43 protein-coding genes and 1 rRNA gene (1 of these 44 running past the window's edge) are annotated in these 42,743 nt (G+C 45.4%); 18 read left to right on the forward strand and 26 right to left on the reverse strand.

The features are described from left to right. The 4 genes from CLV27_RS06500 to argH form a co-directional block, all read right to left on the reverse strand. A protein-coding gene (locus CLV27_RS06500; RefSeq protein ID WP_132527033.1) for a S41 family peptidase crosses the window boundary here: on the reverse strand, positions 1-828 show its 5' portion. Its footprint begins 471 nt before the window's first position; the window shows 828 of its 1,299 coding nt (coding positions 1-828); the start codon lies at positions 826-828; its stop codon lies off the left edge, out of view. Further along, positions 825-1,763 carry a transketolase family protein gene (locus CLV27_RS06505; RefSeq protein WP_132527035.1) on the reverse strand — a complete coding sequence of 313 codons (939 nt, stop codon included), beginning with the start codon at positions 1,761-1,763 and terminating at the stop codon, positions 825-827. Before CLV27_RS06505 ends, CLV27_RS06500 begins: the two co-directional genes overlap by 4 nt. An 11-nt stretch (positions 1,764-1,774) precedes the next feature. After that, on the reverse strand, positions 1,775-2,638 hold the full coding sequence (locus CLV27_RS06510) for a transketolase (RefSeq protein WP_132527037.1): 864 nt from the start codon (positions 2,636-2,638) through the stop codon (positions 1,775-1,777). A 93-nt stretch (positions 2,639-2,731) separates the two neighbouring features. Next, positions 2,732-4,117: an argininosuccinate lyase gene (gene argH / locus CLV27_RS06515; RefSeq protein WP_132527039.1), complete on the reverse strand. Its 1,386-nt coding sequence runs from the start codon at positions 4,115-4,117 to the stop codon at positions 2,732-2,734. A gap of 71 nt (positions 4,118-4,188) precedes the next feature. Between argH and guaB the strand changes: the two genes are divergently transcribed. Further along, positions 4,189-5,655, forward strand: a complete 1,467-nt coding sequence (gene guaB / locus CLV27_RS06520; protein ID WP_132527041.1) for an IMP dehydrogenase — start codon at positions 4,189-4,191, stop codon at positions 5,653-5,655. A gap of 26 nt (positions 5,656-5,681) precedes the next feature. Here guaB and CLV27_RS06525 read toward each other — a convergent pair whose 3' ends face one another. Beyond that, the gene (locus tag CLV27_RS06525; RefSeq protein WP_132527043.1) at positions 5,682-6,221 is read right to left on the reverse strand and encodes an HNH endonuclease; all 540 of its coding nucleotides are present in this window, start codon (positions 6,219-6,221) and stop codon (positions 5,682-5,684) included. Positions 6,222-6,271: 50 nt separating this feature from the next. On the opposite strand from CLV27_RS06525, the gene CLV27_RS06530 reads away from it, so the two are divergent. After that, positions 6,272-6,982, forward strand: a complete 711-nt coding sequence (locus CLV27_RS06530) for an N-glycosylase/DNA lyase (RefSeq protein WP_132527045.1) — start codon at positions 6,272-6,274, stop codon at positions 6,980-6,982. 100 nt (positions 6,983-7,082) lie between these two features. Here CLV27_RS06530 and CLV27_RS06535 read toward each other — a convergent pair whose 3' ends face one another. From CLV27_RS06535 to rfaE2, 4 genes are read right to left on the reverse strand one after another with little or no spacing between them, the layout of a single operon-like run. After that, positions 7,083-7,880: a TlyA family RNA methyltransferase gene (locus CLV27_RS06535; RefSeq protein WP_132527047.1), complete on the reverse strand. Its 798-nt coding sequence runs from the start codon at positions 7,878-7,880 to the stop codon at positions 7,083-7,085. 22 nt (positions 7,881-7,902) lie between these two features. Continuing rightward, complete coding sequence (gene serA / locus CLV27_RS06540) at positions 7,903-9,501, reverse strand: phosphoglycerate dehydrogenase (protein ID WP_132527049.1); 1,599 nt, start codon at positions 9,499-9,501, stop codon at positions 7,903-7,905. Between the two features lie 36 nt (positions 9,502-9,537). After that, the gene (truD, locus tag CLV27_RS06545) at positions 9,538-10,611 is read right to left on the reverse strand and encodes a tRNA pseudouridine(13) synthase TruD (protein WP_132527051.1); all 1,074 of its coding nucleotides are present in this window, start codon (positions 10,609-10,611) and stop codon (positions 9,538-9,540) included. Positions 10,612-10,615: 4 nt separating this feature from the next. Continuing rightward, the gene (gene rfaE2 / locus CLV27_RS06550) at positions 10,616-11,080 is read right to left on the reverse strand and encodes a D-glycero-beta-D-manno-heptose 1-phosphate adenylyltransferase (protein WP_132527125.1); all 465 of its coding nucleotides are present in this window, start codon (positions 11,078-11,080) and stop codon (positions 10,616-10,618) included. Between the two features lie 68 nt (positions 11,081-11,148). On the opposite strand from rfaE2, the gene trmFO reads away from it, so the two are divergent. After that, positions 11,149-12,465: an FADH(2)-oxidizing methylenetetrahydrofolate--tRNA-(uracil(54)-C(5))-methyltransferase TrmFO gene (gene trmFO, locus CLV27_RS06555; protein ID WP_132527053.1), complete on the forward strand. Its 1,317-nt coding sequence runs from the start codon at positions 11,149-11,151 to the stop codon at positions 12,463-12,465. Between the two features lie 2 nt (positions 12,466-12,467). Continuing rightward, positions 12,468-13,661 carry a LysM peptidoglycan-binding domain-containing protein gene (locus CLV27_RS06560; protein WP_165863701.1) on the forward strand — a complete coding sequence of 398 codons (1,194 nt, stop codon included), beginning with the start codon at positions 12,468-12,470 and terminating at the stop codon, positions 13,659-13,661. Positions 13,662-13,687: 26 nt separating this feature from the next. Here CLV27_RS06560 and CLV27_RS06565 read toward each other — a convergent pair whose 3' ends face one another. From CLV27_RS06565 to CLV27_RS06580, 5 genes are read right to left on the reverse strand one after another with little or no spacing between them, the layout of a single operon-like run. After that, positions 13,688-14,902, reverse strand: coding sequence for a phosphoglycerate kinase (locus tag CLV27_RS06565; RefSeq protein WP_132527057.1), 1,215 nt, complete (start codon positions 14,900-14,902; stop codon positions 13,688-13,690). Continuing rightward, positions 14,889-15,527: a nicotinate (nicotinamide) nucleotide adenylyltransferase gene (gene nadD / locus CLV27_RS06570; RefSeq protein WP_132527059.1), complete on the reverse strand. Its 639-nt coding sequence runs from the start codon at positions 15,525-15,527 to the stop codon at positions 14,889-14,891. The genes CLV27_RS06565 and nadD overlap by 14 nt, the downstream gene beginning before the upstream one ends. After that, positions 15,524-15,646, reverse strand: a complete 123-nt coding sequence (locus CLV27_RS08630) for a hypothetical protein (protein WP_274542984.1) — start codon at positions 15,644-15,646, stop codon at positions 15,524-15,526. The genes nadD and CLV27_RS08630 overlap by 4 nt, the downstream gene beginning before the upstream one ends. A gap of 3 nt (positions 15,647-15,649) precedes the next feature. Further along, on the reverse strand, positions 15,650-16,966 hold the full coding sequence (locus CLV27_RS06575) for a glutamate-5-semialdehyde dehydrogenase (protein WP_425600134.1): 1,317 nt from the start codon (positions 16,964-16,966) through the stop codon (positions 15,650-15,652). A 19-nt stretch (positions 16,967-16,985) separates the two neighbouring features. After that, complete coding sequence (locus tag CLV27_RS06580) at positions 16,986-20,255, reverse strand: ICP22 family protein (protein ID WP_132527063.1); 3,270 nt, start codon at positions 20,253-20,255, stop codon at positions 16,986-16,988. A 74-nt stretch (positions 20,256-20,329) separates the two neighbouring features. Between CLV27_RS06580 and rpe the strand changes: the two genes are divergently transcribed. Next, the gene (gene rpe / locus CLV27_RS06585; protein WP_132527065.1) at positions 20,330-21,001 is read left to right on the forward strand and encodes a ribulose-phosphate 3-epimerase; all 672 of its coding nucleotides are present in this window, start codon (positions 20,330-20,332) and stop codon (positions 20,999-21,001) included. Further along, positions 20,998-21,948: a ribose-phosphate diphosphokinase gene (locus tag CLV27_RS06590; protein ID WP_132527067.1), complete on the forward strand. Its 951-nt coding sequence runs from the start codon at positions 20,998-21,000 to the stop codon at positions 21,946-21,948. Before rpe ends, CLV27_RS06590 begins: the two co-directional genes overlap by 4 nt. 31 nt (positions 21,949-21,979) lie before the next feature. Here CLV27_RS06590 and CLV27_RS06595 read toward each other — a convergent pair whose 3' ends face one another. Genes CLV27_RS06595 through CLV27_RS06605 form a run of 3 tightly spaced genes read right to left on the reverse strand, consistent with a single transcriptional unit; the run spans position 21,980 to position 26,914 of the window. Beyond that, a complete protein-coding gene (locus tag CLV27_RS06595; RefSeq protein ID WP_132527069.1) occupies positions 21,980-26,023 on the reverse strand; it encodes a PKD domain-containing protein in 4,044 nt (1,347 codons plus the stop codon). Between the two features lie 50 nt (positions 26,024-26,073). Next, complete coding sequence (locus tag CLV27_RS06600; RefSeq protein ID WP_132527071.1) at positions 26,074-26,601, reverse strand: PulJ/GspJ family protein; 528 nt, start codon at positions 26,599-26,601, stop codon at positions 26,074-26,076. Continuing rightward, complete coding sequence (locus tag CLV27_RS06605; protein ID WP_132527073.1) at positions 26,588-26,914, reverse strand: prepilin-type N-terminal cleavage/methylation domain-containing protein; 327 nt, start codon at positions 26,912-26,914, stop codon at positions 26,588-26,590. Before CLV27_RS06605 ends, CLV27_RS06600 begins: the two co-directional genes overlap by 14 nt. 100 nt (positions 26,915-27,014) lie before the next feature. On the opposite strand from CLV27_RS06605, the gene pdxJ reads away from it, so the two are divergent. The 4 genes from pdxJ to CLV27_RS06625 are packed head-to-tail and all read left to right on the forward strand — an operon-like array spanning position 27,015 to position 30,354. Next, positions 27,015-27,749: a pyridoxine 5'-phosphate synthase gene (gene pdxJ, locus CLV27_RS06610; RefSeq protein ID WP_132527075.1), complete on the forward strand. Its 735-nt coding sequence runs from the start codon at positions 27,015-27,017 to the stop codon at positions 27,747-27,749. A 10-nt stretch (positions 27,750-27,759) separates the two neighbouring features. Further along, complete coding sequence (gene acpS / locus CLV27_RS06615) at positions 27,760-28,116, forward strand: holo-ACP synthase (RefSeq protein ID WP_132527077.1); 357 nt, start codon at positions 27,760-27,762, stop codon at positions 28,114-28,116. Between the two features lie 43 nt (positions 28,117-28,159). Continuing rightward, entirely contained in the window at positions 28,160-28,903 is a 744-nt protein-coding gene (locus CLV27_RS06620) for a hypothetical protein (protein WP_132527079.1), read from the forward strand. Further along, a complete protein-coding gene (locus tag CLV27_RS06625) occupies positions 28,900-30,354 on the forward strand; it encodes a hypothetical protein (RefSeq protein WP_132527081.1) in 1,455 nt (484 codons plus the stop codon). The genes CLV27_RS06620 and CLV27_RS06625 overlap by 4 nt, the downstream gene beginning before the upstream one ends. Here the strand turns inward: CLV27_RS06625 and CLV27_RS06630 are convergent. The 3 genes from CLV27_RS06630 to CLV27_RS06640 form a co-directional block, all read right to left on the reverse strand. Then, on the reverse strand, positions 30,351-30,779 hold the full coding sequence (locus CLV27_RS06630; RefSeq protein ID WP_132527083.1) for a bacteriohemerythrin: 429 nt from the start codon (positions 30,777-30,779) through the stop codon (positions 30,351-30,353). The two genes, CLV27_RS06625 and CLV27_RS06630, sit on opposite strands and share 4 nt — an antisense overlap. 70 nt (positions 30,780-30,849) lie before the next feature. Further along, positions 30,850-31,173 (reverse strand): SpoVG family protein, encoded by a 324-nt coding sequence (locus tag CLV27_RS06635; RefSeq protein WP_132527085.1) that lies wholly within the window; start codon positions 31,171-31,173, stop codon positions 30,850-30,852. Next, positions 31,170-31,607, reverse strand: a complete 438-nt coding sequence (locus tag CLV27_RS06640) for an antitoxin AF2212-like protein (protein WP_132527087.1) — start codon at positions 31,605-31,607, stop codon at positions 31,170-31,172. Before CLV27_RS06640 ends, CLV27_RS06635 begins: the two co-directional genes overlap by 4 nt. Before the next feature lie 59 nt (positions 31,608-31,666). Between CLV27_RS06640 and cdd the strand changes: the two genes are divergently transcribed. Both cdd and CLV27_RS06650 read left to right on the forward strand, forming a co-directional pair. Beyond that, positions 31,667-32,065, forward strand: coding sequence for a cytidine deaminase (cdd, locus tag CLV27_RS06645; RefSeq protein WP_132527089.1), 399 nt, complete (start codon positions 31,667-31,669; stop codon positions 32,063-32,065). 33 nt (positions 32,066-32,098) lie between these two features. Beyond that, positions 32,099-32,770, forward strand: coding sequence for a response regulator transcription factor (locus tag CLV27_RS06650; RefSeq protein WP_132527091.1), 672 nt, complete (start codon positions 32,099-32,101; stop codon positions 32,768-32,770). Positions 32,771-32,788: 18 nt separating this feature from the next. Here CLV27_RS06650 and lon read toward each other — a convergent pair whose 3' ends face one another. Genes lon through carA form a run of 5 tightly spaced genes read right to left on the reverse strand, consistent with a single transcriptional unit; the run spans position 32,789 to position 39,527 of the window. Continuing rightward, a complete protein-coding gene (gene lon, locus CLV27_RS06655) occupies positions 32,789-35,194 on the reverse strand; it encodes an endopeptidase La (protein WP_132527093.1) in 2,406 nt (801 codons plus the stop codon). Beyond that, on the reverse strand, positions 35,166-36,068 hold the full coding sequence (gene galU, locus CLV27_RS06660; RefSeq protein WP_132527095.1) for a UTP--glucose-1-phosphate uridylyltransferase GalU: 903 nt from the start codon (positions 36,066-36,068) through the stop codon (positions 35,166-35,168). Before galU ends, lon begins: the two co-directional genes overlap by 29 nt. Further along, a complete protein-coding gene (locus tag CLV27_RS06665; protein ID WP_132527097.1) occupies positions 36,069-37,268 on the reverse strand; it encodes a class I SAM-dependent rRNA methyltransferase in 1,200 nt (399 codons plus the stop codon). Continuing rightward, the gene (locus CLV27_RS06670) at positions 37,269-38,387 is read right to left on the reverse strand and encodes a geranylgeranyl reductase family protein (RefSeq protein ID WP_132527099.1); all 1,119 of its coding nucleotides are present in this window, start codon (positions 38,385-38,387) and stop codon (positions 37,269-37,271) included. Then, positions 38,388-39,527, reverse strand: coding sequence for a glutamine-hydrolyzing carbamoyl-phosphate synthase small subunit (gene carA, locus CLV27_RS06675; protein ID WP_132527101.1), 1,140 nt, complete (start codon positions 39,525-39,527; stop codon positions 38,388-38,390). A 147-nt stretch (positions 39,528-39,674) separates the two neighbouring features. Here carA and CLV27_RS08635 point away from each other — a divergent pair, with 147 nt between their 5' ends. The 6 genes from CLV27_RS08635 (at position 39,675) to CLV27_RS06700 (ending at position 42,357) form a co-directional block, all read left to right on the forward strand. Then, complete coding sequence (locus tag CLV27_RS08635; protein ID WP_274542985.1) at positions 39,675-40,061, forward strand: metal ABC transporter substrate-binding protein; 387 nt, start codon at positions 39,675-39,677, stop codon at positions 40,059-40,061. After that, positions 40,042-40,500, forward strand: coding sequence for a metal ABC transporter substrate-binding protein (locus CLV27_RS08640; protein ID WP_274542986.1), 459 nt, complete (start codon positions 40,042-40,044; stop codon positions 40,498-40,500). Before CLV27_RS08635 ends, CLV27_RS08640 begins: the two co-directional genes overlap by 20 nt. Positions 40,501-40,564: 64 nt before the next feature. Continuing rightward, positions 40,565-40,903, forward strand: coding sequence for a hypothetical protein (locus tag CLV27_RS06685; RefSeq protein ID WP_165863702.1), 339 nt, complete (start codon positions 40,565-40,567; stop codon positions 40,901-40,903). A gap of 66 nt (positions 40,904-40,969) precedes the next feature. After that, positions 40,970-41,173 carry a hypothetical protein gene (locus CLV27_RS06690; RefSeq protein WP_132527105.1) on the forward strand — a complete coding sequence of 68 codons (204 nt, stop codon included), beginning with the start codon at positions 40,970-40,972 and terminating at the stop codon, positions 41,171-41,173. After that, positions 41,174-41,626 carry a PIN domain-containing protein gene (locus CLV27_RS06695; protein WP_132527107.1) on the forward strand — a complete coding sequence of 151 codons (453 nt, stop codon included), beginning with the start codon at positions 41,174-41,176 and terminating at the stop codon, positions 41,624-41,626. It abuts the gene before it with no gap. Between the two features lie 155 nt (positions 41,627-41,781). Continuing rightward, the gene (locus tag CLV27_RS06700; protein ID WP_132527109.1) at positions 41,782-42,357 is read left to right on the forward strand and encodes a hypothetical protein; all 576 of its coding nucleotides are present in this window, start codon (positions 41,782-41,784) and stop codon (positions 42,355-42,357) included. A 291-nt stretch (positions 42,358-42,648) separates the two neighbouring features. Here CLV27_RS06700 and rrf read toward each other — a convergent pair. Continuing rightward, positions 42,649-42,743, reverse strand: a 5S ribosomal RNA gene (gene rrf / locus CLV27_RS06705); the annotation flags it as partial.

Below are 42,743 nucleotides of genomic sequence, written 5' to 3' on the forward strand. Positions count from 1 at the left end.
CCTAACGCTCTGGGGAATCCTTCCTTTCGTGTAGACTATGAGCTTACCCTTAGGGAGGAAGTAGTCGCTAATCACAACAGCAGCTTCAAGGAGACCTCCGGGGTTGTTCCTAACATCAACGATGATTCCTTCAAGTTTCTTGTTCTTCTTTAAGGCCTCTAAGGCCTTCTTAAACTCATCAACGGCGTTCCTCTGGAACATTGTAAACCTAATGTATCCAATGTTCCCTTCAAGTATTCTGTACTTAACACTCTGAATCTTTATAACTGCCCTTGTTATCGTGAAAGGCTTTGGCTCTGCCCAACCTTTACGCCAGACCCAAATCGTTATCTTTGTCCCCGGCTTACCCCTCATGAGCTTGACAGCTTCCATAAGGGTCATGTCGGGAGTAACCTTTTTATCCTCTATCTTAACGATAACGTCCCCAGCTTTTAGACCGGCCTTATAGGCTGGGGTATCCTCTATCGGGGCAATAATCAGTAACCTTCCGTCCTTCGTCTTCGTTATCTGTATGCCAAGGCCTCCAAACTCTCCACTGGTTTCAACCTGAAACTCTTTGAGTTTATCCGGAGTGAAGAGGGTACTGTGGGGGTCAAGCTTTGAGAGCATCCCTTGGATAGCGCCCTCAAAGAGTTCCTTGGGAGTAACAGGCTCAACGTACCTCTCCTTCACAAGCTGATAGGCCTCAGTAAACAGCCTGATAAAGCTGAGCTCTTGGTTACTCTTAGCCTCTCCCTTCATTGCAGCAGAGAGGGAAACCTTGGCAACCGAAAGCATCAGCAGTATAACCACAGAAAAGAAGACGGAAGTCTTCAGGAACCGTTTCATTTTTTCCTCGCAAGGACTTTTTTAACCTTCTCAATTATCCCATTTTCATCTAACTTAAAGTAGTGTAGCAAATCCCATCCCTTACCTGAAAGTCCGAAAACATCAGGAGTGCCAAGCCTCTCCATTGGTACCGGGTAATTCTCCACCAGAACTTCTGCCACTGCAGAACCAAGACCTCCTACAACCGAGTGCTCTTCAGCCGTAACGACAGCCCCAGTTTTTGAAGCTGACTTAACTACAAGCTCAACATCTATAGGCTTAACGGTCGGCATGTGAATCACTTCTACGGAAATTCCCTCCTTCTCAAGGATTTCTGCTGCAAGGAGGGCAAAGGAAGACATCACCCCGTTAGAGATAACTGTTACGTCCTCTCCTTCCCTTAAAACGTGTCCCTTGCCTATTTCAAACTTGTAGCTTTCATCAAAAATTCTTGGAAACTTTTCCCTTGAAAGCCTTACGTAAAAAGGACCTTCTGTATAGGCCACCTTCCTTATAACCTGCTTCGTCTCTATATCGTCGGCAGGAACTATTACCCTCATGTTTGGAATACTTCTCATAACGGCAACGTCTTCAAGAGCCTGATGGCTTGCTCCGTCCTCTCCTACCGTTATTCCACCGTGAGAGCAGACTATCTTAACGTTTAAGTTGGGATAACAGATTGTCTGTCTAACGGCCTCCCAAGCCCTTCCTGTCCCGAAAATGGCAAAGGTGCTAACAAAGGGTATTTTGCCGGAAACTGCAAGTCCGGCAGCAACGTTCATCATGTTAATCTCTGCAATTCCCATGTTGAAAAATCTTTCAGGAAATACCTTTGCAAACTTTGCAGTCTTTGTAGAACCAGAAAGATCAGCGTCAAGAACGACTATCCTTTCGTCTTCCCTTCCAAGCTCAACAAGTGTATCTCCATAGGCGTCCCTAAGGCTAACCTTTTCCATCTTCTCCTCCTCTAAGTAACCTCTCCCAGTTCTTTAAGGGCTTCCCTTAGAAGGTCTGGAGGTAGAGCCTTACCGTGCCACTCTGCCCTGTTCTCCATAAAGGAAACTCCCTTACCCTTAACAGTCTTAGCGATAATCATCGTTGGCTTGTACTTTACGGTATCAGCTTCGTCAAGGGCGTTCCTTATCTCTTTAAAGTCGTGACCATTTATCTCTATAACGTGCCATCCAAAGGCCTTCCACTTCTCTACTGTGGGGTAGATGGACATAACCTCATCAACCGGCCCATCAATCTGCAGGTTGTTGTTGTCTAAGATAACGCAGAGGTTATCAAGGTTATAGTGGGATGCTGCCATTGCCGCTTCCCAGACGCTCCCTTCCTGAGCTTCCCCGTCCCCTATCATGCAGTAGACCCTGCTGTCACTCCTATCAAGCTTTAAAGCCAACGCCATTCCGACGGCAGCACCTATACCGTGTCCAAGAGAACCTGTGCTTATTTCCACTCCGGGAGTTGTAAGCATGCTTGGGTGTCCCTGAAGGTCTCCCTCAAGGACTCTAAACTCCTTTAACTTCTCAAGGGGGAAGTAACCAGTCCTTGCAAGAACGGAGTAAAGGGCAGGAGAGGAGTGTCCTTTTGATAGAACAAAGCGGTCTCTCTTTTCCCACTTTGGATTTTCGGGGTTATGTCTCATCTTGTAGTAGTAGAGTGTAACGAGGATATCTGCTGCAGACATTGAACCACCGGGGTGTCCTGAGTTAACGGCCGTTGTCATCTTGAGAATATCTTTTCTCACTTCCCTTGCGATAGCCCTTAAGGTAACGTCATCTATTTCCCTGTTCCTCTCAAGGAAAAAGGAAGGCTCAAACCTTATCATTCGTAACCTCCAAACAGATTCTAATAGGCCTTCTCTCCTCAGAGAGCCAGAAAAAAGATAGGCCTTTTTAGCAACTTTTAACACTCTTAGGAGTTAAAAACCTTCTTCCTCCTTAATTCTCCTTATCTCCTGTTCAACCTGCTCCCTTGCCGTTCCTCCTACTATGTTCCTGCTGTTTATAGAGCCTTCAACGCTCATAAGGGAGAGAACGTCCTCCTCAAACTTATCGGAGAACTTCCTAAACTCCTCAAGGGTAAGATCCTCAAGGGTCTTTCCGTTATCAAGGCAGTAGGCAACCACTTTCCCAACTATCTCGTGAGCTTCCCTAAATGGAACGCCCTTCTTTGCCAAGTAGTCGGCAACGTCGGTTGCAAGGGAAAAGCCCTTCTTTGCCTGTTCTCTCATTCTCTCCTTTCTTGGCTTCATGCCTGAGACTATCTTCTCGTTTACCCTTAAGGCCATCTTGACAGTATCTATGGCGTCAAAGAGGGGCTCTTTGTCCTCCTGAAGATCCCTGTTGTAGGTAAGGGGTAAACCTTTTAAAACTGTAAGGATTGCAATTAAATCCCCGTAAACCCTTCCTGTCTTACCCCTTGTAAGCTCAGAGACGTCTGGGTTTTTCTTTTGGGGCATTATGGAGCTCCCCGTGCAGAAAGCGTCGGGTAGCTCAATGAAGCCAAACTCTTCAGTTGACCACAGGACAAGCTCCTCAGAAAGCCTTGAAAGGTGCATCATAACCATTGCACAGTTAAAGATTGTCTCTGCTACAAAGTCCCTGTCGCTAACAGCGTCCATACTGTTCCTTGTAACGCCGTCAAAACCAAGGAGCTCCGCGGTAAACTCCCTATCAAGTGGATAGCTCGTTCCAGCCAATGCAGCAGAACCCAAAGGGGAAACGTTAACCCTCTTCAGGGTATCTTTAAACCTCTCGGCATCCCTCTTAAACATCTGGTAGTAGGCAAGCATGTGGTGAGAATAAAGAACCGGCTGGGCAATCTGTAGGTGGGTGTATCCGGGCATCACAACGTCTAAGTTCTCCTCTGCCTGTTTTACGAAGGCCCTGCGCAGAGCTTTGAGGAGCTCCAGTATCTCCTCAATCTCGTGACGGACGTAAAGCCTTACATCTGTCGCTACTTGGTCGTTCCTTGAACGGCCGGTGTGGAGCTTTCCTCCAACAGCTCCTATCTTTTCTGTAAGCCTCTTCTCAACGTTCATGTGGACATCTTCAAGCTCTGTCTTCCAGACAAACTCTCCCCTCTCTATCTCGTCAAGGATTTCCCTTAGTCCAGAAACTACTTTCTCGGCCTCTTCCTTCTTTAGGATTCCCTGCTTTTCAAGCATCTTGACGTGGGCAATACTTCCGGCTATATCAAAGGGTGCAAGCCTCTTATCGTAGGAGACGGACTCGGTGAACTCCTCAACGAGCTTATCAGTAGACTCTTTAAACCTTCCGCCCCAAGGCTTTTTACCGCTTGCCACGTTAGACCCCCTTCACTTGCTTAAGTCTACCACTAAACCTATAATTTCCTAAATCTTTCACGGAGGAAAATATGCTTGGCAGGGAAATAAAGGAAGCCCTCACCTTTGACGACGTTCTCCTCGTTCCAAACTACTCAGAGGTGCTTCCCACCCAAGTTGATGTAAGGACAAAGCTTACAAAGAGAATTACTCTCAACATTCCAATAATGAGCGCCGCAATGGACACAGTTACCGAGGCGGAGCTTGCAATCGCCATCGCAAGGGAAGGTGGCATAGGTATCATCCACAAGAACATGACGATTGAGGAGCAGGCAGAAGAGGTTGACAAGGTTAAGCGCTCTGAAAGTGGAATGATAGTAAAACCTGTAACCGTAAGGCCTGACCAGACAATCGCCGAAGCCGAAGCTTTAATGAGGAAGTACAAGATTTCTGGCCTTCCGGTTACCAACGAGGAAGGGAAGCTGGTAGGAATAATTACAAACAGGGATATAAGGTTCGTAAAGGACTTCTCAAAGAAAATAAGTGAGGTAATGACAAAAGAAAACTTAAAGACCGTTCCTGTCGGAACTACATTGGAAGAGGCAAAGGAGATTCTCCAGAAGTACAAGATAGAGAAGCTCCCCGTTGTTGATGAGAACGGTTACCTAAAAGGTCTCATAACGATTAAGGACATTGAGAAGAAAGAAAAGTACCCAAACGCCTGTAAAGATGAGCTTGGAAGGTTGATGGTAGGAGCTGCCGTTGGTGTTGGAGACGAGGCCGTAAGGAGGGCAGAAGCCCTCATAGAGGCAGGAGTTGACGTCATAGTTATAGACACAGCCCACGGCCACTCCAAAGGGGTAATTAAGACAGTTGAGAGGTTAAAGGAGCTCTTCCCCGACGTTGACCTAATTGCCGGAAACGTTGCAACCCCAGAAGGAACGGAAGCTCTCATAAAGGCAGGAGCAGACGCAGTTAAAGTCGGTATAGGTCCCGGTTCTATCTGCACGACAAGAATCGTTGCAGGTGTTGGAGTTCCACAGCTTACAGCAATTGCAGAGTGTGCAGAGGTGGCAGACAAGTACGGAATTTCCATCATAGCCGACGGAGGGATAAAGTTCTCCGGAGATATTGCCAAGGCGATTGGAGCTGGAGCAAGGGCTGTAATGATAGGAAGCCTCTTTGCAGGAACTAAGGAGTCACCCGGAGAGCTCGTCCTCTACCAAGGAAGGAGCTACAAGGCCTACAGGGGAATGGGCTCCCTTGGCGCAATGAAGAAGGGAAGCAAAGACAGGTACTTCCAGTCTGAGGTGGACGAGAAGAAGCTCGTCCCAGAGGGCATTGAGGGAATGGTCCCATACAGAGGCCCTCTCGCAGACACTATCCACCAGCTCGTAGGAGGCCTTAAGGCCGGAATGGGTTACTGTGGAGCTGCAAACATTGAGGAGATGAGGAAGAAAGCACGCTTTGTCAGGATAACTCACGCAGGACTAAAGGAGTCCCACGTCCACGACGTTATCATCACTAAGGAAGCTCCAAACTACTGGATTGAGAGATAAGTGGGTGGGTTCTGCCCACCTTTTCACTAAATTGCCACCGTTCCAAAGTCAACCCCGTAGGTACTTAGGACACTCAGAAACTCTCTATTCATCCTTCCTTTCCACCTATTTAAAGCTATCTGTAAGCCCGTTGGTCTCTTTGGCTTATAGAGAAGTGACATCCCAGCCTCTTGAGGCGTTCTATCACCCTTTTTCTGGTTGCAACTACTGCAACAGGTTACCAAGTTTTCCCACTCCCACTTTCCCCCTTTACTCTTTGGGACGATGTGGTCTATCGTTGCTTCACTATCTTTAACAACCTTCCCGCAGTAAGCACAGATAAAGTTGTCCCTTATGAAAACCGCTCTCCTCGTTGGAGAGGTAGTTTGCCAGTGCCTCATCAGAACGGGAATTCTTATAACCAAAGGAGCTGGATACTCTAATCTAGGCGAAGAAATCGTAATGGAGCTATAGTACTCAAGAACTTCACACCTGTTAAGGTAGTCAAGGAGGAAGGCCTTTTTATGGGAGAATATGGTTATCGGAAGGTAGGTCTTATCAAGAACAAGGGTTGGGTACAGGACCATGACCGACTCCCCATTACACTTTGTTCAAATTTAATGCTCAGGAGGCTCAGGTGGTTACAGAGCTCTTAAAACTCCTTAAGTCATTTACAGAACAAGAGATTGCACTCCTTGAGTCCAAAGATAGACAGTACAGAGCTCTTAAAAAGCTTTTCTCCGCCATAAAAGAGCCGGAGCTCTTCTTAAAGCTCGTGGTTGTAAATGCCCTCCTCTCCTACCAGCTCCAGATGAAAGGGGAAGACTACTGGGAAACCTTTTCCCGCTTTTTCTCAAAAAGTCCCAAACTTGAAAATTTTGAGGAGTTTTTAAAGCTCTACAACAAACGGTTTCTCCCCGCAAAGCTTAAAAGGCTTAAGAAAGTTATCAGGTGCATAGAGAAGATAACCGAAGAAAAGAGCATTCTCGCCTTTGGAAATAACCTAAAAGAACTTGTTAGAGAACTCTCCTCCTGTCTAAACCAGAAAGAGGACAGCAAAACAATCGTCTTCGCCGCAAAGATGTTTATGTACGGCTACAGAATAGCCTTCGGGGAAGAACCAAAAGGAGCTGATGAGATAGGTATACCTCTTGACTCAAGACTATCAAAAATTAACCCAGACAAAAGGTTCTGGGAGGAACTTTCAGAAAAAAGCGGTATTCCTCAGATACACCTTGACGCCGTTTTCTGGATTCCGGCAGGAATGAAGGAAGAAGAGATGAAGGAGCTCCCAGAAAACTTAAGGGAAAAGCTGGAGAAGTTACAGCAAATCCTTAGTAGCGGTTGACTGGAAGGAATAACAGCTCTTTGAACAACTTTCAGGTCTAATACGACTACATCCAGAGAAAAGGAGTAAAAGAGAGGGAAATAAAAACAATTCTGCTCATTTACTCCTCCAAGCTGATAACGTCGTTCACGGTGTTCTCGTTTACTCTATCATCCTCTGGATTTTGAGAAAGTAGAACAAGGAACTCCTTATTTCCTTTCGGCCCTCTCGGCTTTGATAGTGTAAGGTTTTCTGGGTAGAGGCCTATCTCCCTTGAAAAGTTAAGAATCTTTTCAATCGCCCTTTTATGAAGAGAAGGGTCTTTAATAACCCCTTTTCCCCTATCAACCTCCCTTTTTGTCAGCTCAAACTGGGGCTTAATCAGGGCTACTATTTTCCCGCAAGGCTTTAAAAATTGCTTTACGACTGGAAGAATTTTGGTGAGAGAAATAAACGAAACATCAACAACTACAAGGTCAACCTTCTCCGGAACTTCCTTATCCGTAAGATACCTTGCATTAAAGCCCTCTATTGAAACCACCCTTGGGTCGTTTCTCAGCTTCCAGTCAAGCTGTCCTTTGCCAACGTCAACGGCGTAAACCTTCTCTGCACCGTATTGAAGGAGGCAGTCGGTAAACCCTCCAGTTGAAGCACCAACGTCAAGGCAGGTAAATCCCCTAACGTCAAGGTTAAAGGCCTTTATAGCCGTTTCCAGCTTAAGGCCACCGCGGGAAACGTAGGGAATGTCCTCTCCCTTTATTTCTATCTTGGCGTCTAAGGGGACAGAAGCCCCCGCCTTATCTACAACTTTCCCGTCAACGAGAATCTTCCCGGCCATTATGAGGGCTTTCGCCCTCTCCCTGCTCTTTACAAGTCCCCTCTCAACGAGGAGCTTATCAAGCCTTCCTTTACCTGCCATTACCAACAGTTCCAAGAATTAACTAAAGATTTATCTGCTTAACCTCTAGTATCTCAGGAATGCCCTTTATCTCCCCAATTGCCTCCGGTGGAACGTCGTCGTCCACCAAGATAACTCCTTTTGCCTCTTTACCCTTTTCCATCCTTCCAAGCTGGAAGCCGGCAATGTTCACGTTGTACCTACCAAGGATTGAGCCAAGCTTCCCTATTACGCCGGGAACGTCAAAGTTCTTGATGAGGAGAAGTTTGCCTTCTGGTGTAAGGTCAAAGAGGAATCCATTAATCTCAACAATCTTTGGAAACTTCTCATCCATAACCGTTCCGGCAATAGAGAACTCTCCACTTTCGGACTTACAGGTTACCCTTATGAGCTTCTTAAAGTTTATGCCCTCAGGTCTTTTAACCTCTACTATGGAAATGCCCTTCTCCTTTGCAAGGAAGGGAGCGTTTATGAGGTTAACCGGTATATCAACCATCTTCTGCAAGAAACCTTTAAGGAAGGCAGTCGTAAGGGGCTTTGTATCCTCTGAAATCTCTCCCCTGAACTCAAGGACAATCTCCTTAGAACGTGAGCAGGCAACCTGAACGGCAAAGAGTCCGAGCTTTTCGGCAAGGTCCATAAAGGGCTTTAACACCTTCGCGGCAGCAGTGTCCTCGTAAGGAGCGTTAACTGCAAACTCTACCTCTTCTCCCCTTAAGGCGGCAAGAACCTGATTTGCAATTATTACAGCTACGTTTGTCTGGGACTCGTAGGTGTTAGCTCCAATGTGGGGAGTTACGATGATGTTTGGAGCGTCAAGGAGGATGTTGTCAGTTGCGGGCTCTTTGGAGAAGACGTCAACTGCAGCAGCCCTTACCTTACCACTAACTAAGGCATCGTAGAGGTCTTTCTCGTTTATTATTCCTCCCCTTGCGATGTTGAGGATTATAACGCCGTCCTTCATCTTCTCTATTTCTTTCTTGGTTATCATGTTCTTTGTCTCTTCGGTCAGGGGAGTGTGAACCGTTATGATGTCGGAGCGCCTTAGGAGCTCCTCAAGGTCGTCAACAAGTTCAACCCCAAGCCTTTCGGCCTTTTCCCTCTTTATATAGGGGTCGTAGGCTATCACCTTCATATCAAAGGCTTTAGCCCTTATACCTACGCGAGAACCTATCCTTCCAAAGCCGATTATTCCAAGGGTCTTACCGGCAAGCTCAACACCCATAAACTTCTTCCTTTCCCACTTCCTCTCTTCCTTTAAGGACTTGTGAGCATAAGGAATTAGCCTTGCGGCGGCAATCATCATTCCCATTGTGTGTTCTGTGGCCGCCAAGGTGTTACCGGTTGGGGCGTTTACAACCAAGATTCCCCTGCGGGAAGCTGCGTTAAGGTCAATGTTGTCAACTCCAACCCCTGCCCTTCCTACAACTTTCAGCCTCTTTGCCCTTTCTAATAACTCTTCCGTTACGGGAGTTCCGCTACGGGTAATGAGGGCGTCGTACTCAGGGATTATTTCTAAGATCTTTTCAAAGTCCCTAAAGAGCTCCGGCTCGTAGGTTACCTCAATGTCGGGCTGGCTCTTAAGGAGCTCTATTCCGGCCTCTGCTATGTGCTCTGTAATGAGAACTTTATATACAGACATTCCTTCTCAACCTCCTTAAACTCTTTAGTGAGTGGATTATACTGCATCAAGGAGAAACCTTAGGACGTTCGTCGCGTAAGCCCCGGAGGGGAGGAAAAAGGAAAGCCTTATCCCATCCACGCCCTTAGAAAGTTTAAAGTCCTTAACAGGGACAAAAGTCCTGCGTGAGAAACTATGAAAGAGTTTAGAGTAACTTTTCATTTCTTCCCTTTTAATTCCAATTTCCCTTAGCTTACTCTCGTAGAAGGGAACAGAAACTTCTGGATGGAACACCGGAAGGGTTTCCGGAATCTCAACTTTCTCTAAAGGAAAGAGCATATCTCCTAACTTGTACCTAAACCTTACGAATTTACACGTCTTAGACTGGATTAACTCTTTAAGCCACTCGTTGAAAAGAAAACTCTGGAAAACGTTAAACTGAAACTCAATCTCTGAAGGAGGAATTAAGTTAAAAGCCTCTTTTAGTCTATCAGGGTTTTTTCTCAGGAAATTGGCTACCATCTTTCTCCAGCCTGTAAGAAACTTTTCGGCCGTCCCGTAATCCCCTTTTAAGAAAGCTCTTTTACCTTTACGGCTCCTTGAACCCTCCCAGCCGGCAGGTTTAAAGAGGTAGAGAAGAGCTCCCTCTAAATCTCCCTTAGCAATGTACTCCACAAAGAAGGTATTACCCCTTACCGGAGTAAACCTCTGCTCACCGTAGTAGTTCGGAATTCCGTAAGTTTTCAGAACATTTACTCTCTCCTCTGGAGGGAAAGGAGCTCCCCTTACAGTTATCCTGAAAAAGTTTCCTGCAACTTCTGAAGGGTTTAAAGGTTTATTTCTCCTTCCTGCAAAGGTAAGCTTTAAGTTTGGGAAGGATAGCTCTTTTAACCTGAACTTCTCAGGAACGGCTATGAACTGAACAGTAACGGCGTTTTTGTCCTTTAAACCTCCTTTTGAAATTACTTTTACGGGAACTCTACAAAGGTTAGCAACTTTTCTTATCGCCTCTTCCGTCTCAAGTCCCTTTTTCCAGAGCTTATAGACCAGAAAAGCCCCTTCCTTCTTAAGGGGCTCTTTTAAGACTTCTGTAACTTCAAAATCTTCAGGCTTTTGTTTTATTTTCGCCAACCTTTTAGTCCCGACAGTACCTTTCCTTTATTCTCTCTATTATTTTTGTAGTTGAAATGTCATACTCAAAGGGAATTCTCTCTACCCTTTCGGCAAACTCCCTTCCGACAATCTTTTCAAGTTCCCAGTCCGCCCCCTTAACAAGAACGTGAGGCCTAACAGTTTTAATCACTTCATAAGGAGTATCGTCCTCAAATATAAAAACGTAGTCCACAGCCTTAAGACCTATTAAAACCCTTGCCCTGTAACTTTCTGGAACTATTGGGCGCCTCTCCCCTTTTATCCTCCTTATAGAGCTATCGCTGTTCATTCCGACTATCAGAACATTCCCAAAGGACTTGGCCTTTTCCAAGTAGTCAACATGACCGGCGTGAAGTATGTCAAAGCACCCGTTTGTGAAAACTATCCTTTTCCTCTGAGACTTTAAGTCCTCAACGAGCTTTTTTAATTCCTCTATGTCCCTAATAATCCTGCTCAAAGCACCTCTCCAGACTAAATTTCTCTTTTAAAGCTAAGTCTATTTTAAAGGAGAAGAAATTGAAAGGAAAGGAAGTTATAAACGTAATTGGAGCTGGGCTTGCAGGGGTTGAAGCTGCTTGGAGGATAGCCCAAAGTGGCCACAAGGTTAGACTCTTTGAGATGAGACCGAAGAAGACAACCCCTGCCCACAAGACGGACAAGTTTGCAGAGCTCGTCTGCAGTAACACCCTCGGCGGGAAGGAGCTAACGACCCCAAGGGGACTTTTAAAGGCTGAGATGGAGCTCCTTGACTCCTTAGTCGTTGAAGCTGCCAAGAAAACGGAAGTTCCGGCAGGGGGAGCTCTCGCCGTAGATAGGGATAAGTTCGCAGACTACATAACAGAAAAAATAGAAAACCATCCAAATATTGAGGTAATAAGGGAAGAGGTAAAAGAGATACCGGAAGAGGGAATAACGATTGTCGCGACTGGCCCTCTTACCTCAGATGAATTTTCTGAATACTTAAGGAACTACTTGGGAGAGAAGGAGCTCTACTTCTACGACGCAATTTCGCCGATAGTCTATGCAGACACGATTGACTACTCAAAGTGCTTCTGGGGCTCCCGTTACGGGAAAGGTGGAGACGACTACCTAAACTGTCCCATGACGGAAGAGGAGTACGAGAGGTTCTACAACACCCTGATGGAGGCCGAAAAAGTTCCCCTTAAGGACTTTGAGAAGGCCTGCTACTTTGAAGGCTGCATGCCAATAGAAGAAATGGCAGAGAGGGGAAAGCAGACGCTACTTTTTGGGCCTTTAAGGCCTGTCGGAATTATTGACCCGAGAACCGGAAAACAGCCCTTTGCCGTAGTCCAGCTCAGGAAAGAGAACAAGGAAGGAACGCTACTAAACCTTGTCGGCTTCCAGACAAAGCTCAAATACCCAGAGCAGAAAAGGGTTTTCAGACTTATACCCGGCCTTGAAAATGCCGAGTTCGCCCGTTACGGAAGTATCCACAGGAACACATTTATAAACTCCCCTAAGCTCCTCCTGAGAACTCTCCAGTTAAAGAAGAACCCAAAAGTCCTATTTGCCGGTCAGATAACCGGCGTGGAAGGTTACCCCGAGTCGGCCGCAAGCGGTATCATAGCCGGAATGAACGCAGTTAGACTCCTTGAGGGTAAAACCCCAGTCTACCCTCCAGAGACAACGATGATAGGCGCTTTGCTAAAATACATCACCGAAGCTGACCCCAAGAGCTTTCAACCAATGAACGCAAACTTTGGCCTTCTCCCTCCACCGGAAAAGAGAATAAGGGGGAAGAAAGAGAGAAGGGCTTACTTAGCAGAAAAAGCCTTGAAGGACATGAAAGAATGGTTAAAAGAGCTGTCCTGAGTTTGGCCCTCTTGTTACTCTTAGGAACGAATGAGGCACAAGGAACCATTTACGAGATAAAGATAGTCAAGGAAAAGGAACGTCAGGGAGCTCCCAGTCAGCTGATTATCTATAAGGTCAAGAAAGGAGATACCCTTTACGGTATCCTTAGGAAGTTCCATATCCCTCCCATCTACCTTAACAAAGTGGTTAAGATTAACAAACTAAAGAACCCCAACCTCATATACGTTGGCCAGCGCCTAAAACTCCCTGTAGGGAAAGACTCTCAGGGAAAGACAAAATCCTCCCCGGAAAGGTACTTGATTCCTTCAGTAAAAGTAGTCGGAGGTAAAGTAGAGAATGAAGGCGTTTTCTTCTTAGGAGAAAAGAAAATTGACTACAGGGAAACGCCTAAGGTAGAAATCGGTGGAAAAAAGTTTATTGTGGACCTTTCTAAAAGCTTAGACGAAGAAACACGGAAAGCCCTCGGCGACTTGGGAATAGAAATCATAGACGGCAAGAAACTCAAAGAGCTAATAGAAGAACAAATTGCAGGTAACTTCCTTGATATCAAGAAAAATGGAAAGATAATTCTGGGGCTAAACGATATTCTTACTTACCACTACGACTACATGGGCTACAACAAACTTTCAGGACAGTTGACCATTATTAACCTTAAACCCGATACTCCTTGTGGCCTTCTTGGACTTTTACGCTCCTACGGTATAGAAGTTCTCCAGCCGAAAGCTCCTCATCTTGATATTAAAAAGGAAGGGAAAGGAGAGCTAAAAATCCTCCCCGGTGAGGGTCTGGATAAGCTAAATAGCCTTGTAGAAATTCTCCTCGGAGAAAAGGGAAAAGTAAACGAGCTTGGACTGGAGCTCCCCAAAAGCAAGATATACGTTGTCTACGACTACGTTGACCCAGAGGAAAGGGTCAAGCTGGAGCTCTCAGGTTATAAGGTTGCCGTTCTTTCAGGAAACTTTTTGGCAGACGTTGAAAAACTTCTGGAAATCGTCCCCTTAGCAAACAAGAGAATTAATCTGATACTCTACGAACCTCCCCTTTCTAAGGACAAGAACTTCCGTTCAAAACTTGAAATAAAGGGACTCTTGGTTAGCACAGGAAAGAAGGAGTGGTTCTTGGTAGACGCATTAGATAAACCTGAAGAGATTCCATACCTGCTTGAGAGGGGAATAAACTTGATTATCTATTAATGAGGGGGGCACGAGCCCCCAGAGTTTTACTGTTTATCGGTTAAAGCCATAACGCCGGGAAGTTCCTTACCGGATAAAAACTCAAGAAAAGCTCCGCCGCCGGTTGAGACGTGGTCAATCTGATGCTCAAGTCCTAACATCTCTATCGCTGCAACGCTGTCTCCACCTCCAACGATACGAAGAGCCTCTTTATGCTCGGCAACTATCTTTCCTACCTCCATAGTTCCGTAGCGGAACTTTTCAAACTCAAAGACTCCCATAGGACCGTTCCAGAGGATAGTCTTGGCATCCGCAAGGGCTTCCTTAAAGAGCTCTACAGTAGCAGGCCCTATGTCAAGTCCCATCATGTCGTCAGGTATTTCCTTGTAAGTTGTCAGCTTAGTGTGTGCCATCGGTGAAAACTCATCGGCATTGTTGCTGTCAACCGGCAGGTAGAGTTTAACGCCGTTACCGTTGGCTTTTTCCATTATTTCCTTAGCCGTGTCAAGGAGCTCCTCTTCAACAAGGGACCTACCTACGTTATAACCTGCAGCCTTTAAGAAGGTGTAAGCCATTCCACCGCCTATAAGCATCTTGTCAACAATCTTGAGGAGATTCTCTATGACCTCAAGCTTTCCTGAAACTTTTGAACCACCGATGATAAGAACGAGAGGTCTCTCCGGATTTTCAAGAGCTCTCTGGAGGTACTTTATCTCCTTCTCTAAGAGGAACCCAGCAACAGCAACTTTTACAAACTGAGCTATACCAAAGGTAGAGGCGTGTTTTCTGTGAGCCGTTCCAAAGGCGTCATTAACGTAGATGTCGGCAAGCTTAGCAAGCTTCTTCGCAAACTCAGGGTCGTTTTTAGTCTCTTCCTTGTAGAACCTAACGTTTTCAAGGAGAGCAACCTCACCCGGCTTTAGGTTCTCAACTTCCCACTCAACTTCCTCGCCAACGCAATCGGGAATAAACTTAACCTCCTTCTCTAAAAGCCTTGAGAGCCTCTCAGCAACGGGCTTTAACGTCAGCTTAGGATCCCAGCCTTTAGGTCTATCAAGGTGAGAACAGAGAACTACTTTTGCTCCGTGGTCTATGAGGTAGTTAATTGTAGGGAGAGCTGCCCTTATACGCTTGTCGTTCTGGATTACTCCGTTCTCAATGGGAACGTTAAAATCTACCCTTACAAAGACTTTCTTTCCTTCAAGCTCTTCTTTTGGGATATCTCTTAAGGTCATTTTTCTAAACATCTTACTGAAAGACATCTTTCCACCACCTCCGTAGTATTTTTTCAGCTTCTTCCGGCAAGAAGAAGGAAATTGGCTTCCCCGATTTTAGCCTATTTCTAATTTCGGTTGAACTTATCTCTACCGCTCTTCCCTTGAAGATGAGCAGATCCACCCCATCGCTAAGAAGAAATTTCTTTCCTCTCTCCACCGTTACGTGACGTAAGGTTACTCCGAGTTTGCTAAAAACTTCGTCTAACTTTAGCTGGTATCCCGGCCGTAAGAGGATAAGAATTTTTGCCAGCTTTAATATTTCTTTTGGCTCTTTCCAGAGGTGAAAGGAGTTAAAGGAATCTGCCCCCATCATAAAAAGGGGCTTTTCTCCATGTATCCTGTGAAACTCCCTCAAAGTCTCAACCGTATAGGAGATTCCACCTTCCCTAATCTCGTAGTCCCAGACCTCAAACCCTTCTTCCCCCTTAATGGAAGCCTTAAGGAGCGCCAGCCTTACCTCTGGAGGGATAAGGAGCTCCCCCTTTAAAGGCTGAAGGTAAGCCGGAACGAAAATGACTTTTTCCAGATTTAAAGTCTCAAGAACGTCCCTTGCAAGGATAAGATGTCCAAAGTGAACCGGGTTAAAACTTCCCCCAAAGAGGGCTTTCAATTCTTTCTCCTTCTCAGTATCTCCCAGAGCTTTTGAAAAATGGCAACGATAGTCCAAACAACCGTAACGATAAAGAAAAACCAAAAGAAGAAAGTTCCAACTTCCGGCTTACTTATCAAGGGTTACTCCCTTATCTGGCCGTCACCAAAAATTACGTACTTTGTAATTGTCAAATCCTCAAGTCCCATAGGCCCTCTTACGTGAACCTTATCCGTTGAGATTCCCATCTCTGCACCGAGTCCAAAGACGTTGCCGTCGGTAAAACGGGTTGAGGCGTTAATATAAACGGCGGCGGAGTCTACTCTATTTATGAACTTCATCCCGTTTGTGTAGTTTTCCGTAACAATTGCGTCGCTATGGTGAGAGCCGTAGGTGTTTATGTGGTCAATGGCCTCATCAAGGGAGTCCACAACTTTTACGGCCAGTATCAGGTCAAGGTACTCAGCGTGCCAGTCCTCTTCCGTTGCAGGCTTTACGTAGTCGGGGTCGTACTTTATCGTCCTTTCACATCCTCTTAGCTCAACTTTGGCCTTTTTAAACATTTCAATCATCGTAGGTAAAAAGGCATCTGCTATCTTGCTGTGGACGAGCATTGTCTCCATTGCGTTACAGACGCCCGGCCTCTGAACTTTCGCGTTGAAGCAAATGTTCCAAGCCTTTTCAAGGTCTGCAAACTCATCAACGAAGACGTGGCAAACACCCTTATAGTGCTTTATAACGGGCATTCTGGCGTTCTCTGCAACAAACCTTATCAGTCCCTCACCACCCCTTGGGATTACTACATCTATAAACTCGTCAAGCTGGAGCATCTCCTTAACGGCAGACCTATCTGTTGTGTCTATGAACTGAATAGCTTCCTCTGGGAATCCTTCTAAAGCTGCTGCCTCCTTCAGGATATTAACGAGAACCCTGTTGGAGTTTATCGCCTCAGAGCCCCCCTTAAGAATTACGGCGTTGGAGCTCTTTATACAGAGGGATGCCGCCTCTACCGTAACGTTTGGCCTTGACTCGTAAATGATTCCAACAACCCCAAGAGGAACTCTCATCTTTCCTATCCTGAGGCCGTTTGGCCTCTTCCACATCTTCACAATCTCACCAACGGGGTCGTTAAGGGAGGCAACATCGTGAAGAACTTGAATAAGCCCATTGATTCTTTTGTCGTTCAGAAGGAGCCTATCAAGCATCGCTTTGGAAAGACCTTTCTCTTCACCGGCAGAAAGGTCTTTACGGTTTTCTTCCCTTATGACATCTCTTTTCTCTTCTATTATCCTCGCTGCTCTTAACAGAGTTCTGTTTTTCACGTCAGTAGGAATATCAACGAGGGAAAAACTTACTTTTTTTGCCTTTTCTGCAATCTCTCTCACCTTCATCTTCTTCTCCCTCTCGGCTTTGTTAGGAAATTTTAATAAAAAAGGGCGGCAACGAAGGCCGCCCTTCAAAGCTTTCATAAAACTCAAATTACTCTAAGTCATCAAGGAACTCATCCATTTTCTCCGTATTGGTAAAGAACTTACACTCACTCGGTTGGTTGTTCTCTAACTTACAGACCGTAAAGCCGACTTCTGTAGCATCAACAATCGTACACTCGCTACCCTCTCCAAAGATTGGGCAGGCAGATAACTTTCCGGTATCTTCGTTGAAGTCAACAGCGTCTCCACCATTAAAGCTGATTTTTAGTTCGTCATTCTCACACCACAAGGTCGCTTGATTATCGGGGTTATCAACGTCTTGAAGTGTTACTCTCTCATCTTCTATATACTCCTCACAAACGAACTTCTCAAAGGAATCCGTCATGTTAATAGTTTCTCCTTCAGGAGGCTGCATTCCGTATATCGCAAAAGGATCACTGACAAAGGACTGAACGAAGTCAACCCTTGTGTAAAGAGTCATCTTTAAGTTATCCGCTGCAAAGAGAACTATGACGTTTCCGACCTGCGGAGTTGCTTCACTTACAGGGAACGTTACTCCCTCAGCCCCTTCTCCTTCCAATTCGGAAGAAGTAGCCGTTCCTTCGTCCTGAGATAACTCACCCGTAGTTCCTTCGGTTGGTAACTCCCCTGTCGTGTCTTGGAGCTCTGAAGGAGGCTCCTCTACCGTTCCATCAGTTGGAATATCTCCCGTATCTTGGAGCTCCGGAGGTGGCTCTTCAAGCGTTCCATCAGTTGGAACATCTCCTGTTGTTATATCTCCTGCATCCTGAAGTTCTGGAGGCAGCTCTCCTGTTGTTCCATCAGTAGAAACATCTCCTGTATCTTGGAGCTCCGGAGGAACACCTTCCACCGTTCCATCAGTAGTAAGCTCTTCCTGTCTCAACGCTCTCATTGTATAAAGACTTGCTTCCTGACTCTGTGCCTCTTCCGCCAGTTGCTGGTCAACAAGCCTTACATAAATAACAGGCTGGAAGTTCGGAGGGAATATCTGATACTCTACATCGTCATACTTGACCGGTGTGAAGGTTATTTTCATCTCATTTCCGTTTATTTCATAACTACCAAAGACTAAATCCCTGCTACCTGTCAGATTTCCAAACTGGTCAAAGGTCGGCATTGAAAAGATAACTTGGTGATTCTGAGTATCAAACTTGAAAGCCCCTAAGAAACAGTTACCTTCAAGTTGTTGAGCTGTTTCAAAATTGCCACTCATATAGGCCTGAATTATCTGAGCCACGTCACAGTTCGTAAAGTGAGAAACAAAGTCCTCAAGACTCTGGTAGGTGGTAGAAGTATCTCCATAGATGAAAGCGTACTTGTCACTTAGCCAATTAATGTTACTATCATCTTCTGCCGTAGCAATACCTACGATTTTATCTTCATCCATAGAGAGAACATTAAAGAGGTACTTTATATTGGCGTCTGAGTAGACGTATAGCTTACCTCCTGAAACCTCCCATCTCTTGAGGTATAGAGGTATTTTAGAAACGTCATTTTCCTCTATCCACTGCCCTCCAGATTCACCTTCCGTGTATACATAGGCATGAGTTTCTATCTCCCCTTTTCCATCTCCATCTTCATCTTCTTCAAAAGTAATTGTCTGATAAACGGGAGCGTACTCATCTTCCTTAAAGTAGAAAGTCTTTCCTTCTATGGCATTTATGACTTCCTCATCCTCAGGAGCAACTGCACTTTCCACGAGAACTTTCTTAAGGTTCTCATCCCCTTTAACTTCAACTATTGCCTCTCCAAACTTTCCTATGTCATCTTCACTGGCAAATATCTCCTTGAGCTCACTTGTCGTTAATTGACCGTCATCGTTAACGTGCTTTATAACTTCTCTTACAAGCCCAGCAAGGTCACTTATTCCCTCTTTTAGTTCAGCCCCCTTGTCTACGTAAGCCTTAATTGCCGCCGCTACGTTTAACCTTTCGTCAAGCTTTAAAGCTTTTACTTGTGCTAAGAGTTTCTCTAAGTCCTCAGTATTTATCTCACTTAAACTTCCGTATTCAGACTTGAGGAGTAAGTAATCGGCCGTAGACACGTTACTAACAACAAGTTCGGGAATATCTTCCTGAGATACTTCACCGTTATTCTCCTGAACTTTTGAAATGATGGTTTCTCCACTTCCCAAGGTAGATACAAACTTGACTTCTTTCCCTCCTATCTGGCCTTCAACCTTAACAATATACTTAGCGTCACTTTCTATGTCCCCTTCCGTAATTTCAAAGGAAAACTCCCCTCCCGTAAATTCTGTCTGCGTAACCTCTACAAGGGTTCCATCAGGATTCACTTTATACAGGTGAGCAACTCCGCTATCCACCTCACTATCATAGGCTAAGCCGCGAATTGTGACCGTTCTTGGCTCTTGGGAAGTCTGTGTTTCAGTAGTTTGAGTCTGGTCTGTCTGCGTTTGGTCTGTTGTTGTCTGCTCTCCTGAAGTTTGCGTTTCAGTAGTCTGCGTCTGGTCTGTCGTTGTTTGCTCCCCTGAAGTTTGTGTTTCCGTTGTCTGCGCTTGGTCTGTTGTTGTCTGCTCTCCTGAAGTCTGTGTTTCCGTTGTCTGCGTCTCTCCTGTTCCAGTCTCAGGAGCTGTCTCCTGCTGTTCTGAAGTTTGAGTTTCCTCACTTTGAGCCTGCTCAGAAGTTACAGTCTCCCCTTGAGATACCTGCTCAGTACCCTCACTCTCTTCCTGCTGAGAGAGCTCCTGACAAACTTCATTTTCCTCATTTTCTACTTGTGTCACATCATAGTTTACTACCTGTACCCCTTGCTGAGTTACAACCTCTACCCCATTTTGATGAACGCTGATTTCGTATTCACCAAGATTTAACCTAATCTCTTCCCCTTCTTCTATCTTCTTCTCAACGTCAACTTCCTCCTCTATATCCACATTACTCAAGTCAACAACCACATCATCACCTTCTACATCGCCAGCTAAAGCGTGAATAAAAGCCCCCACCTTCTCTGCGACGTCAGGGTCTCCTTCAGCTAAATCAAGAGGGGTGATAACAGCTTCCTCTACCTGCGTAGAAGCTACCTCTACGTCTCCCAGAACAACCTTACCAACCTTTAGTTCCAACTTGACAGGAAGGGAATGAACGGTTAGAGTATAGTAGCCGTTTTCATCGGTAACGCTACAGTTTGTTGTTCCGGCTTCGCAGACTTTTACCCCTTTCACTTTACTTGCTAAGACTGCTCCCCTCAAGGTATAGCTTGATGTGCTATCTGAACCTCCACCACAAGAGGCTAAGTACAGGGACGCAATGGTAGAAAAGAGTAGAAGCTTTCTGATTTTCATAACGACTCCCCTTATAAGGTTCTACTTTTATTATAAATCCCTATTTTGACAATCTGTCAAGGAGGTATATATTTATGATTTTTCTTGCCCCTTCTATCCTATCTGCCAACTTCGCTAACCTTGAAAAGGACATAAAAGAAGCAGAGTTGGCAGGTGCAGACCTTCTTCACGTTGATGTTATGGACGGAAGGTTTGTTCCGAACATAACCGTCGGTATCCCCGTAGTTGAATCTATCAGGAAAGTCACAGAGCTCCCCTTAGACGTCCACCTCATGATAGTTGAGCCGGAAAAGTACATACCGGACTTCATAAAGGCTGGAGCTGATTGGGTTTCCTTCCACTACGAAGCAGCTACCCACCACCACAGGATAGTTACAATGATTAAAGAGCTCGGAGCAAAGGCCGGAATAGTTTTAAATCCGTCAACGCCCGTTTCTCTACTTGAGGAGATACTCCCCTTCCTTGACTTTGTCCTCATTATGTCTGTTAACCCCGGCTTTGGAGGGCAGAAGTTTATAGAAGCTTCTGTCCAGAAAATAAGGAAGTTAAAGAAGCTCATAGATGAAAAAGAATTAAAGGTTACAATAGAAGTAGACGGTGGAATAAAGGTTGACAACGTGGAGAAGGTTATAAAAGCCGGAGCTGAAGTGATTGTAGCCGGCTCTGCCGTTTTTAGGGGTAACATTCGCGAGAACGTCAAAAAGTTCAAGGAAAAGTTTGAAACACTAATTTCGGAGGAGTCATGAAGAAGCTTAAACTAATGACAGGTAACTCTAACCCTGAACTTGCTAAGGCTGTTGCAGAAAAACTGGGCGTCCCCTTAGCGGATGTAACTGTTGGAAGGTTCAGCGACGGTGAGATTCAGGTAGTAATAAACGAAAGCGTCAGGGACTGTGACGTGTTTGTTATTCAGTCCCTCTGTAGGCCTGTGAACGATAACATAATGGAGCTCCTCATCCTTACAGACGCTTTAAAGAGGGCATCTGCTGGCAGAATAGCCGCAGTCATTCCTTACTACGCCTACGGAAGGCAGGACAGGAGAGTAAACCCACGTGACCCGATTAGTGCTAAACTCCTCGCAGACCTTTTAACTACGGCAGGTGTAAACCACGTAGTAGTTATAGACCTTCACGCGAGGCAGATTGAAGGATTCTTCAACATTCCCGTTAACCGCTTAGAGGCAAGGCCGGTTATTACCGAGTATTTCCTCTCCCAAGGAATAGGAGGCGAGGACACCGTTGTAGTTTCTCCCGATATTGGAGGAGTGGCAAGGGCAAGAAACTTTGCTAAAGTCCTCGGTTCTCCGATAGCGATAATAGATAAGAGGCGTCCTAAGCCTAACGTGTCTGAAGTTATGAACATAGTCGGAGAAGTAGAGGGTAAAAAGGCCATAATCATAGACGACATCATAGATACGGCCGGAACCATCGTAAACGCCGCAAGGGCAATAAAGGAAAAGGGAGCAAAAGAGGTCTACGCAGCCTGTACCCATCCGGTATTTTCTGGTCCTGCAATAGATAGGCTCTCAAAGGCCGTTGAAGAGGGTGTTATCAAAGAGGTCGTTGTTACAGATACTATACCCCTTCAGCAGAGTTTCCCCGGAGTTAAGGTTCTAAGCGTTGCTGAGACAATAGCAGAAGCCATAAAGAGAATTCACTCCGGAGAGTCCATAACCAACATGTTTGAGGATTAAAGCAGAGGGGGGGAAAGTTCCCCCTCTCCCTTTATTGCAGAACCTTCTTTAAGTAAAGGGCACTCTCAAAACCGTCTTTTTCCGACTTTTTGACGGTCAATTCAACGTAGTGGGAAGAGTTAACGTTGTTACAAGCTTCACTTATGTAGCTGTAAACTGCTGGTGGAACGACTTTCTCCATTTGCGGTAGAGGGAAGGAAGCACCTTCAAGTTCCCCTTCCATGCTCAGTTCAAAGGAGTAGTCTCCAAAGGTACACGTCTCAGAAGCGGAAAAAGCGTTAACAGAGGAGATATCCACTCCCTCAAGAACTGCTTCCCTGTCGTTAGGATGATAGGAAATGTCAACTTCTAAGAGCTCTCCCCTTAACTGCTCAACCTTTAGGTAATCTGGAAGAGAATCACCCAAGAAGTAGTTATTTACCATCTCTACCTTTACGCCGTCCTCCTTTGGACGCGTAAGGGAGAAGTTTGCAAAGTAGCCACTCCCAAGCCTATGTTGAGAAACTTGGTACGTCCCGTCAACTTCTGTACTTAAAAGGGAATAAACGTTCTCAGAGTAGCTCGCAAAGACTTCCACCTTCTCACCAGCATCAAGCCCTACCACACCAAAGCTCTTTGGAGGAACAAACTCTCCGTAGTCAAGGATAAAGGAGGAAGTATCTAAGTCCCTCACCGTATAGGCCTTCTTGCTACTTTCGTCAAAGAGAATAAAGCTAAAGAATCCGTTGTCCTGAAGGGGTACTGAAAGGTCACAGAGAACCTTTTCTCCTTCTGAAACACAACTACCCTCTGCTCCTATGACTTTTAAAGAAGCCTCTGAAGGAGTATTCTCAACTACAACCTGAACTCGCCTGAAACCTCCCAAGGACACGGGCATCATCTCCTTCCAGAATGAATCTACAAAATCGTTCAAGAAGTACTGTTTACCCTCAACGTTCCTAAGCACAAAGGTCTTAACCCTTACCTTCCCGGTGAGCTCCTTGTAGGAAACCTTTCCGTCTTTGTCTTGGTCGTAAAGCCTTCCAAAACTCCTGTAAACCTCTTCCTCGTCAACAAAGCCATCAAGGTTTTCGTCCGTTATTTTGAGTCTCCAACTTCCAAGCTCATCTTTTGGAATTCTCCTTGAAGCTATCCAAGAAAAAGCTTTGTCAAGAACATCTTCACACTCGCCAGCAGGACACTTCTCCTTGGCTACGGTTGCTACCAAGTATTCAAAAGCGACGCCTTTTGGAACTATAACCTCGGGAGGAATCGTCACCGCCAAGTTAAGACCGGAAGTCGGTAGCTTTCCAAAGTAAACAGCTCCAAATTCTCCAGAAACCTTAGTATCAACGTAACTGTAGTCATCGCTATAGAGGGTAGCGTATATTCCTTCCGCTCCTAAGTGAACTACCATCTGCCTTCCAGCGTCCAAGTTAACAACAGTTACTTCAGAAGACGAGTAAATAACATCCTTTCCGTCGCTAACTACCACACCAACCTTGTAAACGCCGGAGGAATCAAAGGTGTAGTAAAAGTCGTTGTCCCCGCTAAAAACTTTTTCGCCGTTTATAAGCCAAGTGTAACTTAGCTTATCCCCGTCTGGGTCAAGGGCCCTTACCTTAAACTTAAAGGGTACTCCGGCTTCCAGTTCAAGCCTTGGAGGAAGGGGAAGGAGGAACTTCGGAGGAAGGTTTGAAATGCCCGCAAAGAGAGAAACCGTTCCAGAAGTTACGGAGCTCCCTCCCTCAACTTTCACGGTAAGAAGGTGCTCTCCTTCTCCAAAATTTAAAGCCCCCTCTAAGAGACACTCAAAGTAACCTTCTGCTGTCTTTCCGCAGTCCTGTGAAGGAATCAGGACTCTCTCCCCCTCTAACAGCGTAGCGTAAACTCTTTCAAGCTGGGGAGCGTAAACGAGAGCTCTCACCCTTAGTGTATCTCCACTCTGGAAGATGTCAGGCTCAAGGTTTAGTGAGACAATCTGGAGGGTTTCTCCATCGCTGACGTGAACATTTATCCTTTCTTCCACACTGTTGCCGTTCCTATCGTCAATGACAAAGGAGAGTTCGTAATCGCCAGAACTTGGAAAGCTACAGGTTGCCACTCCTTTCTCGTTAACTTCAAAGCTACAGTAGGGATTGGCACTCCTATAAGAAATCGGGTCTCCATCTGGGTCGTAGGCGTAAAAGACCAACTTATAAATATTGCCAACTTTAAGGGAATCTCTGGAAACTACTTTTCCGTCGGAGTCTAAAAAGTTGTAGCCGTTAATGACAGGCGGAGAGCTCCCCGAAACTACGTTAAACTCTTCCTCAACTTTAAACATTTCAAAGGCATCGCCAACGTTGGCCGAAACCTTGTAGCTTCCCGGCTCAGTAGGAGTACAGTAAGCAGTAACGAAGAGAGCTCCTTCAAAATCCTCCCCTTCTATTACTCTTGCCCTTTTATCTCCACACATAAAATCTTTTAGTCTAATTTCATCCCCGTCAGGGTCATAAGCGTAAAGGAGAATGTAGAGATTGCTTCCAGCCTTTACTTCCTTGGGATAAACTGTCATTTCAACCTTCGGAGGCGTATTTGTAAGCGTCAAGGAGAAAAACCTGTCAAGAGGGGTAACCTCCTTTGTTACAGAGGAAAGGCCGACCCCAAAGGCCGTGTAAACCTTTTCCGGAACTACCTTAAAAGTGGCCATTCCGTTCTCGTCGGTTTTCCTGCACTCATAAAAACCAAAGTTCCTCTCCTTAAGGCAGACTTCGGCCTCCTTGACTGGATATCCGCTACTGTCCCTTGCCACTACAATGGCATCAACTGTGGAGGAGGGAACCTTTACTCTGAAGAGACAGGAGCATCCACTCAAAGAGCCGGAAGGAAGAGCTGACAAATCTAAGGAAACGGGCATAGAAAGAGATGAAGGTTCAAAGTACCTGAAAGTTATACCTTCGCTCGTAGCTTCTTCTCCCAGAGAGGAGCAGTTTGAAGGCCTCTTTGTGAAAGGAACTTGGAGTCTTGCAATCCCTTCCTCGTTAGAAAAGGCTACTGAGTAAAAACCTCCCTTGAAAACCTCAAAAGACGCTCCAGCTACAGGCTCTCCGCTTTCGTTCTCTGTAAAGAAACAGACGGTTACCTCACTTTCCTTTAAGGGATAAGCAACAGCGTAAAAGGTTACACCCTCACCCTGCTTTCCGCACAGCTTCACCCAGTAAGAGGAACCATCCTGAAGGGAGGAACAGTCAACCGCTCCCCCAGAAGAGTCCACAATGTCACCGTTCCCAAGGTATCTCCACTTGCCGGTCTCCGAAGAAAAGTAGTAAACCGGCACTTGACAGCCACTTTTTGGGTCAACATCTCCGTTCTTCCGTATCTCTTCTATAGCTTTTGGAGAAAGTTTTTGTCTTATGGTGTAAGGACAGGTAAACTCGTCTGCAAATTCTACGACCTCGCCCCTTTGATTTTTTAGCTCTAAGGAGAGGAGACTTAAAACTTCTAAAGGTCTTCCGTCAATTTCAAGTTTTCCGGGAGCTTGGGGGAGCTCCCCTTCTAAGTTGTAATTTTTGTAGAAAACGTTAAGGAGGGTAGTATCCTCCTCAATGGCCAGCGGTGAAAAGTCAACTTTTACTTCTGAGTTACCAACTTCAAGCCCCCTAAGACTCCTCAAGACCGGCTGAACTTCTACAGAGACCGGCAGGAGTTCAACGTTAACGTTTAGCTCAGAATTGGGGGAGAGCTCCAAAACCTTGTAGTAAGGAGCGTAACCTTCCTTTTCAACTATAAGCTCTGCTAAAGCTCCCTGTTCTGGTATTTCTATACTCTTTATGAAAAACTCCCCGTTTAGGGTTGCAGAAAGGTATATCTTGTCCTCAGAGTGCTTACCTTCAAACACGCCGTTCCTGTTAAAGTCAACAATTAGCTTAACTCTCGCCGCAGATACTTTCTCTTCCTCTCCCCTGTTAAGTGCCTTTACACTCCCAGCTAAGTCGGTCGTTACTGTTGGAACTTCTTGTGGAGGGGGAGGAGTTTCTTCTTCTTTTATAGAAGCTCCGCAGGAAAAGGCAAAAAATAGGAGAAAAACTGGAAAAGCTTTCCACCAACGTTTCATAAAGACCCTCCCTTGAGAAGCCGCTTTAGTTTTAGAAATTATAGAACATTCTACCTTTGGCTTCTGGGTTTAAACACAATTGGTAACTCTTCCCCATCCTGTAGTTTGAACACAAACTTGATTAATCTACCCCCACCTCCTTTATTCCACTCTCCACCGTAGGAGGAAAAAACTTCCATAGACGAAATTCCAGAAATAAGAGGGACTTCTACTCCTTCCTCTGAGAGGGAATTGAGGCGGAGCTCCTCCCTAAACAGGTAGCCCTTATAGAGCCTATACCTTACCCTACATACCCCTCTAAAGAAAAAACAGCTCTTCGTATAGAACTCCACCTCCGTTTTTCCGTCGGATTTCTCTAAAACGCTCAACCTCCCGTAACGGCTATCTATGGACTCAACGTCCCTTAAAAGTACGTAGTAGAGGGGAGGAACTAATGACTGGAGCTTATTGTTCTCCTTAGAGAACTCTCCAGACTTTTCAATTGAATTGAAGAACCCGTATGCTACCGTAAGAACAAAGGCGGCAAGCCCAACCGCCATGAGCATCTCAACGAGGGTAAAACCCCTACCGAACCTCATAGATTTCCACCAGCTTTCCCGTTTCTGGCGTTCCGGCCTCCACTTTAAGAACCCTAAATCCCATCAAATCCTCAAAGTCCTGATTAACAGTTATGGAGTAGTTCAGCACGTTTACTTCCCTGTTGTTATAGCTTTTTCTCATGTATAGAATTTCATTAACAGCGTTATTGGCCGCAAGTGTGGAAAGAGTCGTCTTTAGCAGAACATCTGTAGTTTCTACTATCCTCCCTGAAAGTACGAGGAACGCCCCAAAGGCCATTCCCACTATGGCTACAGCTATAAGAACCTCAAGTAGAGTAAAAGCCTTTCTCATCTCAAGCTCTCCCTTAAGTTGAAATCATAACAGACCCTAAGGATTTGTTAAGATTTTGCAAAAGCTCCGCTCCACGAGAAACCTCAGGAGGAGGAAAAAAATGAAAAAAAGGATAAGGCTCGGCGTTAACATAGACCACGTTGCAACTGTCAGAAATGCAAGGAGAACCTTTGAACCAGACCCAGTCCACGCAGCAGTTATCGCCGACCTTGCCGGCGCAGACCAGATTACCCTCCACGTGAGGGAGGACAGGCGTCACGTCAACGAGAGGGATCTTAAACTCATAAAAGAAGTCATCCATTCCCGAGTTAACCTTGAAATGGCCGTAACCGAGGAGATGATAAACATAGCCCTTGAAGTTAAGCCCCATCAGGTAACCTTAGTGCCTGAGAGAAGGGAAGAGATAACGACAGAAGGCGGCCTTGACGTAGTCGGTCAGAAGGAGAAGATAAGGGAAGCCGTAAAAAGGCTTAAAGAAGCAGGAATAGTTGTCAACCTTTTCATAGACCCCGAGGAAGAGCAGCTAAAGGCTGCCGCAGAGGTTGGAGCTGACGCTGTAGAGCTCCACACAGGCCGCTACGCCGAAGCCTTCGCCGAGAAAAACGAAAAATTAGTAGAGGAAGAGCTTGAAAGGCTAAGGAAAGCTGCAAAGCTTGGTAAAGAGCTTGGTCTAAAGGTTTACGCCGGACACGGACTTACCTATAAGAACGTAAAGCCCATAGCCGAAATTCCTGAAATAGAGGAACTAAACATCGGTCACTCAATAGTCGCAAACGCAATCTTAAAAGGAATGAAAGAGGCCGTTCAGGAGATGATAAGGCTCATAAACTCTTAAGGAGCTCCCCTTGCTTGTTTCCTGTGGAGTAGACATCGTATCGGTTAAGAGAGTAGAACGCCTCTTAGATAAATACGGTGAACGCTTTATAAGGAAGGTCTTCCCCGAAGGGATTGACTACTGTTTCAAAAAAAGAAAAGGAGAGCTTGCGGGCTGCATAGCAGCCCGCTTCGCCCTTAAGGAAGCTGTTATTAAAGCTTTTGCTTCCATCGGAAAAAGGATTTCTTTTAAGGACATCGTAATCTGCGGAGGAGGAAGTCATTTAACTTTGAAAGTAAAAAACTTTGAAGACCTAAAACTTTTAACCAGCATTTCCCACGAAAAAGAGTACGCCGTAGCTATAGTTAACGTATTGCAAAAGAATTAAAACTCCCTTAAAATTACCCAAAAAGGTGAGGGGATTACTTGAGATGAAAAGGTGGAAATCGCTCTTTTTAATCGTTTTTCTTTTAAGTTCATTGACATCATGCGGAGACAATAAAGAGGAAAAGAACAAAGAAAGTCCTATATACTCCCAGATTCAAGAGTTAACCAATGCAGGAATACTTCCAGAACTTGATACCTCTGAGGACGTAAAAGGAAAAGAAATAGACGGAATTCGCGAGGACGTGTTTAAAGAAGTTGAAAAAAGGTACAAAGAGGAACTGAAAGATAAAGAAGAGCTCTACCGGGCTTTACTACTTGGAGCTTGGACAGCCCAGAGGATTTTTGATATAGATCCTACAGTCAGAGAACAGGCGGTTAAATATAGCATCCTCATAGAACTTGAAGTTTCCTGCGTTGGTGACGCTTACGATTCCTACATGATTCCTTACTTAGAAAACAAGTACGGCAGGAGTTTTCCAGAAGTTCTTGACATTAAAGAGGCAGACGAAGAGTACGCAGAAGGTTTACTAAGGGTTTACGACATTGAAAGGTACATAAGAGCAATAACCTATAACACAGTAGAAAGGGCTAAATACTACCACCGCCTAAACCTCTCCTTAGATGGAACGGTCTCTTCCAACATAGGAAGTAGAGTACACAACTTAGGTTTCTCTTCCTGCGACCTACTGAAAGAAATGAAAAAGGAGTGGGAAAACGGAAAGAACATACTGGAAATAGACATTGATGAACTGTTAAACAGGATGGTAGAGAGGAGGAAGGAAAGTTGAAGGGGCTACTCCATCTCCTGATACTGGTCTTTACGTTTTTCTCCTCTGCTGTTTACGCAGAAAACACCCCTCCTTCGTGGTGCTACGATAGGAAAGTGGTTATTGCTTACGTTAATGGAATGCAAGTTGGAAGGGTAGAGGCAGAGCAAAGTTTAGAATTCCTGAATAGATACGTAATTAGAAAAGCTTATTCCCGTCTAAGGAATTTCTTGTCCGAAAATTTCTTTGCCGAGTATGAGGTAGCTCTCCTATACAACTACCACGTCGGAAAAATAGACGACATTGTAGAAGCTTACATCCAGTTGGTCCAAGAAAAGGGAATGTCTTTTGAAGAAGCAAGGGAAACGGTACACCTCTGGATAATGGCTTTCCAAGGGATTCTCCAAGATTTCAGCAACAATGCTATAGTCAGCTTCTACTTAGAACTCTTTTCCAGCTACCTGAAAAAAAGGGCGGACGAACTTCTAACTCAAAACTTAAACACTTTAATAAGAAATTACCAAGAACACAGAGAAGTTTTACAAGATTGGCTAAACAAAGGATACCCAATACTTCTCATTCCCCACTCCCAAGGGAATTTCTTCGTTAACGCCTACGCTCAGAACAACTGGCTAACGCCAACAGACCCTAATGCTCCTCCTCCTGTCGTCAAAGTCCTACACTTGGCAACTCCAGCGACAAAAACGGCCTTTGAAAACCCCTCCGAATCTCCCTACTATACGCTTGAAGAAGATTTAGTCATAGCAAAACTGGTGAGCGCTGCTGCCGAACACCTTCTAAATATATCTATACTGCCACCTAACACAAAGCTTGCATGCGGAAACACTCTTGAATGCATATACAAGTTAAAAGACTTTACTCTCCACAGCTTCACAAAAACTTACTTAAATCCTAAGTATCCTGCCTCCCTTTCAATGAGGAACCTCGTACTTAACACTGTGGTTTCTTTCACTCAAACCCAAATTGAAAAGTGGTACGAAAACCTTATAGGGAACGTTGACGCAGAGTTCTACGAATTTGAGAAGCTATCCCTTAACAACCGTTGTCCTATCTGTGGAATTGACCCGACGTCCATAACTGACCGTCAAATAGATCCCCCGCGGGTAGAAAACCTTGACTGCTCTTCACAAACTTCAATTACAGCATCTGGAGGATACCAAGTAACAACCATCATCGTGGACGTTTCCAAAGTTGGAAACAACCGAACCCTCAACTTCTACTTTGAACCCTACTACGTGCCCGATAGTATCTGTATAAGCCACCCTCCGGGTAATGAAATATACAAAAGGATAAGGATAGGCAGGAATGAGGGAACTCCCGACCTACCCGTAATTGATAACTTTGTGGTAAACAGCTTTTTCGGTAAAGACCCATTAAAGAGCAAGGTTGTTATAATCATTGTTGGTGAAGAACCAAGTACAGCATGGGACTTTGAACTCTCCTGTAATTAGACGGTAACCTTCCTGAGCCCAGAAAGTGCTTGTGAAAGCCACTGGGCAGTTACTGTGTCCATCGTCAGGATGTGGTCTTTTATCCATGGTTTAAAGACCTTTTCAAAGTAACGTTTTAGAACTCCAACATCCTTCGTCTCTTCCCACCTTCTCTTCACTTCCTCAATTTCTCTAAGAACCCTCTTATGTTCCTCAGAGTGGCAGTGGTAGGCAAAGAAAGCCGTTTTCCTCATCAAGTCTTCCTCATAGGCAAAGTGCTGTCTGATGTCCTCCACGAACGCATCAAACAGAGCGGAAATCTCCTCAGTGTCTCTACCTTCTGAGATTGCCTCATAGAGTCGGTTCAGTATCTCCAGCTCCCTTCTATGAACATCATTCATTCCTGAGTAAGCAACTAAAGGCAGTTTCTCTAAGGGTATAAGCATCTCTCTCTCCTTTTAAATGGTTCCTACTCTGGAACCTAATGCTTACCTGAGGAAGTGGAAATGAGATAGGTCAAAGTTCTCTCTCGTACTTCTCCATAATCCGCTTATACTCGTCTAAAATCTTCCGCCTGATGTGGAGGTAGAGATCCCTGTTTAAAGGGTTCACGATGGGAACGAACTCCCCCGTTCTTGTTTTCTTTAAGGGCATCTGTATAAAGTAGCCGTTGTTGGAGTAAAGAATTTTTATGTCTTTTATTTCTAAAACGTCGTTAATCTTTATCGTAGCAACGGCCTTAACGTTTCCTCCGATTCCAGTTGTATCAAAGGGATAGATTTTTACATCCGTTACCTCTATGTTCATTACGGGAAGTCTCTCAAGCTCCTTCCTCCTCATCTTATAGAAATTCCTCCAACAATTGAGTCAAAGATTTTGCTCCCCTGTTCCTTCCAGCGATTCAGCCTCCTTTCTGAAATTACCTGAACAGGAATGTATACCCCAGTCTCCTCATAAATCTTAAGTGCTACCTCCATAACAGGACGTAAAGCTTTTAACTCATCATGTACTAAAACAAAAACTTCAAAACCCTCCTCCCCTATAACTACCTTCACGTCGTTAACCGTTACCCTCCTGAAAACTGTCTCCGAAAACCTATGAAGAGCCTCCTTCTTCCTCTCTTCTACCTGAAGGCTATCCCACCAAGCTGGTCTCTCTCTCCTTTCTCCTCCCTTAGGGAGGAAAACAACAACTCCTTCAGAACCCTCTGGAATATCCTTTTCCTCCACAGGAACAAACACGCCGTTTCTAAAGACAACCCTAACAGTTTTCATTTCTCGTTCCCGTTAACATAATTTGAAACTGTAGAGGAATTTAATGGAAAGGACTGAAAATGGCCAGAGGGATAGAAGGAAGAACCGACTTTCGGAAGCTCTTGAAGCTTGCCCAAAAAGCGGTGAAAAACTCGTACTGTCCATACTCAAACTTCCGAGTATCTGCCGTTTTATTCGGCGAAGACGGCACCGTAACGGGAGTTAACGTAGAAAATGCTTCTTACGGTCTAACAGTTTGCGCCGAGAGGGTCGCTATTTTCAAAGCAGTCTCAGAAGGGAAAAGGAAATTTAGAGGAATTCTTATCTACTCACCAGATGGCATGCCGTACCCATGCGGTGCCTGCCGTCAAGTGATGACTGAGTTTTTCCCCACAGATTTTGAAATACTCGTTACAAACGGCTCTTCAGAAGAGCGATTTACGCTCAAAGAGCTATTCCCCTACAACTTTAAGCTATAATTGAGTTCAAACAAAACAGGAAAGGAGCTCCCTATGGTAGTACTTCTCGTTGAGGACGACGAGGACCTCGGAGAACTCGTTAAGTACAACTTAGAAAAGCACGGGCTTAAAGTTGACTGGGTTCTTGACGGGAAGGAAGCCTTTGAGAAAGTAATGAGGCAACGTTACGACTTCATAATCCTTGACCTTATGCTTCCCGGAATGAGTGGCCTTGACTTATGTAAGGAGATAAGGGAGAACTCTCCAAATAGGGAAACGCCGATAATAATGCTCACAGCTCTCTCTGATGAAGACACGAAGGTAAAAGGCTTCTCCACAGGTGCCGACGACTACGTGACCAAACCTTTTAGCATGAAGGAGCTAATAGCCAGAATAGAGGCCGTCTTGAGAAGGGTTGGACATATCAAGAAAGACGTAATTGAGTTTAACGGAATAGTTATTGACAGGAAGTCTAAGAGCGTAACTATTGACGGAAACCCTGTCTATTTAACAAAGACGGAGCTCCAGCTCCTTGAGTTCTTCCTTGAACACCCGGAACAGCTCTTCTCACGGGAGGAGCTCCTTGAAAAGATATGGGGCACAGAGCACAACGAGACTACCAGAACCGTTGACGTTTACATAAGCAGGCTAAGGAAGAAACTTGGAGAAAAAGGAAAGTACCTCAAGACACTACCGCGACTTGGTTATAAGCTGACAAAAAATTAAAGAGGGGCCTACTGCCCCTCAGTTAGTCTTCTTCTTAGATCTCTTCCTCTTCTTCTCCTCCGGGTAGAGGGCAAGCTCAAAGACATCTTCAACTCTGTCAACAAAGACCAGTTTAATCTTCTTCTTAACCTCTTCTGGGAGTTCCTCCATAACCTCTGCCCTGTTCTTCTCCGGCAGTATCACAGTCTTAGCTCCATACCTGAGGGCGGCAAGCACCTTCTCCTTCAACCCTCCGACTGGGAGAACCTTACCACCGAGGGTAATCTCTCCGGTCATTGCCACTTCCTTCTTAACTTTCCTGCCTGTAAGGGCAGAGAGCATAGCCGTAGCTATGGTTATTCCGGCTGAAGGTCCGTCCTTTGGAATAGCTCCGGCCGGAACGTGAACGTGAATGTCTATCTTTGAAAAGTCGTGCTTTATACCGTATCTGTCGGCATTTGCCCTTATAAATCCAAGGGCTGCCTGTGCAGACTCCTTCATAACCTCGCCAAGCCTTCCGGTCAGGGTTAGCCTACCACTACCCTTTGTAACGATAACCTCTATAAAGAGAACATCTCCACCAACCGGAGTCCACGCAAGTCCTGTAGCAACGCCAATCTCGTCCTCCCCAAGCTCAAGCTCAGGGACAAACTTTGGAGCTCCAAGTATTTTCTCTACGAGTTTCTTCGTTACCCTGTACTTCTTCTCCTTCCCCTCGCTAATCCAGAGGGCCACCTTCCTGCAGATGGCCGCAATCTGTCTGTCAAGGTTTCTAACACCTGCCTCCCTCGTGTAGTGGCGGATGATGTGAAGGAGGGCAGGCTCTGTGAACTCTATATCATTTTCGGTAAGGGCGTGGTTCTTGAGTTGCTTTGGAACAATGTACTTTTTGGCTATCTGTAGCTTCTCGTACTCTGTGTAACCGGGAAGGCTTATAACCTCAAGCCTATCGTAGAGGGGCTCAGGGATAGTGTGGGGAGTGTTTGCCGTTGCGATAAAGAGAACCTCAGAAAGGTCAAAGGGGTGATTTACGTAGTTGTCAACGAACTCCCTGTTCTGCTCTGGGTCTAAGACCTCTAAAAGTGCTGCAGCAGGGTCTCCCCTAAAGTCAGAGGCCATCTTGTCTATTTCATCAAGGAGAATAACGGGGTTCTTAGTACCAGCCTTCCTTAAGGCCTGAATAATCTTCCCCGGCATTGCGCCAACGTAGGTTCTCCTGTGTCCCCTTATCTCTGCCTCGTCCCTTACTCCACCGAGGGAAATCCTTACAAACTTCCTGCCGAGAGCTCTCGCAATTGAACGGGCAAGGGAGGTCTTACCAACACCCGGAGGGCCAACAAAGCAAATGGTTGGCTGTTTTACCTCTTTAACTTTCTTCTTCCTCTTCTTTATAAGAGCTTTTACGGCTAAGTACTCAAGTATCCTGTTTTTAACTTTATCAAGGTCGTAGTGGTCTTCGTCCAAGATTTCCCTTGCTCTTTCTATATCAAGCTTGTCTCTCGTCCTCTTTGACCAAGGGAGCTCTATCATCCACTCAATCCACGTCCTAAGGACGGCAGCTTCGGCAGATTCGGGGTGCATCTTTTCAAGACGGGAGAGCTCCTTTAGGACGGACTCCTCAACCTCCTTGGGCATTTTGGCTTTCTTTATTTTCTCCCTGTACTCCTCAATCTCTTTTGTCTTTTCCTCTTCCTCTCCAAGTTCCTTCCTAATGGCCCGGAGCTGTTGACGCAGGAAGTATTCCCTCTGCTCTTTCTCCATAGACTCCCGGGCCTTGGTTCTTATGAGCTCCTGTATTTCAAGGACTTTTATGTCGTGCTCAAGCTTTTCACTTATCTTCCTTAAACGCTCTATGGGGTCAATGGTGGAAAGGAGTGCGATAGCCTCTTCTGTAGAGAGCTCAAGCTGTCCGGCAACGAGGTCTGCAAGCCTTCCCGGGTCTTCAATGGAACGGAGGATGGCAACCATATCGGGAGGTATCTGCTTTCCAAGGGCAACGACCCTCTCTATCTGGTCCTTTACAAGCTTAACGAGGGCTTCCTCTTCAAGGCTCTGGGGGACGTGTTCCGGCTCAACGATGTGCTCAAGTACGGCCCGATAGTGGTTCTCCTCAACCTTAAACTCCTTTATCTTTGCCCTTCCAAGTCCCTGAACGAGAATCTTTACCCTGCCGTCACCCATCTTCATAGCCTTCAGGATGACGGCAACAGTCCCGTAGTCGTAGAGGTCCTCCCTCTTTGGCTCTTCAACGTCCTTGTCCTTCTGTGTTGCAAGGAAAATCAGCTTGTGCTCCCTAAGGGCCTCCTCAACGGCATTAAGTGAAAAAGGCCTTCCCACAAAGAGAGGAGCTATCATCATAGGGAAGACTACAACGTCCCTTAGGGGAAGGACGGGGAGCTCCTCCGGAAACCTCGCCTCAGCTATCTGATTCATCATTTCTGCCATTTTCAAACTCCTCTTTTAGTCTCTTTTTTAAGAACCTGAGGAACGGTTCCCTCAGCTCCTTCCTTGAAAGGGCAAAATCTACAGTGGCCTCAAGGAACCCCACCTTCGTTCCTGTATCGTACCTCTTGCCTTTCATTATCTTAGCATAGATGGCTTCCCTCAGCCCTAACTTCTGGATACCGTCTGTTAGCTGGATTTCCCCTCCTTTGCCGGGGGGGATATTTCTTAAGGCTTCAAATATACCGGGAGTAAGGATGTACCTACCTGTAATGGCAAGGTTTGAGGGAGCTTCTTCCGGCGAAGGCTTCTCTATCAGGGTATCAACCTTATAAATCCCCTCCTCTATCTCCTTCCCGGCAACTATTCCGTACTTACTTACCTCTTCTCTGGAAACTTCCTGAATTCCAAGAACGCAACAGCGATACTTATTAAAAACGTCTATAAGCTGTTTTATAGCCGGAGGGTCAGAGACCATAATATCGTCACCAAGTAAAACGGCAAAGGGCTCGTTACCAACGGCAGGCTCAGCTGTAAGGATTGCGTGTCCAAGGCCAAGGGGCTCTTTCTGTCTCACGTAGACTATATCAACAAGCTCGGAAATTTCCCGAACGAGCTTTAGGAGCTCCTCCTTTCCCTTCTCTTCAAGGGCCCTCTCAAGCTCTAAATTCCTGTCAAAGTGGTCCTCTATCGCCCTCTTGTGCCTTCCGGTAACAAAGATTATCTGCTTTATCCCAGCAGCTACAGCTTCCTCAACGATGTACTGAATCACCGGTTTATCAACTATTGGAAGCATCTCCTTAGGTTGCGCCTTCGTTGCCGGCAAGAACCTTGTCCCAAGTCCGGCAACGGGAATCACAGCCTTCCTTATTACCATTTAGACCTCCTGAGGAAACGTCTTAGCGAAGATGCACTTTAAGTACCTTGACTCCGGTATCTGGAGGACGAAGGGGTGGTCCTTTGCCTGATAGGTGGTGTAGAGAACCCTCAGGGGAGTCCTCGTATCGTAGGCGGCAGAGAGGAGTATCTCTTCAAGGATTGGGGGCGTTACGTGGTGGGAACAGGAACAGACAACGAGACTGCCCCCCGGCTTTAGCATCTTAATGCCCCTTAGAAAGAGCTCTTTGTATCCCCTCTTAGCCTGTTCAAGCACCTTTTTACTCTTTGCAAAGGCCGGAGGGTCTATAACGATGGCGTCAAACTTTTCACCTGAAAGCTGCATCTCCTTTAGAACCTTAAAGGCGTCACCCTTAACCGTCTTAAACCTGTCCTCAACGCCGTTTAGCCTTGCGTTCTCTTTTGCAAGGTCAAGGGCAAGCTGGGAACTATCTACAGCGACAACCTCTCCGGCTTTACCCAGTACCAAGGCGTGAATACCAAAACCTCCAAGGTGGCAGAAGGCGTCAAGAACTCTATCTCCCTCTTTAACAAACTCCTTCGCAAAGAGGAGCTTGTTCTCCCTCTGGTCTAAGAAGTAACCGGTCTTCTGTCCACCAACTATCTGAACGTTGAACTTTATGCCGTTTTCCGTAATTACGACCCTCTCCGGAATGTCCCCGTAGAGGGGCTGTTCTACCATCTGGAGTCCCTCAAGCTCACGGGCAGGGACGGTTGACTTCTCATAGACCCCCTTAGGCTTAACAACGTCAACGAGGGCCCTTACCACCTTCTCCTTTAGTGCCTCCATTCCAAGGGTCGTAACCTGAACCACCAAGTAACCGCTGTAGTAGTCAACTATCAGGCCGGGCAGGTAGTCGGCCTCTGAGTGAATGAGGCGAAAGGCGCTACAGTTTTCAGGAACTATCTGCTGTCTGTAGGAGTAGGCCTCCTCTACTCTCCTTCTAAAGAACTCGTAGTCTATCGGCTCGTCCTTCCTGTAGGTTAGTATCCTTATGGATATGTAGCTATCCGGGTTGATGTAACCCTTTGCCAAGAAAGCTCCCTTGTGGTCCCTTACGATGCAGAGCTCCCCCGGCTTTGGCCTCCTTGAAAAGGAGAGTATGTCGTTCCTGTAAACCCACGGATGGAAACCCCTTATCCTCTTCTCTCTTCCCTTCTTTATTGAAACCTGTAACATTTAGCCCCTCGCTAAGAGTTTAAGTAAGAGTTTAAAGAACTCCTTGATTCCCTGCCTGTAGGAAATCTTTCCAGAGAGAAGTTCAGCAGTGATTTGACCAACACTACCTTCCTTTTCTACAACGTAGAAATTTAGGCTTTTAAACTTAAAAAAGAGATTACCCACTACCCTCGCCCAGAAGAACTCACTTCCAAGCTCCTCGTCAACAACCCTTTTATAGAGCTCCAAAACCTTAAAGTCTCCCGTCTCAAAGGCCTTCCTAACGGCATCAGCGGCGATAACCCCACTTTTCACGGCCGAGTAAATACCTTCCCCCGTCAAGGGGTCAACCAATCCTCCGGCATCACCCAGAAAGAGAACCCTATCCCTTAAAACGTCGTTCTTCCTCTTACCGCAGGGAATAGGGAAACCACCGGAGCTTAAGGTTTTCCCCACAACGCCGTGCTTCCTGTTAAACCGCTCAAGTTTTTCTTTAAGGTCAGGAACTTTCTTCCTAAACTCTCCAAGTCCGGCAGTAACAAAGTCACCCTTTGGGAAAATCCAGTAGTAGCCCCAGTCAAAATCGGTAAAGTCTATAAGAATCTCCTCCCTATAAGGGGTTTCAACGTCCACCTCAAAGGTGAACCCAAAGTCCCTTTTTACTTTTAGTTGCCTTGCTATCCTGCTGTTTGCCCCATCTGAGGCAACAACAACCCTTGCCCTGTAAGTTCCCTTTTCGGTTTTTATCCTCCATAGCTCCCCTTCCCTCTCTACCCCTAAAACAGCCTCCTTGGTGTGGACGGTAAAGTCTGAACTCTTTACGGAGGATTCAAAGAGAAAGTTGTCAAGTTCCTTTCTGTCGGTAAGGTAGGTGAGAACTTCCTCTGAAGGAAGGATAACCTTCTTACCACCGTTACAGAGGACAAATTTATGAACCCTTACCCTAACTACCCTTTCAACTTGGGAAAAGAGGGAAGAGAGGAGGGAATAGGCCTTAGGAGTCAATCCCCCTGCACAGAGTTTCTTTCTTGGAAACTCTGCCCGGTCAAAGGCGATTACTTTTAGACCACTACCCTCTATTCCCTTTAAAAAAGCTGTACCGGCCGGCCCTAAGCCGGAAACAGCTACATCATAAACCATTTACCTCCCTTTGTAATCGGAAATAAGCTTCTCAAACTCCCTAAAGAGATACCTTGAGTCGTGGGGTCCCGGGGAGCTCTCCGGGTGATACTGAACGGTGAAGATTGGCTTAGTCTTATGCTTTAACCCCTCAACCGTCTTATCGTTCAGGGAGTAGTGGGTTACCTCTAAGTCGTCCGGAATTGTCGTCTCGTCAACGGCAAAACCGTGGTTCTGTGCAGTTATCTCAACCCTGCCGGTTTTCTTATTCTTTACCGGCTGGTTAGCCCCCCTATGTCCGAATTTTAGCTTGTAGGTTGAAGCCCCCATCGCAAGGGCTGTAAGCTGATGTCCAAGGCAGATTCCAAATATCGGCTTTTTAAAGGTCGCTATGAGGTAGCGAATCGTCTCTATAGCGTAGGTAACAGCTGCAGGGTCTCCGGGACCACAGGAGAGAAAGATACCGTCGGGATTGAGCTTTAAGATATCCTCTGGAGGTGTCTTTGCAGGAACAACTATGGGCTTTATCCCTACATCAACGAGATTCCTCAGGATGTTGTACCTTACACCAAAGTCAAGAACGACAACGGAGTACCTGAGGTTCTTAGGCTTGGTGTAACCTTCCCCCGGCTTCCAAGTTCCAAGCTCCCACTCGTAAGGCTCTTTACAGGTAACCTCATCAACGAGGTTTAAACCTTCCATCTTAGGGATGGAACGTGCCTTTGATATGAGGCTGTCAACATCAAGGTCAACAGTTGAAATGACTCCCCTCATCGTTCCGACAGAGCGGAGCTTTTTCGTTAAGTCCCTCGTATCAACTTCACAAATTCCAACAACGCCGTACTCTTTCAAGTAGTCCTCAAAGGACTTTTCAGCTCTCCAGTTTGAGTAAATCTCAGAGATTTCCTTAACTACAAAGCCTTCTGCCTTTGGCCCGTCAGACTCAACGTCCTCCCTGTTTGCCCCAACGTTGCCTATAAGGGGGCAGGTCATCGTAACAATCTGTCCCTTAAAGGAGGGGTCTGTAATTATCTCCTGATAACCCGTCATAGAGGTTGTAAAAACTACCTCCCCGTAAGCCTCACCTTCTGCACCAAAGCTATAGCCCTCGTAGTAAGAGCCGTCCTCAAGGGCAAGGATTGCAGGCTTCCTGTTTAGCATAAGCTCTACCTCAAAAGCGTTATGGAAACTAAGGGTCTCAGAATTTTATCATCTTTTTCAAAGCAGAAGGGGCTATCCCAGCTACCACTTCCTGTTAAAATTGTCTTCTAAAACTTACATAGCAAAGCAAACCTGCAGGGGGTTCTCATGAAAAGACTTCTCACCCTTCTCATCATAGCAACTGCTTTTATTGCTGGGTGTTTCTCCGGTAACGATTCAAAACCACTCATAGCTTCTTCCCTCCCAATCTGGAAGAGCGTTGCTGAGTACATAGGTGGAAGAGACTTTAGGTACTACTCAGTCCTAAAAGGTGGAGAGTCACCCCACGGCTACGAGCCTAAACCCTCCGACATAAAGAAACTCAGCGAGGCCAACCTCGTAATCATCCACGGCTTGGGGCTTGACGACTGGGCAGTTAAGGGAATAGAGGGCGAGAAGGTCTTCAACCTTGGGGAGCTCCTAAGCAAGAAATACCCAATGGTAAAAGAGCCCGGCTTGGATGAACCCCGTCCTCATGGAGGACGTCTACTTTGAAGTCGCCAACAAGCTCACAAACTTCTATCCAAAGAGAGAAACCTACTACACTAAGAGGGCTGAGGACTACGCTGCAATGATAGACCAGCTCCTTAGCAGAATAGAAACCTGTGTTAAGGAGGCAAAAACTAAAACTGTCGTGATTTACCATCCGGTTTGGAAGCCTTTCCTTGAAACCTTTGGGATATCAACAATTGAGATTGTGGGAGCTCCAGAAGAGCAGGTTACTCCCAAGAGGATAAAGGAAGTTGTAGAAAAGGCAAAAGCTAAGGGAGCAAAACTCGTAATAGGAGAGCCCTTCTCTGATAAAAGAGTAGTCAGAACTGTCGCAGAGGAAATAGGTGGAAAAGTGCTGATTTTAAATCCAATACCCAATAAGGATTACGTTGTTTCTCTCTCTGAATGGGGCAAAGAAATATGCTCTGCCTTAAAAGAATGAACCGTTAAGTCAGGTTGCATAGATGAGGAGGAAAGAAAAGGGGACTGTTAAACTTTTACTAACGTTGTTTTTTCTAATTTTTATCGGGATGAGTGAGGGAGCTCTCTCAGAAACCGGCTGGCTAAGGTTCGTCAAAAAGAACGATATTTACTACCGTCCCTTCGTTGACGTTATAAACCCAAAGAACAAGCTCGTTGTTTTTGTAACAGAAGACGGTCACATATACAAAGGCCGTTGCCGTAAAAAGAGAGTGGCTAAAACGTGCCGAGTAACACCGTCAAAGAGGTTTTCCGATAAGTTCGTTGAGATTAGATACATCGTCTTAGAGCTTGTTCCGGATTACCCTCCTAAGCTGGTAAGAAGCGGGGTGGTAGAAAGGCTTAACGTAGTTAATCAACGTTGACGGAGCTCTTTCTGGACTTTATAAATTAAGGGACAGGAGTAAAACCCGTTTTATAGGAAGGCCAGAATGGGAGAGATAGTAATTAAAGTCCCCGGCGACTTCAAGGAAACGTTTGAAATAGAAAGAGATAGGGAAGCAATAAAGAAGGTCGTAAAAAAACTTGAGGTGATGGAGGATATCGTTTTCTTACAAACACACTACTCTAAGGTGAAGAACGCTGTGAGAGTTGAAGACATTGACGAAGAAGAACTCACCTTACAGGGTGATTAAGTGAAGTTGTTTGTTGACAGTAGTGTAATTATAGAAGCCTTAAAACAAGAGGGAAACGGAGAAGCCAAGAAGATATGGGAGACTTTATTAGCTTATCTACTGAAACCTAAAATTGAGTTTTGTGTAAATGCTATTGTCTATAGTGAATCTGTTTACAAGCTCGTTATTAAAGGGAAGAAAGAATCTTCCTTAGTGGACGATTACGTCTTCAGAATTTTTAAAGTTTTTTCGTGGATGGACATTCCTTACAAAGTAAAAGAAATTGCGGAAGGATATTTGAAACAGTATAGTTTAGCTACAAACGACGCTTTGATTTTGGCGACCTGTAAGTTTCATGGCGTCAAGTATCTAATATCGCTGGACGAAGACTTTGCCACACCGTGCAGAGGAGAGGGAATTTTTCTAATTAACTCCGCTGAGAAGCTGAGGGAGGCGTTAAATAGAGGAACTTGACAGTCCTTAATATACGACTGCCTTGAAAAGTTTGACCCCTACATAACGCTTCACTTTGAATGGAAAAAGGTAAAGTAGGCAAGGCTTAGAAGTCTTGAGCTGTCCTTTGAGTTTTGTAAAATTAATGAAGGAAACCCTATGAAGGGAACAGAGGGGTGAAAAGAATAACTGCAGTCTTAGTAGGAGTAGTTCTATCTATTGTTCTTAATTCTTTAAGCTTAAGCAAAAAGGCAAGAGCGGATTTTATATATCCTGTTATCGGTTTTCAAGAAAAACAATCGCAAACTAACTCTTCTAATACTACCCCCCACAAACAGAAGAAAGAATTCACACCACCAGAAAAAAACTACAACTGGATTAAGCCAGACAAACACGACAAATGGCAATGCGCTTATGAACTAACTTACGATGAAGACACCCCAGACGGCTTTAAGCTTTATGTGGATAGAGATGGAGATAACAAACCTGACTACACTTATGAGTATTATCTAAACGGTATTAATGCATTTTACGGTGGTGCAACTTATGAATTTCGTTTAAAGACTAGTGTTGTTCCTGTTGGAGGTGGATGGAAAGATAACGGTTATAAAGCAATGAACGTATGTGGTCCAGACGCTATAAAAGACCTTTTTTATAAGAGAGACGATCTTGTAAGAAGTCCTTACGAATATGAAATAGATGAAGTAGATTACGATTTTTACTATCCAGAAGTAACTTTTGAAAGAAGGTAATTTTTTGTGTTATAAAACTTCAATAGGAAGAAAATAGAATAATCAAAATTCCCAAAAACAAAAAGGAAACTACCTTTTTGCAGGTTTAATATTGGCTATGTAAAACCCGAGAAGGGCTATTACCAAAAAGGTAAATACAACAATAGCGTAGGGAAAAATTTCTTTCATCCTTCACCTATTATTAACTATCCAGTTTTTTCATATTCACAATGGAAAGCTGTAGAAACTTCTCCAACAACGAGGAGTATTAAAAGATTCCACAATTTTTCAAGAGAAGAAAAAATAAAAAAGGCCTGGCACCGCCCTACTTTCCCGCCCCGTCTCCAGGGCAGTATCATCGGCGCTGGCGGGCTTAACTTCCGTGTTCGGAATGGGAACGGGTGTTT

Source organism: Phorcysia thermohydrogeniphila (assembly GCF_004339575.1).
Lineage (GTDB): Bacteria > Aquificota > Aquificia > Desulfurobacteriales > Desulfurobacteriaceae > Phorcysia > Phorcysia thermohydrogeniphila.

What these genes read in the sequence shown, in the direction of transcription:
- CLV27_RS06505 (WP_132527035.1), bottom strand. Translation starts at nt 1,763, where the DNA reads ATGGAAAAGGTTAGCCTTAGGGACGCCTATGGAGATACACTTGTTGAG.
- CLV27_RS06510 (WP_132527037.1), bottom strand. Translation starts at nt 2,638, where the DNA reads ATGATAAGGTTTGAGCCTTCCTTTTTCCTTGAGAGGAACAGGGAAATA.
- guaB (WP_132527041.1), top strand. Translation starts at nt 4,189, where the DNA reads ATGCTTGGCAGGGAAATAAAGGAAGCCCTCACCTTTGACGACGTTCTC.
- CLV27_RS06525 (WP_132527043.1), bottom strand. Translation starts at nt 6,221, where the DNA reads ATGGTCCTGTACCCAACCCTTGTTCTTGATAAGACCTACCTTCCGATA.
- CLV27_RS06535 (WP_132527047.1), bottom strand. Translation starts at nt 7,880, where the DNA reads ATGGCAGGTAAAGGAAGGCTTGATAAGCTCCTCGTTGAGAGGGGACTT.
- serA (WP_132527049.1), bottom strand. Translation starts at nt 9,501, where the DNA reads ATGTCTGTATATAAAGTTCTCATTACAGAGCACATAGCAGAGGCCGGA.
- CLV27_RS06565 (WP_132527057.1), bottom strand. Translation starts at nt 14,902, where the DNA reads ATGTCTTTCAGTAAGATGTTTAGAAAAATGACCTTAAGAGATATCCCA.
- CLV27_RS06580 (WP_132527063.1), bottom strand. Translation starts at nt 20,255, where the DNA reads ATGAAAATCAGAAAGCTTCTACTCTTTTCTACCATTGCGTCCCTGTAC.
- rpe (WP_132527065.1), top strand. Translation starts at nt 20,330, where the DNA reads ATGATTTTTCTTGCCCCTTCTATCCTATCTGCCAACTTCGCTAACCTT.
- CLV27_RS06590 (WP_132527067.1), top strand. Translation starts at nt 20,998, where the DNA reads ATGAAGAAGCTTAAACTAATGACAGGTAACTCTAACCCTGAACTTGCT.
- CLV27_RS06595 (WP_132527069.1), bottom strand. Translation starts at nt 26,023, where the DNA reads ATGAAACGTTGGTGGAAAGCTTTTCCAGTTTTTCTCCTATTTTTTGCC.
- CLV27_RS06600 (WP_132527071.1), bottom strand. Translation starts at nt 26,601, where the DNA reads ATGAGGTTCGGTAGGGGTTTTACCCTCGTTGAGATGCTCATGGCGGTT.
- CLV27_RS06605 (WP_132527073.1), bottom strand. Translation starts at nt 26,914, where the DNA reads ATGAGAAAGGCTTTTACTCTACTTGAGGTTCTTATAGCTGTAGCCATA.
- pdxJ (WP_132527075.1), top strand. Translation starts at nt 27,015, where the DNA reads ATGAAAAAAAGGATAAGGCTCGGCGTTAACATAGACCACGTTGCAACT.
- CLV27_RS06620 (WP_132527079.1), top strand. Translation starts at nt 28,160, where the DNA reads ATGAAAAGGTGGAAATCGCTCTTTTTAATCGTTTTTCTTTTAAGTTCA.
- CLV27_RS06630 (WP_132527083.1), bottom strand. Translation starts at nt 30,779, where the DNA reads ATGCTTATACCCTTAGAGAAACTGCCTTTAGTTGCTTACTCAGGAATG.
- CLV27_RS06635 (WP_132527085.1), bottom strand. Translation starts at nt 31,173, where the DNA reads ATGAGGAGGAAGGAGCTTGAGAGACTTCCCGTAATGAACATAGAGGTA.
- CLV27_RS06640 (WP_132527087.1), bottom strand. Translation starts at nt 31,607, where the DNA reads ATGAAAACTGTTAGGGTTGTCTTTAGAAACGGCGTGTTTGTTCCTGTG.
- cdd (WP_132527089.1), top strand. Translation starts at nt 31,667, where the DNA reads ATGGCCAGAGGGATAGAAGGAAGAACCGACTTTCGGAAGCTCTTGAAG.
- CLV27_RS06650 (WP_132527091.1), top strand. Translation starts at nt 32,099, where the DNA reads ATGGTAGTACTTCTCGTTGAGGACGACGAGGACCTCGGAGAACTCGTT.
- lon (WP_132527093.1), bottom strand. Translation starts at nt 35,194, where the DNA reads ATGGCAGAAATGATGAATCAGATAGCTGAGGCGAGGTTTCCGGAGGAG.
- galU (WP_132527095.1), bottom strand. Translation starts at nt 36,068, where the DNA reads ATGGTAATAAGGAAGGCTGTGATTCCCGTTGCCGGACTTGGGACAAGG.
- CLV27_RS06665 (WP_132527097.1), bottom strand. Translation starts at nt 37,268, where the DNA reads ATGTTACAGGTTTCAATAAAGAAGGGAAGAGAGAAGAGGATAAGGGGT.
- CLV27_RS06670 (WP_132527099.1), bottom strand. Translation starts at nt 38,387, where the DNA reads ATGGTTTATGATGTAGCTGTTTCCGGCTTAGGGCCGGCCGGTACAGCT.
- carA (WP_132527101.1), bottom strand. Translation starts at nt 39,527, where the DNA reads ATGCTAAACAGGAAGCCTGCAATCCTTGCCCTTGAGGACGGCTCTTAC.
- CLV27_RS08635 (WP_274542985.1), top strand. Translation starts at nt 39,675, where the DNA reads ATGAAAAGACTTCTCACCCTTCTCATCATAGCAACTGCTTTTATTGCT.
- CLV27_RS08640 (WP_274542986.1), top strand. Translation starts at nt 40,042, where the DNA reads ATGGAGGACGTCTACTTTGAAGTCGCCAACAAGCTCACAAACTTCTAT.
- CLV27_RS06690 (WP_132527105.1), top strand. Translation starts at nt 40,970, where the DNA reads ATGGGAGAGATAGTAATTAAAGTCCCCGGCGACTTCAAGGAAACGTTT.